The following is a 48,806-nucleotide window of genomic DNA, read 5'->3' on the forward strand; positions in this document are numbered from 1 at the left end:
AATGTCCCGCGCGCCCTCGTTCGGGCGCGCGCTTTTGCGTACTTTGGATTTTTCGGGCCTTCTCGGCCAAAAAATGCGAGGTTTGGCACGAAAACCGAGCGGGGCGCGCCATCTCCTGCGGAAAATTCGCCGTTCGCGCTTGAAAACACACCGTTAACCGCAGCCCAACCGCTCCGCACCCCTTCGACACCGCCTCTTTTGTAGCAGAACCTCGAAAAAATGACCTGAGAGGCCTCTTTTTTCCAAACTTCATGACGAGCGGGGCCGAAAAGGCGCGCCGCGAAAAAGGCCCTCGATGCGAGGGCCTGAAAACGCGAAAGCAGCCCGACCGGAGCCGTCGGCCGAGCGTCGTGAAGAACGGGCCGTACCGCCCGCCTTAGCCCAGCGCGACGTCGAGGACCATCATGGTCAGAAAACCCAGCATGACGCCGGCAGTGCCCCAGTTGGCGTGCTCGCCCAGATGCGCCTCGGGAATAAGCTCCTCCACCACCACGAACATCATGGCGCCCGCGGAAAACGCCAGCATCCAGGGCATGTACGGCGTGATGAACCCGACGCCCAGCACCACCAGGCAGCCGAACACCGGCTCGGCCAGGCCCGACAGCGCGCCCATGGCGAACGCCTTCGGCCTGCTCATGCCCTCCTGCGCAAGCGGCAGCGAAACCGCTGCGCCCTCGGGAATGTTCTGGATGCCGATGCCCAACGCAAGCGCCGTGGCCATGCCGAACAGCGCAGGGTCGGCCCCCTGCTGCGCCGCCATGGCGAACAGCAGGCCCACGCTCATTCCTTCGGGAATGTTGTGCAGCGTGACAGCCGTGAACAGCAGCGTCGAGCGCCCCCAGCGCGACGGCAGGCCCTCAGCTCGCTCTTTGCCTATATTGAGATGGGGCAGCAGCGCATGCAGCACGAACAGGAACAACGCTCCCAAGACGAAGCCGCCCGCCGCGGGAACCCAACCGATCTGCCCTGCCTCTTCAGCCTTTTCGATAGCGGGGATCAACAGGCTCCAAACGCTGGCCGCGATCATCACGCCGGCGGCGAAGCCCAAAAACAGCGTCTGCGCAACGCCGCCCTTTTTGCCGCGAAGCAGAAACACCGCGGCCGCACCGAGCGCCGTGCACGCGAACGTGAATCCCGTGCCCGCCGCAGCGCCAAAAAACGATTCGAACATATTCCATCCTTCACACGCAGCCCCGCAGGCCGCAACCAAATCCTTTACGCACGCTCACGCCGAAACGCACGGCGAAAACGCATCGGCCCATACTATGCCGGAATGGGTCGACCCGAGCTGTAAAGATGCGCGAAGGCGCTGCGAAACGGCGCGGCGCACATCGCCGCGATTCAAGCGCGCCAAGCAACGACAACCTCGGGCGGCACGCCGCCGAACGAAGCCGCCGGCCGCTTCGCACGCCGAAAAGCCCCGCGCCGCGCAACCAGGCAAGCCCGACGGCTCACGACCCTTCGGCGCGGCGCGCAAAGCGCCCGGAAGACCGGCATCGAGAACGCCGAACGGCCCTTCGCGGCACCACACGGGGCGCCTGGAGGATATTCGCCCTCCACCTGGGAAAAAATACGCTTCGGGAAATACCTTCGGCCGGAAATACCGTGCATAATGGAATGGGGACCGCGCGATCGGAGAGGATCGCCGCAAGCGCCTTCGATTCGTGCCCTTCAAACAAGACATCCTGCCAGAACAGAGGGGGAAGCATGGTCAATCAGCGCATGTACGAACTGGGCAGCGAACCGTCTGCCATCCGCGAGCTTTTCGCGTACGGACTCGCCCGCAAAGAAGAAATAGGCGCCGAAAACGTCTTCGACTTCAGCCTGGGCAATCCCAGCGTCGCCGCCCCCGAGGCCGTGAAGAAGGCAGCTCTCGAATTGCTGGAAATGCCCGCTCAGCAGGTGCACGGCTACACGCCCGCTCCAGGCGCGCCCGGCGTGCGCAGGGCGATCGCCGAATCGCTCAACCACAGGTTCGGCACCGCGTATTCTGCCGAAAACCTATACATGACGGTGGGCGCGGCGGCTTCCATCTCTATCTCGATCAACGCGCTTGGCGCGCCAGGCGACGAATTCATGGTGATCGCCCCGTACTTCCCCGAATACCGCGTCTGGATCGAGAACGCCGGATGCGTCTGCGTGGAAACGCCCGCGCGCATCGGCAGCTTCCAGCTCGACATTCAGGCGATCGAAGACGCCGTCACCGAACGCACCAAGGCCGTGATCGTGAACTCGCCCAACAATCCCACCGGCGCCGTCTATCCCGAATGCGACCTGGTGGAGCTCGCCAATACGCTGCGGCGCAAGCAGGACGAATACGGCCATCCGATCTATCTGATTTCCGACGAGCCGTATCGCGAAATCGTCTACGGAGACACCAACGTGGCTTTCATTCCCACGCTCTTCGAGAACACGCTAGTGTGCTATTCGTACTCGAAATCGCTCAGCCTGCCGGGCGAGCGCATCGGCTACGTGCTGGTTCCGCCCGCGGCGGCCGATGCTGCCGACGTCTACGCTGCCGTATGCGGCGCGGGCAGGGCCCTCGGCTACGTCTGCGCGCCCACGCTGTTCCAGGGCGTCATCGAGAAATGCGTCGACGTGCCTTGCAATGTCGACGCCTACCGCGAAAACCGCGATGCGCTGTATAACGGCCTGGCCAAGCTCGGCTACGAATGCGTAGCGCCCCAAGGCGCGTTCTACCTGTGGATGCGCGCGCTCGAACCCGACGCGAAGGCCTTCTCCGAACGCGCCAAGAAGCACGAGCTGCTGGTGGTGCCCAGCGACAGCTTCGGTATCGAAGGATGGGTGCGCATCGGCTATTGCGTCGACCGTGCGGTCATCGACGGCGCGCTGCCGGCATTCGCCGCGCTGATGCGCGAGTATCAAGCCGAAAGCCTCTAACGCGCCGCCTGGCCGGCTTCGCACCGGCCCCGAAAACGCACGGAGGGCGCAAACGATGCGCCCTCCCCTTCGGCCGCCCGATCGGACGGATATGTCTTAGAACGTGCCGAACATGTAGTCGAATTCTTCCTCGGCGGATTCTTCGTCGATCACCCAGGCATCGCCCTGCTTCTTGAAGTCGAACGCCGCGAAATACGTGGTCGTTTCGGCGGTTTCGGCCATAGTCTGGTTGAACAGCTCGGCCACCTTCGCCTTGGCATCGACATCGGACACCGTGCCCGCATCGATGGTCTGGCTGTAAGCCGCAACGGCATCGCCGAAGTTCATCAGGAACTGGAACGTGTCGCGCTCGGTGGTGTCGACATACACCGTGGCCGTGTCGCCTTCGACGAAAACGCTGTCGATTTCATACGAGAAGTCGGTCAGAGCCCATTCGGCGAACGCTGCGGGATCGATGCCCATTTCAGCATACGTGGCTCCGAAATTCTGCTCGAAGGATTCGCCGTATTCTTCGGAAAGCTCGTCCTTGAACTTCGCATCCTTCGCGACGATGCCATCGAAAAGCACGGTGACCTGGTCGTATACGGCCTGCTGATCCTTGTCCATATCGATCGCGTCGGCCGCCGAAGACCAGCTGGACGATTCGTTCGAAGACGAAACGTATGCGGGCGCGTCTTCATAAGCCTCATCGATCGACGACGCCACGCTGTAGCCGAACATCATCACGGCCACCGTGAACACGATCATCAGTACCGAGAACACAATACCCAGGATGCCGCAGACCTTGCCGCCCGTAGCCTTGCCGCTATGGCCGAACATGCGCGTGGCCTTGCCGGCGAAGACAATGGCTACGATGCCCAAGATAATGCCGGCGATCGGAATGAATGAAAACACGATCGCCAGAATGCCGCAGACCAAGGCAACCGTCGCCTTGTTGCTATTGCTGACGGGAGCATTCGGCGCCGGGGGCGGCGGATAGGCGCCCATAGGCGCGGCAGCGGGCTGGGGCGCGGGGCCGCCCGGCTGCGCGGGGGCTCCCATGGGCTGCGTCGGCGAGGCAGCGGGCGCAGACGCAGGAGCGGCAGCGGCCGCCTGCGGAGCGACCGGCGCCTTCGGGGCCGGCGGCACGGGCGCTGCGGCAGAAGCCGTAGGCTGGACGGGAGCTGCGGTCGACTCGACCGGAGCCGTTTTCGGAGCTGCGGGTCGAGTCGGCGCTTCGGCGGGCGCGGCCGAAGCCGCATCAGGCGCGCTCTTCGGAGCTGCAGGTTCCGTCGGCTTATCTGTGCGATCCGCAGGAGATTGCGGCGCGAACGCGGGATCTGCCTTCGGGGCTTCGGGCTGGACCGGCGCTTCCACAGGAGATTCCTTCGGGGCGGCAGGAGCCTCGATCGGCGCGGCCTTCGGGGCCGCAGGACCTTCAACCGGCGCGCTCTTCGGAGCCGCAGGCTCGGCCGACTCGTCTACAGAGCCGTCGACAGGTCCGTTTTTCTCGGGAGACTGCGCATCAGAAGCGACGGAGCGGTCATCGTCGGAAGAAGGCTGCGGAGCCATCGGCGTGGTCTTGTCTTCCATGGTTCCTCCTTGCGGAACGCGGCGGCGCTTCCCCTGATCGATGCCGCCTTTTTCGCCCGTAGTATAGTGAAAAAACCCGATGGAAAACCCCTGATTTCCGCGATATTTCGGCAAGATGCCGTGAACAAAAAAAATGTCGCGTAGAGCGACATTCACCGGCATCTTTCAGCGTGCGCGGCCGCTTTGCCCGCAGAAACCGCGCACGCCTTCCATTCCGTAGGAAGCACGTCCGACCTATGCGCGAACGAGCTTCTTTTCCGCATCCTTGTCCAGCTTCTTGTTGCGGAAATACACGGCCCAGTTCACGCCGAGGCACGCCAGGTTGAGGAAGTACACGATCAACACCCAGTTGATGAGACCGGCGCAGAATTTCGCGCCGATGCCCGCCACGTAGCCCAGCGAGATAAGCATCAAGAACTGCCAACTGGTGCCCGCCGCCGTGCGTGCCTTATAGCTCTTGTAAGCATTCATCGGCCACGAAAGGCCGAAGCAGATCAGCATAACCGCTTCCAGGATTTCCGCCATCGTCCGTTTCCCCCTTCTTCGCCGGCGCCCCGCCCGCGATTCGAACACAAACCTGATTCATGGTAGCGGTACCGAGGGCCGCTGCCAAACGATATAGGACGAACAAGGGGCGAAACGGGGAGCATCCACAGGAACAGCGCGGCGGCGAAACACGCCGGAAACGAAGAAAACGAAAAAGCGGGCCCGAAAGCCCGCCGAAAGCATGGAGCACCGCAAGAAGAAAGAAGGGAGGAGGGGGGGGCGGCGCTCCGGGAGTCGATAGAAGCGACAAGGCACGCCGCCGCGCCGCAAATGACGCGGCGGCCGAAAAACCTACATGTCCGCGACGACCTTCACCACGTGAAGAGCCTCGGTCATCGTGCGGCCGCAGGCGAAGCCGTGCAGCTGGTCGGGGTAGTTTCCGCTGAACACGCTGCCCGAGCAATCGCCCACGGCGAAAAGACCGTCGATCACGTGGCCCTGCGTGTCGAGCGCCTGGCAGTCGGCATTAATGCGGATGCCGTCGATAGTGGTCAGCAGCGTGCCTCCCAGCGTGGCGCCGAAAAACGGCGGCGTGCGCAGCTCGGACAGGCGGTAAGCCTCCTTGAAGAAGTCGGTGTCTTCCTGGGCGTCGTAGAGCTCGTTATAGCGCTCGCACGTGGCCAGGAAGGTCTTTTTCGCCTCGGCGTCGAAGCCCAGCTTTTCGGCCAGCTCCTCGAGCGTGTCGGCCTTCTGCAGGCGGCCGTCTTCGAGCTGCTTCTGGAAGTATCCGTCCAGGTCGTAGGAACCGTCTTCCTTCTTGAACGCCTGCACGCCCATACGCGTTCCAGCCGAGCAGCCCAGCGTGTGGAAGCGCTGCACGTCCTCGCCGAAATTGCCGTCCCACACCGAGATGTAGGTGCCGTTCGGCTGCTGGGCGGCGGCATGCGGCAGATAGTCGTAGTCGGCCGATTCGTTGGCGAAACGCTCGCCCGCCATATTCACCTTCAAAAACGGCTGCGTGCCGGGGTTGAACTGGCCGTTGCTCGGGAACTGCGGATCGCCCGCCTCGATGCTTTCGGGCGTGTAGCCGGCCGGCGTCCCCGGAGCCACCAGGCCGCGGTCGAAGATCATCGTGGCGCTGGTAAGGTCTTTGGCGGCGCCCGCCCACATGGCGGCCTTGATACCCATGCCCTTATTATTCTGGTTGTAGCCCAACGCCGTGACGCTTTGCGCCGTGACGGGAGAAAGCGCCTTCACCATGGCGGGGTTGGCCGCATAGCCGCCGGTGGCGAGCATGACGCCCTTCTTGGCGTTCACCTGCACATAGCCGTTCTCGGTCTCGAAGATGGCGCCGGTCACGCGGCCGCCTTCCTCGCGCACGAGCTTCGCCAGCAAGTGGCCGTAGGAAACCTCGTATCCCGCTTCGTTGATGTGCTTCTCGAACAGCACATTGCGCTCTTCGATGCCTTTGCGGTCGCCGTTTTCGTCGGCATAGTGATGCTCGAACGGCGGCGTGTAAAACGACGTGCCGCCCATGCCGCCCGGCATGTCGTTCTCGTCGGCGATCACCACCGCGCCGGCGGCGCTCATGATCCCGTCGACGAAGGCGAACATGTCGGCGGACTCGTCCATCCACATCTTGATCAAGCGCTGGTCGCAGTTGCCCGACGAATAGCGGACAATTTCGCCCATGAGGCGCTGGCGATCGACCGGCTCGCGATCGGCGAACGGAGGCGTGTCGAGCGCCGCGAACCAATGGCGCGTGGCGCCGACCTGCGTGCTGCCCTCGCACACCATGAAGTCGATGCCCCGGTCGGCCGCATAGGCGGCCGCGGCCATGCCGCCGTTGCCCGCGCCCACGATCAACAGGTCGCATTCCTTGGTTTCGGCGATGTCGGCGATTTCGGGGGCCTGCCCCAGCCAATCGGCCGTATCGGCGCCGGTCTGTGCCCCCTCGGGCGCGGCCTCCTTCGCGCCTTCGGCCTTCGACGGCGCGCAGCCCGCAAGGCCTGCGGCGGCCAAAGCGCCTACGCCAGCCATGCCTGCCAGAAAGCCGCGACGAGATACTTCTGCTGTCATACCGGATCCCTCCTTGACGTTCTTCCCCCGCAACGGCGAAGCGGCCCTTGTTTTCCGCCCGTCCGCCGCTCGCACGCCTCGCGCATCCGGCGCCCGCCGCCATGTCGAATGCATCGCAGGCGCGCCGAAGCCGGACGCGTTTCGTGCGAACGGCGAACGGAAAGCCGTCGCGAAACTCGCCCCACCTTAAGGCCCGAAAGCCGCGGCGTCACTTCCCCTGCCAGGGGCATTCTCCAAGAAATGCCTGATGAAGCGCGTCACCCCGACGGGGGTATCTTGCATGGGAGCCCGAATGGGACCCCTGGTGCGGCCGAAAAACCCATACAATGGTCCGTGGATAACAGGAGGGGATATCCGATGCGAAACATCAAGGGAAAGCGGGCATTCGCATGCGCCCTTGCCGCCGTGGTGCTCATGGGCGTGTACGGCTGGATCCAAAACAGCGTGCTATTTCCGCGCTTCGCGGAGTTCTTCCCCATCGGAAGAGAAATCGACACGGCCGCCCGCGCGCTGCTCTATATAGGCGTGGCCGTACTGGCGAGCAAACGCCCCGCCCTGCTCGACGCGAAGACCGTCGCCGCCGTGAGCGCGGTGGCCACGGCAAGCTCGACGGCGCTGCTCTACGCCGCCGTCGTTTTGCAATCGACCGCCATGGCCACGGCGGGCATCCTGTTCTTCGAATTGGGCCACATCTGGGCCGTCGTGTTCTACGGCCTTGCCATCTGCCTGCTGCCCACATCGCGCCACACCGCGCTGGCCGCGGCCTTCGGCATCGCCGCAAGCGACCTGGTCGAGCAGCTGATCGGCATTCTGCCGCTCGAAGCGGGATTGGCGGCCATGGCGGCGCTCCCCCTTGCGGCGCTCGCCCTGTCGTGGGCGCCCGCATCAGGATTCATGACGCGCATGCAGCATGCCTCGTCGCCATCTGACCTCGAGATATCCCACCCGCGCGCATTCCTCAAGCCCACCAACGCGCTGTTCGCCTGCATTCTGGTGTTCAGCATCGCCTCGGGCTATGCTCTCACCTTCAACGAAGTGGGCAACGCGCCCAACATCAGCCCCGTAGAATGGGCGGTGCTTCTTGCCGTCGCCGTGACGATCGCGCTCGTGCGCAAGCCGGGCGGCGAAGACGCGCTGTTTTCGTTTTCGGTGCTGCTGGTCATCGCGGGCTTTCTGGCGGCGCCGTTCACGTTCGAGGGCGACGCCGCGACGGCCAACGCCTTGCTGCGCATCGGCCGCAACTGCTTCGACATTCTTCTGTGGATGACCGTGGCCGCGATCGGCAAGCAGAACCCCTTCGCGCTCATGATCGCCTTGGGCCTGGCCAACGCCGCGCGCGCCCTGGGCACCATCGTGGGTGCCGTGGCGGGCCATGCCGTTAACGACATGATGCCTTTGGGCGGCCAAGAAGCCCAGGCCATCACCGCCTGCGCCCTGTTCGTGTTCGTCGCATTCCTCTGGCTGGGCTTCAGGGGCTTCAGCTTCGAGCAGACGATCAACGCCGTGGAAACCCCGCGCGTTCCCACCTGCGAAGAGAAGCGCGAAGAATCGTTCGACGAGAAATGCACGGCAATCGGAAAGGCGCACGGCCTGACGGAGCGCGAGACCGAGATCTTTCTTTGCATGGCCCACGGACGCAACGTGGGCTTCATCCAGGAGCACTTCGTCATATCGCGCAACACCGTAAAGACGCATGTGAAGCGCATCTACAAAAAGCTCGACGTGCACTCGCAGCAGGAGCTGATCGACCTGGCCGAAAGCGGCGAAGCCGACAGAAGCCGCCGCGAGACGGCGCAATAAACCGCCGCGGCGAGCTCAGGTGACGGGCGGCCCGAAAAACCCTCGCGATGTCGCCCTATCGCAATTTTCTGCACATTTTTTGCCGAAAACAAGCAAGGCCCGCCGTTCGATCGCGGCGGGCCTTGCGGCGCGTGTATGCGTTTGTTCAAACGTGCTTCGACGCGTTACACATCAAGATGCTTGAACGCCTCGGGAACCTCCTTGAAGCCCTTCGATTTCACCACCAGGATGATGAAGCCGATGACGAACCAGGTGATGCCCATGATGTAGGTCATGGTCTGGAAGCCGGTGAACACGTAGGCCAGGATGATGATGCCGATCCAGGGGCAGATCAAATATTTGACCCAGTCGCCGAACGTCTTGCGCTTGCCCTCCTTGATGAAGAAGAACCAGAACACCGAGAAGTTCAGCATGATGAACGATGCCAGGGCGCCGAAGTTGACCAGCGTGGCAAGATCGGCCATGCCCAGGATGGCGACGAGCACCAGCGCGACGACGCCGATGAAGATCGAACCGACCCAGGGGGTCTTGTACTTGGGATGAACCTTGCCGAAGATGCTCGGGATAACCTTGTCGCGGCCCATGGAGTACAGCAGGCGCGAGGCGGCGAGCTGCGCGTTCATGATGTTGGCAATGCCGATGGCCACGATGTTGATGACCAGCATGATCTTCATGAAGATATCGCCGCCGATAAGCTGGCAGCCGTAGAAGAACGCGTTGTTGGCGTGCTCCTCGGACCAGGAAGCCCAGTCGGGCTGGACCAACGAGGCGATATAGGTCTGGGCGACGAAGCACACGATGATGATGCCCAAGGCGATCAGGATGCCGCGACCGATGTTTTTCTCGGGGCGCTCGGTCTCTTCGGCCAGCGTAGAGATGCCGTCGAAGCCGAGGAAGTTCAGGGCCGCGATGGAGATGCCTGCGGCCAGGAAGCTCGGGGTGACCTCTTCAGGCTGCCACACGGGGTCCATATTGAACTCGCCCGTGCCGCCGCCGCCCAGGATGAAGTTGCAACCCAGGGCAACGAAGGCGATGACTGCGATGATTTCAACGGCGAAGATGACGAAGTCGATGCCGCGGGTCAGCGAAACGCCGCGGATATTGACGAACGTGTTGAAGGCTACGAACACGATGACCCACAGCCACCAGGGGCTTCCAGGAACAAGCATGACGCCCCAGTTCGCCACCATGGTGTAGAGCAGCGCCGGGGTGATGCAGTAGTCAAGCAGGATCAGCCAGCCGGACATGAAGCCCGCATGGGGGTTCAGGCCGCGCTGCACGTAGGAATACACCGAGCCCGCAATGGGGAACCTGCCGCTCATGCGAACATAGCTCAAAGCCGTGAATCCGATCGCCACGAAACCGACCAGGTAGACCAGGGTAGACATGCCCAAGCCCTGCTGCTGCACCAGGCCCCAGATCGAATGCGGGGCGATGATGACCATGAACAGAACGCCGTACAGAACGACGTCCCAAAGACCCATGCCGCGGCGCAATTCCTGCTTGTAGCCGAATTGCTCGAGCGATGCGTTCGCGCCCTTGGCCTTTGCTTCGGTCTCTGCCATTTGACACCTCTTTCATTTCCGAAGACATGCTTTCATCAGGCGCGATCGAAGCCGGATGCCACGCGGGAATCATCCGGCTTCGGTCTTGTCTGATTTTGTCGATGCCGTGAAGTTTATCACTGCACCGCGCTAAAGCGACATCAGAAACGGCGGTAAAAAACGCTCACGGAACAAGAACGGCAAACGGCTGTTCAGGGGCGGCAAACGGTGCCTTCGCCGCCCCTTTTCCACACGGTTTCGCGACCTCGTTTACGGACGCGGAACAAGCGGCGCGAACTGCGGCAATTTCGGCGTGCCGATGCGCAGCGACAGCTGCACCTCGCACGGCTCGCAGCCCTGGCTGATTTCGACGTCGGAGCGGATGGACATATACATATAGGTTTCCACCGCGTCCCAGCCGGTCACGGCCATCAGCAAGCGCTGCATTTCCTTGGATCCGTTCATCAGGGCCTCGTCATATTTCGGGGCGCTGGCGTTGACGTACCACTTGTCCTTGGTCTCGAGCACGGGCCAATGAAGCTCGAAGTTCTTCACCAGCTGCACCTTCACCGTGATTTCCGCGGGAATCTCGATGCCGGTGCCGCACAGCTCGCCGTCGCCCATGGCGGCGTGCACGTCGCCCATCTGCAGCAGGGCGCCAGGCACGCGCACGGGGAAATACAGGCGCGCGCCGCGGGTGATGAGCTTGTTATCCATATTGCCGCCGTGAGCGCCTACGAAGCCGTCGATCACGTCGTCGCCGTCGGGCGCCGTGCCGATCACGCCCACCATGGGATCGATCGGGAACTTCACGCCGTTGAAATCGGCCATGCCGTCGACGATCTTGACCTTCTTCGTACGATAGTCGGTTCCTTCGAACAGCGGGCCGCAATGGTCATCGGTGGCCACAGTGCCTTCGTCGGCCACATCGATTTCGTAAATATCCACCACCAGCACGTCGCCGGGCTCGGCGCCTTCGATGTATACGGGGCCTGCGGCCGGATTGGCGAATCCGTACGTGTAATCAAGATCGGCCATGGTGGTGCTCTCGTCAGGAATGCGGTTGCTGAAGCAATCCTTCGTGACGAACTTCAGAAGCTCGCCCGGTTTCGCCGTGGCGCACGGCGAGTTGTCCTTGGAAAACGCGTAGACCTGTTCTTCGATGACCTGCATGCGTCATTCCCCTTTCGAATATCGTCGGCAGACGCGGCCGTCATGCCCCTTGCGTGCGGCCGCATGGTTTCGATGCCACTATCACACAAGCGCATGCGAAAGCGCGCGGCGGATTTACCAGCGATCGTTTTCATCCGCGAACGCCGCCGACGGCCCGAACGGCACCGCGTGCAACTTCTCGAGCCCGGAGCGCGAACTATGCGCCACAACAGGGCGAGCCGGGGCCGTTTCTGCAAAATCCCAGGAAAACCTCGGTGTCGGATCGGTAACGCTCGGCGATGGCATCACCTGCACGCAACCTGCATACCTACAATGCATCCTGTCACGAAATCATCAGACAGGAGGTGAGCGGCATGCCCCAGACCGATCCGTTCGTTGTAGAAGGAACCTTGCGAAATGTAGGGATCCAGGTCCCCGAAGCCATCGAGCAGTGCAGTGGAATCTCCCTCTACGGGCATTGCGTGAAATCGCTCATCTTCTCTACCGATATCGCGATCATCCGCAACAGCAACGCCGGCGCCGTGCTGGCCGTCTATCCTTTCACCTGCCAGCCCGCCATCACCCAGGCGCTGCTGTCCGCCGCCGAAATGCCCGTGCTCACGGGCGTGGGCGGCGCGGTCACCACGGGCCAACGCGCGATCGACCTTGCCGTGCATTCCGACATGCAGGGCGTGGCGGGCGTGGTCGTGAACGCCTCGACCGACCCCAACACCATCGCTCGCATGGCCGAGCGCGTCGACGTGCCGATCGTGGTCACCGTCACCAAGCTCGACGCCATGGCCTTCGACCAGATCGCCGCGGGCGCGCGCATCGTCAACGTGGCGGCCGCGAAAGAAACCCCCCGCGTGGTGGCCGACATCCGCCGCGCCTTCCCCGCTATGCCCATCATGGCAAGCGGCGGATCGACCGACGAATCCATCCTGAGCACCATCGATGCGGGCGCCAACGCCATCTCGTGGACACCGCCCACCTTGCAAGAACTCGAGCGCCGCATCATGGACCGCCATCGCCAGAAAAACGACCTCACGTTCGTGGCGGCGTAAGACGCCTCGGCCCCTCCGCGACAGAGGCCCCGCGAAACGCCGCATGCGTGTTTGCGCAAAAACGGCCCCCGAGCTGCCCTGCGACACAGCAGCTCGGGGGCCGTCTGCGTTCGCGGCCCTTCGGCGCGAACGCTTCCGCATAAACGAAAAGCAGCCTGCGACACCACACCGCAGGCTGCTTTTCTGTATCAGATCGGCCGGAACAAATGGGGCATTCCGGCCTCCACGAAAGGGGGCTCCGGTAAGAGAGCGGATCCTTCGAATGGATGAAAGAAGCGCGGCACGAAGCCGCATGGGGCACGCCCGCGCGAAGCGGGCCGCCCGGCTTAATCGAACCGGCGCAACGCGGCGCTCAGGCGCTTCAGGCCCTCGCGAAGCGTCGCCTCGGGCGCGCAGTATCCCAGACGCGCGCCGCACGGCAGCTCGAAACGGCTGCCTGGCACAAGCAGGACGCCCTGCTCGGCAAGCAGGCGCTTGCAGAATTCCTCGTCATCGATCGGAATGTCGAGCTTGATATAGGACGTGGAAACGGCTTTCGGCGGCACCCACGAAACGCGGGGCTCGCTATCCACCCATTCCTGGGCGATGGCCAGGTTGCTGAACACGATCTTGCGATTGCGGTCGAGCACCTTGTCGCGGTTGCGCAACACGTGCACGGCCAGCGCGTCGTTGAACACGCCGTCGCAGATCATCGTGTAGTCGCGGTATACGCGGAAGCGGTCGGCCACTTCCTTGTTCGACACCGTCCAACCGATGCGCACGCCGGGAACCGAATAGGTCTTCGACAGGCTGTTGGACACCACGGCCTTGTCGTACAGGTCGGCCATGGAAACGAACGATTCGGTATCCTGCAGCGGCAGGTACACTTCGTCGGAGAGCACGTAGGCGCCCACCGACGCGGCGATTTCCGCGATCTGCTCGAGCGTCTCTGCGGGCAGCACCGTTCCCAGCGGATTGCTAGCGTTGTTGATGCAGATCAGCTTGGTATCGGGGCGAACGAGCTTCTTGAGGTCCTCGATATCGGGGTTCCAGCCGTTCTCCTCGCGAATCCGCCAGTATTCGACCTCGGCGCCGAGCGTACGAGGAATCTCGTACAGCGGCTGATAGGTCGGGTATTCGGCGATCACGTGATCGCCGGGTTCCACCAGGGCCATCAGGGCGAGCAGGTTAGCGCCCGTCGCGCCGTTGGTCTGAAGGATGTTGTCGGGGTCGACGTTGCGGTAGAGCTTGGCCACTTCGGCCTTGAAGTCGGGCGAACCCTCGATCCAACCGTAGTTCATCTTCTCGCGGCCCAGGCGCTCGTAAAACGTCGCGCCCTCTTCGCCGTCCAGGGCCAAGATCTCGTCCATGGTCATCGAAGAAATCGTGGACTGCGCTATGTCGTAGGTCGCGCTTTTCTCCCACACGTTCAACCAGTCTTCGACGCCGATCGTTTTGATATGCATCGTATGCCTCCCCCGTGCGGGCCCGCATGCGGCGGGTCCTTTTCGTTCAGCGGAAGAGGCCGGGCTGCACAGGAGCCGGCTGCGAAAGCCGCACCGCGGCCCCTTCCGCATGTGCATCGAACAATCAAGGCGGACCGTCGGCAATGCAGGAACGCCGATGGTCCGCCTCAGCAGTTTAGAAGGTGATGACGCCCATGGCGAGCAGCACCAGAGCAAGAACGCCCAGGGCCACGATGACGGCCATGACGATCTTCTCGCCCTTGGTCAGAGCCAGACCCTGGTCCTTGCGGGCCTTGGCGTACACGAAGAAGCCGGGAATGTAGCCGACGCAGGTCAGCAGCAGGAACGACCAGCCGTTGAACAGAACGGCGATGACCTGGAAGGCGACGGCCACAGCGCCGATGGCCAGCTGGCCCCATTCGCGACGGCCGGCGGAGAACTTCACCTGGTAGGCCGCGGCGAGAGCCCACGTGACGACGATAGCGACGGTGCACATGGAGAACGCGAAGTTGTAAGCGTCCTGGGTCAGCAGCAGGGTGAGCATGAAGACCTGGGTGCAGGCGCCCACGATCAGAAGGCTGAACTGCGGGGAGTTCTTGTCGTTGAGCTTGCCCCAAGAAGCGGGGAGCAGCTTGTGCTCGGCCATCTCAGAGGTGGTCTCGGCAGGCAGGATGGTAAACGAAAGCCACGCGCCCAGAACGGAGATGATGATCGCGATCGAGATGAACGCGCCGCCCCAGCCGGGAGCCATGTCGTCGAAGACGTAGAGCATTGCGGGGTAATCGAGCGCAGCGATCTCGGTGTAGGGCATGTAGCCGTACGGCAGAACGGAAGCGCCGATGTAGATCAGCAGCAGGCAGACCAGGCCGATAACGGTTGCCTTGCCCACGTCGGACTTCTTCTCGGCGCGGGAAGACACGACCGTCGCGCCCTCGATGCCGATGAAGACCCACATCATGATGATCATACAATTCATGACCTGAGAGCCGATGTTGCCAAGGCCCACGGCCTCGGTGCCCATCTCGCCCATGGCAACGGCGTTGTTATACAGCGTGCCCCAGAAGTCGGCGGTGAAGACGCCGGCGTTGAACAGGAAGACGGAGAACACGATGAAGATGCCGATAGCGGCGACCTTGCACACCATGACGATAGCGTTCAGGAAGGAAGCGCTCTCGACGCCGCGGATGACGAGCAGCGTGAGCAGCCACATAACCACGGATGCGATCAGGATGCAGGGCACGGTGTTGCCCGGCAGGAACGCGGGGAAGAAGTAGCCCAGCGTGGACATCATCATCGTGGCGAAGGCAACGTTGCCGAGCCACGCGGACAGCCAGTAACCCCAGCCGGACAGGAAGCCGGCCAGCGGGCCGAAGCCCTCCTCGGCGTAGGTGAACACGCCGTGCAGGTCGGGGCGCTTGGCCACCAGATTGTTCAGCGAGTAGGCCAGCATCAGGAAGCCGACGCCGACGACCAGCCACGCGATCAGAGCGGCGCCGGGAGACGCCACCTGGGCGATCTGGCCGGTGATGGCGAAGACGCCGGAGCCGATGCACGACGAAATCACCATGCCGATCAGGCCGAACAGCCCGATACCCTTCTTCTTATCCTCCATACGGATTTTCCTCCTTCGTCGATGGAGGCCGCTCCGACGAAAAAACCGGCCGCGCCCGATGAGCGGGGCGGCCGGAATCGCGAAGACCTGCCTGAGCGAAGCGCGGTTCGAGTTCATTTCGCAAGGCAAGTCGTGCGAGCCATGGCGGCGCGTCCTCTCTCGCGGGCCGAAGCCCGCACGCACCGCCATACCTCGTCTGAGGCGGCGAATGACTTTGCGAAAAAGATTGTCTCCGTGCCGTTGCCTGCTGAAAAGGTATAAAGCGCGTATAGAGCCGGGTAGAAATGCGGTGTAGATACGCGCCTAAACCGCCTAAACCGGCATTAAACCCCTGATGAAAGGCGCAGCGCCGAACACCGAAAAGCGCGGGCGCGCCGGAGGGAACATGTGCGTATATGCTATAAGCGGCGTTTCGCAAAGCAATCCTGGGCGCATAAGGTACTATACGGAAAAACCAATCGTCCGCATGGATAGCGAAGGTGCCCATGGGGCTCGCGCAATTCTATTCTGTTCTCGTCGTCCAGCTTGTATCCGTGCTGGCGGCCGCGGCGTGCCTTTCGGTCTATTTGGTATCGAGGCGCCGGACGTTTCTCTACGCCTTCTGGGCGTTTCTGTTCTATTTCTTCGACGTCACGCTGGTGTTCCAAGACAGCTTCGTATCGCTCGCCATGAACCTGGATCCTGCGGGCGAACGCGTCTATCTTGTGCTGCGCTCGTTCGCGTCCATCGTGTCCGGATGCGGCATCTTCGTGTCGGTCTGGCTTTTGGCGTGCGATTTCGTCGGGGAGAAACGCAAGGCGCTGCTGTTCGCGCCGGGCGTGCTGTTCGTGGCGGGCAGCCTGGCAACCTTGCTTCTCGAGCAAGGCGAGCCCATGGCCCGCTTCGCGTTCTACGCCATGCGCGCGGCACTGTTCGTGTGGACGCTCGCCTTCCTGGGCGCGCGCTATCTTTCCACGCGCGACGAAACCGAGCGCACCCGCATGAAGCGCTACCGTCTTTTCTACGCGGTGCTTTGGGCGTTCGGCATCGGGTTCATCCTCGAGGACGTCTACGGCTTCTTGCTGGCGCCGCAAAGCGAGGCGTTCCTGCTGTTCTCGGCCGAGCGCAACTATATGGAAGAAGCGCTTATGCTGGTTTGCGCCGCCGTGGCGTGCACCAGCGCATACCGCGCGCTTTCGCTGCGCTACGAGCACCCGCCCGTACGCAACAACGACAAACGCGTGGAATCGATGATCGACGGCAACCTGGAGATCTACGGCAAGAAGCACAAGCTGTCCAAGCGCGAGCAGGAAGTGCTGCGCCTGGTTTTGACCGGATTGGACAACCAGAACATCGCGTCCACCATGGGCGTGGCGCCGAGCACCGCGAAGGTGCACGTGCACAACATCCTGCGCAAAACCGGCCACGCCAACAGGCAGGATCTGATCCAGGATTTCTGGAGCACGTGGTAGGACCGCAGTCCGATGCGAGAATAGGCGCAGCCACTGTGAACGATTAAACGGCGGCGTTTTTCGCCGGGCGCAAGGCGGCCCTCCCCCATGTTCCGACGCTAAAAACCTCGCCGACAGGCCGCCGTCTTTGCCGAATGCGACCTGAGCCCTCGCCTGGCAGCGCAGCAAATCACTGCCGCATCGAACATCCGCCCCACACAAGAAATCGCCAGCCGCATTACTTTGCGACTGGCGATTTCTTGTTCGTGCAAAAGGCATCAGGCGGGTATCAAGCTTTTGAGCGCGAAGGCGGAACGAGCCCGCCTTCGCTCATGAAACCACTGCCCTGTCTGGCAGCACCTATGCGTACATACCCACGATGAAGCGCATGAGCACCGTGGCGAGCTCGGCGCGGGTGGCGCCGTCGGTCGGGTTCAGCTCGCCGGTCACGCCGTCGCCCTTGAAGATCTCCTCGGCCACGGCCCAGCTCATCGCCTCGCGGGCCCAATCGGACACCTCGGCGGCGTCGGGAGACGAAATCTCGGCGCGGGCGGACACGTCCATGCCCAGATAGTCCGCGTAGCGCATCAGGAACACGGCGACCTGCTCGCGGGTCACGGGGCTTTCGCCGCGGAACACGTGGCCGGAATCGGTCTCGATGCCTTCGAGGACGCCCGCCTCCACGGCCCATGCCGCGGCGTCGGCGAACCAATCGGAGGACGCGACGTCGTCGAGGGACTCGCCCGAAACGGGAGCGGGGTTCAGCTCCAGGTTGTGGAGCATCATCACGAACATGGCGCGGCTGGTGCCCGCATCGCCCTGGAATTCGAACGTGCCGTCGGCCTGGGGGACGCCGTTGATGATTCCGCGCGCCGTGGCGAAGTCGACCACGTCGCCCGCGAACCAGTCGGAATCCTTCACGTCGGGCATGGCCTTGGCGTTGTCGACCACCTTGACCGTGACGTCGCCCTCCGCCTCGAACACGACGTTGCCGCTCGCGTCCACGGCGGACTTGGGCAGCACCGTCTCGTTGCCGTCCGCGTCGACCGCGAATACCACGAGTCCGTAGTTGGGCCCGTCGCCCTCGGCCTTCGCCACGGGGACGGTCACCTTGACGGGCTTGTCGGGGGTCACGCTCGCGGGCACCTTGACCTCGACCTCGAGCGCATCGGCGGCGTCGGCGACGGATTCCACGCCGGCGATCGGAAGCTCGACCGCGCCGGACTCGGCGTCCTTGTCGGAAACGGAAACCTCGGCGGAGACGACGTTGCCGCTTTCGTCCTTCGACACGACGGACTCGGTGCCGCTCGCCGTCTCGTGCGTGACCGTCTGCGAGCCGTCGGGCTTGGTCACGGTCGTGGTGGTGGAGCCGTCGGCATTGTGCTCGACCTCGGTCTTGTCGCCGGGGGTGACGGTGCCGCCGCCCGTGGGCGGAACATACGTGTTCAAGTCGCTATCGAGCATGGTGTCGCGAACGTAATAGACATCGGCACCTTCGACATTCGCCTTCATGCCGTCGGGAATCTGCGTGGCGCTCGGCGCTTCGCCGCCCCAGAAGTTCTTGGAAACATCGACCTTGGCGTCTCCCAGGTCGTCGCTCTTTGCGAGATAGGAGTCAGCGGAAATCTTATTCTTTTCGAACGCCGCAGGAGCTGCGTAGAACTTAAGCCTGTACACGCCGTCGAACGTATTGCCGGATACCGCCACGGAAGTGCCGCAAACGTTCAGCTTGCCTTCAGCGCCCTTGGCCCCGACCACGGTATTGCCAGAGAAAACGCCGTTCGGAGACTTCATAATCACCGAGTAATCGCAATTCTTGATGGCGCAGTTCTTAATGGAAAGCGAGTCGACTTTTCCTTCCTCGGAATCGTAAACAGCCGATCCCATGCCGTCGAAAACGCAGCCATCGATAGAAACGGCCTCATCCGCAGCATCGGTGCCGTCGACCGTAATGCCGAACGAGAGGTTCTTGTTGCCCTTAATCGTCACCTTCGAGAAAGAATCTCCCGGCGCTGCAGAAAATGCGCGGTACGGGAACGGCGATGCGTTCGGAATCGCACTCAGGTCGATGACCAGGTCGCTGAACGTATTTCCGCCATCGGACTGAACGAGGGCGTTATGGTTGTCGAGGCTCTCGATTGCATCCACCTTCAAGGTGTGACCGCCGCCATTGACGGTAATGCCCGAGACATTCCAAATCTGGTTCCAGGAGCCTACGGTCACGTCGTTCAGCAGCTTCACCGTATCGCCCGCCTTAGCGTTCTTGATCGCCTCGGCAAAAGTGAAATACGGAGTCTCGGCGCCGTTGGACTCGACCGTCGCCACGTGGCCGGTGCTTACCTCCGTGTCCTCCTTTGCGACGGGCACGGTCTGGCCCTTGCTCCAATCGATTCCGGACACGCCGTGGAAGCCGGGAGATTGCAGAGACACGGAAGCCTCGGTGCCCGAAATGGTCAACTTCGGCATGGACGCGTTCTTTCCCTTACGACCTTCGCCAAGCAGGATGTCGCCATTGACGGTCGGCGAATTTCCGTCCGTGTAATCGAAGGTCGCATTCTTCACCGTAAGATCAGACGTGCTTCCATCGACCGTATCGAGAACGCGAATCGGGGCCGCATATGTTCCGACTTCCTTATTCGGATTGACCGGAGCTTCTGCCAACTTTTTTACCAATTCCTCGGTGCCGCAGTTCGTGAACACGCAGTCTTCCACCGTAATGGCCTGATGGCCCGCACTCTTATTGTTCAGATTGAGAGCGAGAGCCATGTTCTTGAACTCGGTATTCCTGACCGTCACCGAACCAACAGCATTCGTGTAGATGGCGGTGTCTTGATATCCCCACTTTTCGCCATCATAAGAACAGTTGTTAAGTTCGATGACGTTTTCGCCGGACGTGCCCGAAATATAGACACGCTGCATGTCTTTGCAGTTGTTGAACTTAGCAGTGATTTTATATGCGGAATGGCGTTGTCCCCAAAGGGCGATTCCGTTCAGGTCGTTAACCTCGATGGTTATATCCGACGCGAGTTCGCTACTATTGTCTGCAATCTTTTTCCCCGTCTCGCGGCTATACCGATCGGTATCGACTTCGATATCGTGCTCGCCGCCCCCGGTCACCGTGGCGCCATTGCCCCAAATGGTGATGCTATCGGCAACATGAGCATGAGTCATGGAACCAAGATCGGCACCGGGCTTGCAGTACAGCACAGCCTCGCCTTCGGTGCCATCCTTGTAGTATTCGATCAAGGCCTCGGAAAGAGTCTTGCTGTATGCAAAATTCCCGTCTTTATTCTTGAACACGCAAGTATTGCCGTCTGTGAACGATTCCGCGGTTACCCCTTCCGGCAAGACAACATTAACCTGCCCGGCGGCATCGCTCGAAGAAACGTTCTGGCCCGCCTCGGACGCAGCAGGCAGCCCTGCCGCATCTTGATCGGCGAAAGCGACCCCCGTACCGGTCAACGTCAATGCCGCACACAAGCCCGCGGTAGCGACGACTTTAATACCCCTGACATTGGACATGCATCCACTCCGTTCTCTCTAGCGAAGGCGCCACGCCATCGCGCTGAACATAGCGCGATAATACCCCACCGGTGCTCGAATCGTTTGTAAAATATAGTTTTGCCTGCTGAAAAAAATCCGTTGATGACCAGGTACGACAGCGCATTAGACAAACCAACCGCATACGGCGCGTAAACTGCCGTCGGCCCTCAGGGAAACGGTGAATGGGAGTGGCGCTTTTGCAGAATCCATCGGAAAGCAGCGAGCGTTTGAGCTCGATGAGCTATATTCGCCACGCGCACGTCACTTGCAAATGCCGAATCGACACCCTGCCGCCGAAACGCCGGCGGAAAGGATCGACAGCATTCGCTTTCGGCCCGACCGGAAAAGGAAGACACCGCTTAAGCCCCGTTCAATCGGACCTAGTGAATGCGGAAAACAAAAAAGGCACCCAATGGATGCCTGAGAATTTGGTCGCGGGGGCCGGATTTGAACCGACGGCCTCCGGGTTATGAGCCCGGCGAGCTACCAGACTGCTCCACCCCGCAATATGTATAAGCCCCTTAGGGCAAGAAGTTATATTACGCGCCCTTGATGAGGAGTGCAAGATTTGGATTGTATTTTGCGCGGGCCATCACGCGTTCTCCACAACTTACCAACGGATGCCGAAATCGGCAAACGGACTTCCGCATTCTCGCATCCGAAAGCGGGCCTTCTCTAGCCTAAGCAGAAGCGAACCGAGGCCGCGCCGCAGCAGGCTCCTCAAGCAATCAGGAAAGCCCGCTCCGTGCGGCGCAATCATAGCTGCACCGCACCGCGAATAGCACCGGTCAACCTGGTCAACCGCTAAGACCGACTCAAGCAGCAGTGCCGTCGCGCCGCCTCGCCGCTTGCGCGACAACCGTTACCCGGCGCAAACGCCTACGCGCGTTCCGCCAGATAGCAGCAGTGGATCTTCGGGTTGCGTTCGAAATCGTGCGGGATGGTTTTCGCCGTGATGTCGGTCAGCTTCACGCCCTGCGCCTCGAGCTCTTCGAAATCGGGCTTGAAGTTGCGCAGATTGCAGCTGAACACCGCCACGCCGCCCGGCGCCAACAGCCGCACCACGTGCGACAGCAGCTTCACGTGGTCGCGCTGCACGCTCCAGGTGTTCTTGCCCATAGCCTTCGAGTTGGAAAACGTGGGCGGGTCCACAAAGACCAGGTCGAACTGGCGCCCCTGCTTCACCGCGTTCACCATCCACTGCAGCACGTCGGCGCGCTCGTAGCGATGCTCGGGGCCTTCGCAGCCGTTCAGCGCCATGTTGCGCCTGGCCCAATCCAGATACGTCTGGGAAAGGTCCACCGTCAGCGTGCTGGCCGCGCCGCACACCGCTGCGTGCACCGTGCAGGTGCCCGTGTACGAGAACAGGTTCAAAAAGCGCTTGCCTTCGGCCATGCCGCCCACCATTTCGCGAGTCACGCGATGGTCCAGGAAGATGCCCGTGTCCAGGTAGCTGCCCATGTCCACCTCAAGCACGTTGCCGGCCTCCTGCGTATACATGAGGTAGCCGTCTTTCTGCTGGTCGACGTATTGGCCGCCGCCCTTTTCGCGGCGACGCGTCTTGGCGAACACGCGCCCCGAAGGAATGCCCGTCACGGCCGATGCGATGGCCACCGCATCGCGGAAACGCGCTTCGGCCTTTTCGGGATCGATGCTTTTCGGCGCCTGGTATTCGGCCACGATCAGGCAGCTTTCGCCTTCGCTTTTCCATACTCCGTCGTAGCGGTCGATCGCCACCGAGAAATCGGGCAGGTCGGCATCGTAGATGCGATAGCACGAAACGTCGTTCTTGCGCGCCCACTTGCGGCGCTCTTTCGCCACCTTCTTGAAGCGCGCGGCGAACTGGTCCGATCCCTTATCGTGCACGGGAACGGAAATTTCGGCGCCGCTTTCAAGATTGGCGACCTTGATGACGGATGCCGGGGCATCCATGAATGCAGGGGTAGTCGTAGTCATGCGCCCTATGGTAGCGAAGGCGGACGGATGCGTCTACGAAAACGGCCGGATGCGCCGCACGCGACGAAAAAACCAGGCCGCAGCCACGAATCGAACCGCACGCCGCCTTCGCTTCGATGCGCCGCCCTAAAGGCGATGCTTGCGAGCGAGCCAATAGACAAGCGCCATGAACCCTACCGAGAAACAAGCCGCCGACAACATCGCGGTCGCGAACGCGCCGCTGAACAGACCCGTACTCATGAAAACGCCTCCTTCGCCTTGCGAGCAACCTCTCACGTCTTCGACTTCAGCATACGAAGCGCAGGCCAACACCAGGCAAGAGACACGTCGATCCCAGGTCAAAAGCATGTAATATCGGCGGCGCCTTACGCGAACGGCGGGTTCGCCACCATTTCGAGCACCAGCTGGCAGCGGATGGAAAGCGGGTCGCGATTCTCGGCAAGAAAGCGCGGAATGTCTTCGCGCTTGAGTTCGAACGCCTCGATGAACTCGGTCGATTCCGCACGGGGCTCGCCCACGCGCTCCACTTCGGCGAATACCATGGCGATGCTTTCGTCGCCCATGCCGAGCGACGAATAGCCCGGCTGCAGCGATGCGCGCGCATTCACAGGGCGACCGTTTTCATCGCGCACCAGATCGTAGCCGGTCTCTTCGCGCAGCTCGCGGGCGGCGCATTCCACCACGTCTTCGTCGGCCTCACGCAGACCCGCAGGAAATGCCACGCACATCCGGTTCATGGGGTAACGGAATTCGCGAATGAGCAGGAACGCGTCATCGGCCGTATGCCCCACGACGCACACGGCATCCGACGACGGCTCCGCCGTGCCGGAATCACGCACTTCGTCCTCGTAGCGCTGCAGCGCTTTGCGGGAAACCACCTCGTAGGGCAGCTCGCGACCGTCGGGCAGATCGTAGGTGAGCACGTATTTCTTCAGCCAGCCGTCGCTGACCTGTTCCACGGTTTTCAGCTCGGGCATCTTCATCGCAGCACCTCCAGATCGCGGCCGACATTCACGAACGCCTCGACGGCGAGGTCCAAATCCTTCTGCGTGTGGTCCGCGGAAAGAATGCAGCGGATACGCGCTTTTCCACGCGCCACCAGCGGATACTGGATCGCCTGCGCGAACACGCCCTGCTCGTAGAGCGCATCGCTCATGCGCACGGCCAACGCTTCGTCGCCGATCATGACGGGCACCACCGGCGTGGTGGAGATGCCCGTATCGAAGCCCGCTTCCTGCATGCGCTCGGCGAAGTACGCACGGTTGTTCCACAAGCGGCGCACGCGCGAATCGTCCGCCGCGATGAGACGCAGCGATTCGGCCGCGGCTGCGGCCAGCGAAGGCGCGAGCGGCGATGCCGTCAGGATGAACGAGCGGGCGCCCACGCGCACGCGGTCGATCAGCTCCCGGCTGCCGGCCACGAAACCGCCCATGACGCCGAACGCCTTGCCGAGCGAGCCGGTTTCCACCTGCACGCGGCCTTCCAAGCCGAAGTGCGCCACCGTGCCGCGGCCCATGGGGCCCATCACGCCGTCGCCGTGGGCGTCGTCCACCAGAAACATGGCCCCGTGGCGTTCGCACACCGCGGCTATTTCGTCGAGCGGCGCCACATCGCCGTCCATGCTGAACACGGCATCGGTCATGACCAGCTTGGTTTCGGCTTCGCAGGCCGCGAGCTTTTCTTCGAGGTCGCGCGCGTCGCAGTGCTTGTACACCGTGGTGTGCGCGCGCGACAGGCGACATCCGTCGATCAGGCTGCCGTGGTTGAGTTCGTCGGAGAAAATCTCGTCGCCCTTGCCCGCCAGCACGGGGATCACGCCTACGTTGGCCGCATAACCCGACGAGAACACCAACGCGGCCTCGACCCCCTTGAACGCCGCCAACTCGCGCTCGAGCTCGGCATGCGCGGGAAAATCGCCCACGATGTTGCGGCTCGCGCACGGGCCCACGCCGTATTCGTCAAGCGCGCGTTTGGCCGCGGCCACCACCTCGGGCGCGTCGGCCAGGCCCAGATAGTTATTCGACGCAAGATTCACCACGCTTTTGCCCGCGAGCACCACGCGGCCGCCCTGGGGCGTTTCGGTCGTTCTGAACATGCCGCCTCCTTACCGCGCAGATGCGCGTCTTGCGAAAGTAGTTCCGTCCGCCATTGTACTCGCGAAGGGGCGGCCGCCGCGGGCGGCGGCGGGTGACAGGCCATGGGCGGCGCGCGATTCCCCGAAACGATCTGGGCGCGACCTCGAAGCGGGTTGCGCTCGGCGCCAAGGCGGACGCCACGCCGCCGCGGTGGGCGCGCAGATCGTTGACGCGGGAGCCGCACCTCCGAAACAGGCGGAGCGGGCCGTGATTTCAAGCGCGCCGCCCCTCACACGATGCCAGGAGCGCGCGAGGAGCGGCGCGCGGCGAGATTTTCGCGAGACCGCACGACGAGAACGATGCGCAAAAGAGCCCCCGCGCTGGAATTGCGCGAAAAGATGCACGTTTTTTGCAGTTGGCGGTCTTTTCGGGGCCCCGATTCTTCCCCACGAGCGCCGAAACCCGATATTCGGAGGCTGTTTTCGGATAAAACGGCCCTCTTGGCAGCGAAAACACCGGCCAAAAGACCGCCAACTGCAAATTTCTTACATTTTTTCGGCTCCTGACTGCGTGCGACCTCCGAAACGAGCTGCGCGCGGCCTCGAAGCGGGCACGATCTGCAAGTTTTTTCGTTTTTCAATCACTGGAGAACGCCTGCAACTTTCGCAGCGCAGCAAAATCCCAGGTCAGGATTTTCATCAGCAAAGGTGCGCCCGCAAAGCGAGGTCGAACGCGCCCCTTTCCCGCCGCGTCATGATTGAAAAACGACAATTTTTGACAAGTCGCGCGAAAAATCGAGAAAACACGTCCGAATCCGCCGCCAGAAGAGCGCCGCCGCGCTCAAACGCGTACACTCTGGCAAAACCAGAAGCTCGCGACGGGCCCGAAGCCCTGCGCGTGCGCACCGACGAAGCCGGAGGCCTGCGGCGGCGCCGAAGCCGTGCGCGGCCCCCGTATTTCTTTTCGAAAGGACCGGCTATGACCGCTGAACACACTGAAACCTGCACCCCCGCCCTTGCCGATCGCATGCGCGCCTATGCGCGTCTCAACGTTGAAGCAGGCTGCGCCCTCAAACCCGGGCAAGACCTGTTCGTGCGCGCCGACATCGCCAGCGCGCCGCTGGTGCGCCTGATCACGCAGGAGGCCTATGACCTGGGCGCCCACCACGTGACCGTGCGCTTTTCCGACGAAGCGATCGAGCGCATGCACTACGACAACTGCGCCATGGACGTTTTCGAAAACGTGCCGTCCTGGCTCGCCGAGCTGAACAACAGCATGGCGCGCAACGGAGCCGCCGTGCTGACCATCGATTCCGACGACCCCGAAGCCATGTCGGGCATCGACCCGCGCAAGCTCATCGCGCGCGCCCAGGCAAGCCACAAGGCCTGCAAAGAGTTCTACGACGCGCTCGATTTCGGCCGCTGCGTCTGGTGCATCGCAGGCGGCGCGTCGCCCGCATGGGCACGCAAAGTGTTCCCCGACCTGCCCGAACACGAGGCTGTCGAGCGCCTGTGGGATGCGATCTTCAAAACGGTCCGCCTCGAAGGCGCCGATGCCGCCGCGGCCGTGAAGGCCTGGGACGCGCACCGCGAAAGCTTCGCCGACCGCTGCGCCTGGCTGAACGCCCAGCGCTTCGACGCGCTGCACTACACCAACGCGCACGGAACCGACCTGACCGTGGGCCTGACCGACAAACACCTGTTCAACGGCGGCGGCGACACCACGGTAGACGGCGTGACGTTCTTCCCCAACATGCCCACCGAGGAAATATTCTCGACGCCCGACCGCCTGCGCGCCGAAGGCACCGTGGTGTCGGCCATGCCGCTGGCGCACAACGGCAGCCTGATCGAGAATTTCAGCCTGACGTTCGAAGGCGGCCGCGTGGTGGACCTGCATGCCGAACGCGGCGAAGACGTGCTGCGCTCGATCGTCGAAACCGACGAGAACTCCTGCCGCCTGGGCGAAGTAGCGCTCGTGCCCTTCGATAGCCCGATCCGCAACGCGGGCGTGCTGTTCTACAGCACCCTGTTCGACGAAAACGCGAGCTGCCACCTGGCGCTGGGCCGCGGCTTCGCCGACTGCTACGAAGGCGGCTACGACATGACCGAGGACGAGCTGTTCGAGGCGGGCGTCAACAAAAGCGCCACGCACGTCGATTTCATGATCGGCACCGACGACCTGAATATCGACGGCATCAAGGCGAATGGCGAACGCGTGGCGATCTTCCGCAACGGCAACTGGGCCTTCTAACAGGTATAACGCGTGGCATGGAGCACATAGCGCGGCTCCATGCCACGGCCATGCAGTGGCGGAAACCGGGCCGCGGCGGCGCGGTCCGGCGCGCCGAAACATGCGTGCTGTGAAGACTTTTTAAGATTTCAGGCGAGCGGCGGGCGCGGGTGTAGCATGTGCATCTCTGCACCCGAGACGAATCGAGATGACACGCGCCGCGCGCACCACGTTATGCAAAACGCAGCCACCGAACCCACCCGAACCGATTCCCCGCTTTCCGACGGCCCCGCCGTCGGAATCGACGCGCAGACCTGCGCGCCCCGTCCTCTCGGCAGCGTCGACGCGCCGCCCGCGCGACAGCGAAAGCGCGACAAGGCGAAACTCGGCAGCAAGAAGCTCGGCCTGCTCTGCCTTCAGTTCGCGTTTCTGGCGGGCGTCTGCTACGTGGGAAGCGCCGTGTCAGACTCGCTTCCCATTTCCATTCCGGGCAACATCTGCAGCATGGTCATCCTTCTGACGCTGCTGATCAGCGGGATCGTGGCCGAGGACAAAATCGCGCTCGCGTCCAATTTCCTGCTGAGATACATGCCCGTGTTCTTCATTCCCGCGGGCGTGACCATCATCACCAGCCTGCCGCTGATCCAGGGGCGCATTCCCCAGTTCGTCCTGGTATGCCTGCTCACCACGTTCATGGTGTTTCTGGCCACCTCGGTCACCGTGATCGCCGTGACGCGCCTGCAGAAATACTTCCTGGCGAAACAAGCAGGCGAAGACGTCAAGCTGCGCAAAGTGTTCTCGATCGCGGGCGACCCGATCCTTGCGGCCTACGATCCGTCTTTGAACGAGAACGATGCAGAGCGCACGCAGGAAAGCGGGCGAAACGAAGCCGATCGTGGGCGAGCAGATGACTGGAGCCAGGCGGAACGCAAGCAGGCAGACGGCCGGAACGAAGCCGAACGCGAGCATCGCAACGACCTGAATGCCGACAGGGTCGCCGCAACCGCTGAGGGAGAATAGCGCATGGATATCACCGCTGTCATTGAAACCGTCGCCAGTCTCGCGCTTACCGTGGGCGTGTTCGCGGGCGCGGTATGGCTCAACAAGAAAACGAAGTCTCCCCTGCTCAACCCGCTGCTGGTATCGGTCGCCGTCATCATGGCGATCCTGGTGGCGTTCAACATTCCGCTTGAATCCTACGAATCCGGCTCGCGCCTGATCGCGGCCATGCTGGGACCTGCCACCGCGGTGCTCGCTTTCTCCATCTACCAGCAGCGCAAGGTTCTGCGAAGCAACTTCCTGCCCATTCTTGCGGGATGCCTGGTGGGCTCGGTCGTGTCCATGGTGAGCGCCTACATGCTGTGCAAGGCGCTCGGCCTGGGCGAGCAGGTGGCGCTTTCCACGCTGCCGAAATCGACCACCGCGCCGATCGCGCTGTCCATCACGGGCGAACTGGGCGGCACCGCATCGATCACCATGGCAGCCGTCATGACCACGGGCGTCATGGGCGCCATTTTCTCGCCCATGCTGGCCAACCTGTTCCGCATCAAGAACAAGGTGGCTCAGGGCGTGGCAATCGGCACCTGCAGCCACGCCATCGGCACGGCGAAGGCGCTTGAAATGGGCGAACTGGAAGGCGCGATGAGCGGCGTCGCTATCGCCGTATCAGGACTTCTGACCTGCTTCATCGTGATCGCCGCACAAGCGATCGGGTAACTAAGAAAAAAGCGGCGCCTCCGCGAAGGGGGCGCCGCTTCGTTTTCAGGCCACACCAACTAACGAATGAAGTTCGTGCGAATCACGGGCTCTTGGGCCGGACGCTCGATGCCCGCGGCCTTGCCCGCCTCGATGCACTTCATGATCCACGCCATATTGCGGCCCAGCGTGCGCATGGTCTGCATGCCTTCCTCGTCCTTCATGACCTCTTCGGGCGTGCTGCCGTGCACCTGGTTCCAATACTGCGACCCCACCACCAGCATGTTCGACATGGTGAAATACTTGTTGAGCTGGTCGAACGCCGCCGATGCGCCGCCGCGGCGGCAGCTTGCGATCGCAGCGGCGGGCTTTCCCGCGAAAAGGCCGCCGCGGCCGTAGAACGCGCGGTCCATGAACGACGTCAGCGCGCCCGACGCGCCAGCGAAATGCACGGGCGAACCGAACACGAAAGCGTCGTACTTGGGAACGTCTTCGAGGAACTGGTTCACCGCGTCGTCGATGAAGCAGCGTCCCGATTTCAGGCACTTGCCGCACCCGAGGCACCCCGAAATGGCGCCCGTGCCGATCCACATGATATCGGCATCGATGCCTTGCTCCTGCAGCCCGGTTTCCACCGCGCCGAGAGCCGTATACGTGCAGCCGCGACGATGCGGGCTTCCGTTGATAAGCAGCGCTTTCATTTCGACCCCCCTTCGATCGAGTTGGATATGAGCCCATGATAACGCCGGCGAAGGCGCCGTGCCGAGGGCGTTGCCATACCGCAACGCTTCGCAGCGGCGCGCCCTGCGAACGGGCGGCGAAATGGCGCGCGCAAACGGCCGGCCGACCCGCGCGAACGGCGCGAAAACGCGCGTATGTTCAGATTCCAGAAAGAAAACCGCACGTCAAAAGCTCGTGCTATCATTCCGCGATATCGGCGAACGGCACCCATGCCGAACATCGCCGCCCGCCCTGCCGCCGGCCGAACGCCGCGCGGCGGCCGCATACCGAACGCTATTCGGCGAAAGGACGCCATGAACGATATCGCCGCACCCGAAGCCGCGGGCTTCCCCCTTGCCCGCTTCGCCGACGCCGCGCTGAAGCCGAGCGCGCCCGAGCGCATCGTCGGCGCCATCTTCGACCTTGACGGCACGCTGCTCGACAGCATGCCCTGGTGGGAGAACCTGGGAGAAAACTACCTGATCGCACGCGGAAAAACGCCCGCGCCCGACATCAAGCGCCATTTCAAACGCATGACGCTTGAGCAATCGGCCGTGTTTCTGCGCGAAGAATACGGACTGGAGGAATCCGTCGAGGAAATCTGCCGAGGCATCCTGGACGGCATCGAGCATGCCTACCGCGACACCATTGCGCTGAAGCCCGGCGCCGAAACCATGCTGGACGCCTTCGCCGCATGCGGCGTGCGCATGTGCGTGGCCACCGCCACCGAGCGCCACTGCGCGGAAGCCGCCCTGGCGCGCCTGGGCGTGCTCGACCGCTTCTCAGCCGTGTTCACCTGCAGCGAAGCGGGCGCGAGCAAGACCGAGCCCGCCGTGTTCGAAACCTCGCTCGCCCACCTGGGCACGCCGCGCGAGGCAACCCTGGTGGTGGAAGACTCGCTGCACGCGATCGAAACCGCCCACGCCGCAGGCTTTCCCGTGGCCGCCGTGTACGAGCCGAGCGCCGCGTTCGAAGCAGATGCCGTGCAGGCGCTGGCCGACATCTACCTTCGCTCGTTCGAGCTGGAGAAATAGCGTCCGCCCCTCCGGCGCGGCTTCGTTCGACGCGTTGATCCTTCCTTCATATGCGGCCCGGAATTCCGCCGGATTCGGGCCGCTTTTCGTCTCGACGGACGCCGGAACGGCCGCTCTTTCGCCCTCAAAAGCCGCCGGATGCGCTTGATAGCCTGACTTCGCGATATTGCAAACGCGCATGAACGAGAAGGAGGGCAATCATGAACCAAAACGGCAAGCGCGACGCCACGCATGCGGCGCAGACGCACGCCACATGCGCCACACGACAACCGATCCGCCACGCAGCGATCGTCGCGGCGCTGCTCATAGCCATAGTCGCCGCGCTCTGCGGCGCGTGGACGCAGGCGGCGGCGCAAGCGAACGTGCAAGCGCAGGCGCACGCAGAAAACGTCAAGATAGAAATAGTCCCCGAAAGCGAGTTCGAGCCCATCGGCTACGAAGCGTCGATCGATTTCGACGAAATCGACATCGTCGAAGGCTTCGAAGAGGTTCCCGACCTGGGAATTTATTTCGACCACCGCTACAGCGACGACGAAGAGCCCAGCCTTGACGACCTATACCTCCAGGTAAAAGACCGCCCCGGCCTGGCATTCGCCATAGACGAATCCACCAAGAAGGGCTCGGGCGTGCTGCGCTACACGGGCGGCATGTACAAGGGCGAACCGTTCGACGCCATTGTGACGCTTGCCGACTGGACCTACCTCGAGCCAGATTGCGGATGGGCGGCCTACGAGCCCTTCTACAGCGGCCACGAGAAATTCCAACCGGGCGTCTACCTGAGCACGCATTGGAAATCGCTTTCCGACGGGCCCGAAGGGTTCCAGAACTTCAACTTCTACACCCTGGGAATCGAAGACCTCGCCGTGCGCGTCGAATTCGTGCGCGCGGGCACCGATGAGCCCATAGAGGTGAAAGGCCACGCCACCTGCATCGACTTGGACACCACGCAGGCGTTCGAGTTCGGCGGAGCCATCGTGGGCGCGCGTATCGCCGAAGGAAACGACGTGCTGTATCTCGAAAACGACGGCACGCGCGTGGCTTCGGAGCACGTCTACCTTTCCACCGACGGATGGAAGCACCCCGAAGAATACAAGAAAGGCCTGGTCGAAACCTTCTATGACACCACGGGGGACAACCGCGGCACCCCGGCGGAATTCCGCTTCTTCTCTGGCTGGCGCGAAAGCGAGCTGGACGCAGGAAACTACCCCGACCCGCAGGGGTTCTTCGCGCTGACGCCCGACTTCCTGACCGCGCCCAACCCCGAAGAAAACCCCGACGGCCAGACCGACGTGGTGAAAAGCGCCGATAAGACCGAAGGCGTGCAGCAGGGCGACGAAGTGGAATACACGATCGATTTCAAGGCGCACGAGCAAGGCGTGAACTGCCGCGTGGGCTATCGCTATTCGGCGCTGGAAATCGTCGACACGCTGCCCGACGAAATGAGCTATGTGGACGGATCGGCCCGTCTGGTCGATGAAAACAGCGAGCCCATCGAAAACGCAGGCGTGGCGACGGTCGAACGCGCGGGCGGCGACGAGAGCGCCGAAGGCCCGAACGAAGAGGGCGGCGGTTCGGCGAACGACGAAAGCGGCGAACAGACCGACCCGGCGCGTTCCGGCATCCGCAATGTCGCGCAGAGCGGGCCGAGCGGCCCCGTCGTATTCGCGCAAACCGAGGCCGCCATGCAGCTCGCGCAAGCGCGCGGCGGCGATCAGGCCGCAATGCATGGCGAAAGCGGCGAAGCTTCCGGCGAAGAGGCCGCCGAAACGGGCGACCCCGACGCGGAAGGCACCGAAAGCGTGCCGACCGGCGACCTCGTGCGCTTCACCTTCGACAAGGAATTCCTGGCGGACATGCCCATGAAGGGTGAGCATTACCGCCTGGTGTTCAAGGCGAAGCTCGACCGCTACCCCGCCGACGGCAGCATGTCCGTAGTGAACAGCTCCTACGCCATGATCAACTCGACCGGCAAAACGCCGTCGAACGACGTGGAAACCAAGCTGGTGAAACCTGCGCTCTCCATCGAAAAAGCCTCCGACAAGCATCTCTATGAGGCAGGAGAAACGGCCCTGTACACGCTGGCCGTCAGCCAGGCCGAAGAAGGCATGACGGCTGAAAACGTGGTTGTGAAAGACCTGCTGAACAGCGCCGATGCTGGGTCGATCGTCGAAGGAAGCGTGAAAGCGGCCAAGGGAGACGACGAGCCCGAGGCCGTCGAACCCCTCTATCTGCGCGACGACGAAGACCGCATTGTCGGCTTCGAATACGTCAGCGGCATGGACCTGGCCTACGGCGAAACCATGACCCTGACCTACAAGGTGGCCATGGAAAAGCCGGGCTCCACGATCGCGAACACTGCCACAACCTGGGCCGATAACGCCGACGAAGCCGATGCGGAAAACGAAGTGGAGATAACCGACGAACAGGCCGAAATTCCCGCCAAGCCCGAAGAGCCCGGCGAACCCCTTGTCACGCTTGAGAAAAGCGTCGATAAGGACGAAGCGCCCGTCGGCGGCGACGTGGCCTACCTCGTTCGCGCGACCGTCGAAGACGCGGATGCCACGAACGTCGTGATATCGGACGACAGCCTTCCCGAAGGCATGCCGATCGATGCCGAGAGCATCGAGGTCATGCTGGACGGCAAGGCCGCGAAGGACGTCGAGCCCGCGATCGAGGGCAACGGGTTCTCCGTCGCATTCGAAACCCTGCACGATGGCGACACGGTGGAAATAACCTATACCGCGCTCGTGGAAGACGAGGCGCTCGCAGGAACGGACGTGGTCAACACGGCCCTGCTGACGGCCGACGAGCTGGACAAGCCGCTCAGCAGCGAGGTCGTCGTGGCCGTGCCGCCGCTCGAAGACGATGCGAAGCCCGACGATAAGCCCGTCGCCGCCCCGAGCGCCCCCGTCACTCCCGATAAGCCGGTCGACACCCCGCCGAGCAGCGCCGCGACGCCTGGCAAGTTCATCAAGACGGGCGACGCCACCATGGCGCTGATCGCAGGAACCGTCGGCGCGGCCCTTCTTGCCGCAGCCGCGGCGGCGATCGCCCTGAAGCGCAAGCGCACGAGCGGCAACGCGACGCATTCGCAGGCGCTGGCCCGCGCGACGCAATACGGCAGCGCCGATAGCAACCGCACGACCCGCTAAGCGCCGACGCGCAACGGATCTGGCTTTTCGCCCCGAGCGAAAGCGTGACGACACGCAATGAAGCCGACGCTTCACAACGGGCGAACGCGCGGCATGAGAACCGTCAAACAGACAACGAGGCCGGAAGGGCAAGCGCTCTTCCGGCCTCGGCGCTTTTCGAGCGGGAACGCCCCCGGCAAAGCAGCGGCCCATCACGCTTCGGCAAGCAGCGCCTCAAGCGAGCTCCCATCGAACCATGGAATCGGCGAACGGCGAATAGAACGGACAAAAGGCCGTTTGTAAGCTACACTTGGCAGCAGCAATCCACCCCGCGCCCGAAGTCGTAAAAGGAGCATCGCCCATGGGCAACTGCCTCGTCGCGCAATCCGGCGGACCCACCGCCGTCATCAATGCAAGCCTCGCCGGCGTCGTCAGGGCGAACCAGCTCAATCCCCTTTACGACCGCGTCTTCGGCGGCCTGTACGGCATCGAAGGCGTGTTGGACGGCAAGCTCTACGACCTCACCGACCTCAGCGCGCACGAGCTGAAAATCCTGAAGCAAACGCCCTCGAGCGCGCTGGGCACCTGCCGCTACAAGCTCAAGCGCGGCGCCGACGCCGACTACTGCCGCCTCATCGAGGTCATGGACGTCAACGACATCGAGGTCATGTTCTACATCGGCGGCAACGGCTCCATGGACACCGTGGACGCGCTGGCTAAATGGGCCGAAAGCGTCGGCTGCAAGAAGCGCTTCGTGGGCATTCCGAAAACCGTCGACAACGACCTGGTTCCCGTCGACCACGCGCCGGGCTTCCCGAGCGCGGCGAAGATCGCAGCGCAGATCACGCATGCGACCTACCTCGATTACGCCGCCTACACGCGCCCCGAGGTGTTCGTGTTGGAAACCATGGGCCGCGATGCCGGATGGCTGGCTGCCAGCTGCTGCCTTTCGGGCAACGTCGACCTGCTGGTCCTGCCCGAGATAGATTTCGACAAAGACGCCTTCCTGGCCGAAGCCAAGCGGAAATTCGACGAAAAGGGCGAGTGCTATATCGTAGTGAGCGAAGGCGCCCACTATGCCGACGGCACCTACGTTTCCGCAGGCGAGCGCGCCGACGAAGGCTTCGAGCACCCCGTTTTGGGCGGCGCCGGCGCCACAATCAAGCAGATGATCGTGGATGCGGGCATCGTGCCGCGCGGCGTGGTGCAAAACCTTTCCCGCGCGGCGCGGTCGAGCAACTTCGCCCAGAGCCTGGTTGACGTGAACGAGGCCTACGAGCTTGCCATGAGCGCCCACATGCGCTCCGCCGACCCCGCCTTCACCGGACACGTGGTGGGCGTGCGCCCCCGCACGGCCGAAGAAATCACGGCAGGAATCTACGACGCGCGCTACTTCGCCGCGCCCGCCGACCGATTCGCCAAGCACGTGAAGCACTTCCCCCGCGAATGGATTCTGCCTCACTACCAAGGCATCACCGAGGATGCCTTCGCATACTTCAGGCCCTTGGTCAAAAGCGAGCCGAAGCTGGTCTACGACGGTGCCATGCCCGCCACCATCACGCCGTTCAACAAGCGCTGACAGAACACGCGGCAGCGGTCAACAGGAGCGCGCGGCGGCAACGGACGGACGAATCTTCCAGCAGAAGCGCATCGGAGACAGACGACGGCGCCCGACAGGAACGCACCATCGACGTGCGGGCGCGTCAGCCGGCAGGGGCGCGGCGGCTGACGGCCATATCAACCGACAGGAGCGCGCAATCGATGAGCGCCGTGTCGGCCGATGGCGGCTACATCACCTGATGCCTGCGGAAGAACACCGCCGCAAGCGGCAGGCACGCCGCGAACAGCGCGCCGTACACGAGCGCCTGCATGTCCACGAGGTCGACCACGAAGCCGCCGATCGGATACGACATGTACTGCCAGAACATGAAGGGCGCCACCAGGCCGCTGGTCGGGAAAAGCGCACTGAGATGCATGAGCGCTCCGACGCCGCCCGTGGGCATCATGCCCGTCAGCAGCACCAGCGCCACATCGATGGCGAACACCGAAAGCATGGAACGCATCACCGACGACAGCAGAAGCGTCAGCCCCGCGAATCCGAGCGTCATCAGGTAGGCGATCGCCGTCATGATCGCAGCCGCCTGCGCCATGGTCAGGTCATACGGCGACGAAACCGCGCTGATCTGAATGGGCAGGCCGGCACCGCCCGCTCCATGGGCACCGAGCGACACGGCGAAAACGATGCCGGCGCACAGCGCGAAATACGCCGTTGCGAACAAGAACGCCGCAACAAGCTTCGCCGCCACCAACTTGGAGCGTCCGTAGCGCGAGGACAAGATCACACTGTCGGTGCGCTCCTGGTATTCCGCCGCGAACATCGGCGCCAGCGCCACGCACACGGCGATCATCGCGAACGCCAGAAAGCCCATGCAATCCATGATGTTTTCCCAGCCGCCCGCGTAACCGTACGCGATCGGCGTGGAAACTTCGGCCTGCTTCTGCGTCCAATAAGCGCGCTCGGCTTCGGAATACGTCCACGCGCCGCCCTGGCCGTCGTCGAGAATCGCCTGGGTTTTCTGCGCGAGCGCCTCGTAGAACGGAACCTCGGGTGAAGGACCTATCAGGGCCGACACCTGGATGGGCTCTTTGCCGCCCGAATTCCACGCGCTGAACAGCCACGGCCAATAGCCCGATCCGTACAGCTCGCGCGCGCCATGTTCGCCATATGCCGTTCGCACCGCATCGTAGGCCGCCGCATCGCTCATAGCCGCTACTTCTTCGGAATCGAGCTCGGAAAACGCCAGGTCGAAATAGGCAGCGGTCTCGGCCTCGATGCGCTCGTCGGTCAAAGCGCCCGCGCGGGCCTCGGCGTTCGCTTGGCGCTGGTGGATCGCATCGAACCCCGAAAGGATCTCGTCGGTATTGCTCACGGTTTTCGTCTGCAGCACGTTCAGCGTCATGATCGCGCACAGCACGACGACGATCGCCAGACACGTATAGCGCGTCGATTTACGCGCGACAATCTTCTTGAGCTCGAATTTCACCAGATCGAACATGGCTACCTCCTTCCACCGAACAGGCCGCTTTTGCGATCGCGGCGCACTTCCGACGCCGCAGCGCCCGCCGCGCCCGCGCCCGCATCGTCTCTGAACGTGTACAGGTACAGGTCCTCCAACGTCGGCTCGACGGAAGCGGCGCCTGCGACGGGCGCTTCGTCGGCCGCCACGCGCACCACCGCTCCGCCGTCGGACGCGTAATGCACGTTGCACACGCACGCAGAAGCCGAAAGCTCATCGGCCTGGCGCGCCGAAACGCGGCACTCCCACACCTTGCCCGCCACGGACGACACCACCGCATCGGGGCGGCCGCGCAGCACGAAACGGCCGGCCTTCATCACCAGAATGTCATCGGCGATGTATTCCACGTCGGACACGATATGCGTGGAAAGCAGCACGATCTTGTCCTGCGAGAACCCCGAAATCAGGTTCCTGAAACGCACGCGCTCTTTGGGGTCGAGGCCCGCCGTGGGCTCGTCGAGCACCAGCACCGCGGGGTCGTTGATCACGGCCTGCGCGATGCCCAGCCGCTGCTTCATGCCGCCCGAAAACGTGCGCACCTTGGCCTTCGCATGAGCGGCAAGACCCACTTCCTCCAGCAGTTCGGCGCAACGCAGCTTGGCCGCGCGGCGATCGAGGCCCTTCAGCGCGGCCATGTACAGCATGAAATCCATCGCCGTGAAATCGGGGTAGTACCCGAAATCCTGCGGAAGGTATCCCAGCATGGCACGGTATTCGTCGCCCATACGCGCGATGTCCGCGCCGTCGAACGCGATGCGGCCCGCGCTGGGCTTGAGCACGTCGCACACCATGCGCATGAGCGTGGTCTTGCCAGCGCCGTTCGCGCCCAACAGGCCGTACACGCCGGGGCGCAGCGTCGCCGACACATCGTGCACGGCGGGCTTTTCCGCGAACCGCTTGGTCAGATTTTCAAGGGAAAGCTCCATGGTTTCCTCCTATCGGTTGATGAACGACGAATCGAACGAGAGCATGCGCGGCGAAGCGGCCGCATCGGCCAGCCACGCCCGAGCTTCGCACCCCGCCCAGACCGCAGCGGCGGCAGCAGCGGCGGCCCACACCCACACGGCGGCCTGGTCGTATACGCCGGGCATCTTCGCCGCCAGGAAATACGCGCCCGCCGCAACCGCAACGCCCCAGGCCGCGGCCGCCACAAGAGCCGATGCGCCATCGATGCGACGCGCGGCTGCCAGGCACCCGGCAACCGTGATGCAATACGGCGCGAACGCGTGCAGCAACGCGACGGGCGCGCCCGCAGCGGAATCGGCGAACGCGCCGACCAGTGCAACGGCGGCAAGGCCGACGGCATTCGAGCAGGCCAGAACCGCCATGCGCGCCGCTGCGACCGACCGGGCGTCATGCATGCACGAACGCTCCAGCTCGACGATGCCGCACATGCGCGATGCCGCCATATCGGGCAAGCCGCACACGGCGATTGCCGCGCCCGCCAGGCAGGCATACAGCCCCGATGCCGCATGTCCTTCCCCGACGCTCCACAGCAATACGACCGCAGCTACCGCGCAGGCCTGAAGAATCCATGCGCGCGCGCCCATGAAGCGGGCCTGCGCCGCCACGAACGATGCCGTTTCGGACACGGCGCGGACGCACGCCGAAAACGTCGGCCGCGCAACGCGGACAGGCGACATCTCGGCGCGCAGGCAACGCGCTTCATCGACAACGGCGCGCTCGGCGCGCATGTTCCGGACCTCTTCGACGACCGCCGCAACAACGGCGCGCTCGGACGCTTCGTCCGCAGCAGGACGCTGCGCGCGGTAATAGGCGCACAAGGCGTCTTCAACCTGACCAGAAGGCAGTGCGCCGTGTTTTTCTTTGTTGAAAGACCTCATGAAAGCCCTCCGTCCGATTCGAAGGAGTAGGCATCGCGCACCTGCGCGAGCGCACGCTTGAGCAACCTGTTCATCGCGAAGCGCGACATCCCCATGACCCGCGCGGCCTCGGCCACGCCGAGCCCCTGGTCGAAGCGAAGCTCGATCGCCTCGCGCTCGTCGGGGGAAAGCCGCGCCAGCACCGACTCCATTTCGACGGGATACGCGTCGCAAACACGCGGCGCCGACGCTTCGTCCAATTCGACGAAGCGCGGCCGACGCGCGCACGACCGGGCGGCATCGGCGCACAGGTTACGCGCGATGGTCAGCAGCAGCGCGAGCGGCTTGCCACGCTCGTCATAGGCGCCGGCGCTGCGCACGAACCGCAGAAACGTTTCCTGCGCAATGTCGTCGGCGGCGTCGCGAGCGGGCGCGTGGCGTCTGCAGTACGCCAACACGTCTTCGTAATGCTGCTCGACGATGCGCCGGGCTGCGGCCTCGTCGAACGTTGCCTCGTGGTTTCTCAAGCGTTTCTCACCTCCTATCCCCTTTAACGACGGCATGCTCCAAAATGTGCGCATTATTTTGAAATACTTTTCCGTCCCCAACAAATCAGGCCGACACCGAACGCTCTTCGCCACCGCAAGACAAACTTCAAAGACAAGAAGCAACCGCCAAAAAGCGCACCGAATGAAGCCGGAACGCATGCCGATTCCACTGCAAAAGCTCCATGCAGGCAAAACCTCGCGTTGTGCGCGTCGTGCATTTCAAACGCGCCTTCGACAAACGCATCGGCACGCAATACGCCCTACATCCAAAACAAGTGAAAACGGAAGGCGACCGAATATATCTGCCCCTCTACATGCGGGTACATGGCGGGATGCTTGTAGGGCACGAACGAAACAGGGGCTTCCCGGCGCAGAAAAGACGGGGCGCAAACGCAAAACGCGCCTCCTGAGACCGAAAAATCTCAGGAGGCGCGCCTCGAACCAACTGACGGTCGCATCGGGGAGGGGAATCCGACACGGCGTCAATGAGCAAACAAAAGCAAATGGAGCGCACCGCCTCACCAAGAAGGGGGCCATCGAAACGGCGCGTAAGCCACCATGCGCATCACTGCTTTACTTCGCAGCAAGCGCGCGACCCACCACGTAACCCTGGGTGTGGCAACGACCAAGGGAAAGACCGGGCAGGTCCATGGGATAGTCGGGGCTTCCGAAGAAATTGCCCGCGCAGTTACCGATGGCATACAAGCCCTCGATCGGGTTACCCTCAGCATCAAGAACGTTCATTTCGCCGTCCACATTCACACCATGCACAATAGCAGACAGGCGGATATGACGATGAATGCCGTAGAACGGGGGCTGGACGATGGGCTTGAGCCACTTGGCTTCCTTGCCCATATCGGAATCGACGCCTGCTTCGACAAGCTGGTTATAACGCTCAACCGTGGCGACGAAAGCGTCCACATCGGTCAGGCCCAGCTTTTCGCCCAGCTCTTCGATGGTATCGGCGGCAAACGTATTCACCAGGTCTTCGTAGACGCCCTTTTTCTCGCCTTCTTCTTCGGGCATGTAGGCCTTCATGGCCTCAGGGTCATAGAGCTTGCCAGGCCAATCGGCGCAGTCAGTCATGTAGTTGCTATCGAACACCTGCGTGTACCAGCCGTTATCTTCTGCGCCGGTCAGGAAGTTGCCCATGTAAGCCATAGCGGAACGAGCCTCGTTGCAAAAACGGGTACCGTCGTTTTTCACGCACAGGAAAGGCATGTCGGCCATAGAGCCGGGGCCTGCATCGAAGTCGTGCTGAACCTTCGCACCGCATACGGACTCCATGCGAGCGCCCGCCCACACCATCATCTTGTGGCCATCGCCAGTCTTGTTGTTCTGCTTGCGGTCGATGTTGGCCATATCGGGATTGTAATAGGCCATCATCTCATCGTCATTGGTGTAATCGCCCGTCGCAACGACCACGCCCTTCGCGCCATTGAACTGAACATACTGATTGTCCATCTCGCAAATGACGCCAACAACCTTGCCGGAATCATCCGTGGCAAGCTGCTCGGCGCGACAAGAATAGAAGATTTCAAGCCCGTCTTTGCCACCGAAGTAGTCACACAAATCGCGCATGCCAGAACCCGTGTTGTAGGGTTTCGGGCCGTAATCGAACGCGAAATACGTGATGGACTGGCCGTCGATTGTCTGAATCGGCGTGGTCCATTTCGCCGTCGTGTCCTGAATCTGGCAGCCGGCTTCTTCGGATTTGCCCCAAAGCCACTTCAGGGCTTCACCGGAATTCTCAGCCCACAAGCTCACCTGATCACGATGAGAGCGCCATGCGCTCTGCTCGGTAATCCACGAAACAACGGCCGCACGACCCGCCTCGTCAGTCTGGTCAGCGAGCAAAGAATCACACGTGTTGCCCTGAGAAATCGCCTGGCTTTCCTTCTGGATAAGCGCAACCTTTGCGCCTTGTTCGGCGGCGGCAAGCGCACACGGAACACCCGCGGCGCCGGCACCTACGACAACGACGTCGAACTCTTTTGTCTCGGCGATATCGGCAATGGCTTCAGGCTGCTGGAAAAAGCTCGGCAAGCCGTTGTCGGCAGCGCCCTTGGCACCCGATTCGACGCTTTTGCCGCCCTGCGGAGCGCATCCAGCAAGCATGCCCGCGCCTGCTGCGCCGATAGCTGCAACGCCACCGAACTTGAAAAGATCGCGACGAGTCAATTCCATGATTGGTCTCCTTTTCTCATTCCCTCCTGTCGGCGAAGCTGTTTGCGCCACGCAGCGCAACGCCCAACCGCACTGTGCCGACAACAATATGCCGCCCACATCCGCATGCCATCGACCGAGACTAAAACGAGAGGTCTATTCGTATAACCCCTCCTGTATAACACCCTATTTATCAGGTGTTTTATAAAAACAAATCACGCTATCGAGACCTGTACGTCTTCGGTACAATAGCCCTGCCCTTCAAAACGACGCGATGCCATGCCGCCCGGAGAAGATCCCGTTTAACAGTCCCACCAAGAAGCGGACGGCTTCAAGCCCGACAGACCGAAACCCCACGGAGGATTTATGAACCCCACGACCAATGAGGACGAAAGCACCAGCCGCACAACCTTATTGTTCGGGTTCCTCCCCATCGTCCCCTTGGCATTCCTCGGTCTTGGACTCTACCGTGCTTGGATAGAAATCACCTTTGTCGGATCGTTCGCCGAACTGCCCCTGCACAGTGGAGCCATCGAAGGAATGCCTTTCAGCATACGCGACCTTTTCGATGTAACCATGGCCGTCGTTTCGCTCCTGTGCGCGTTTTATGCACAACGAATAGGGCCGTTCTTCAATAAGAAAATCGTTTTCGCCGCGTCGGGAATCTTGCTGGTCTTATCCACCGCTCTGGCTTTCTCTACTGCCCTATACCCCGAATGGGCCACAGCCCTCGGTGTTCCGTCCGCCATCGCAGGCGGCATCGGAATCGCACTTCTTATCTTGCTTTGGAGCGAGCTCTACGGATGCCTCAACCCCTTGCGCGTCACAACGTATTACTCACTCTCAATCGTGGCGGGCGGCCTAGCGATCTATATCTGGCGCGGATTCATGTTCCCCTGGCTTTTCGTCATGACGGCAATCCTGCCGCTGGTCTCCCTCCTATGCGTGCATGCGGGCTTTAGGAAAATACCCGCCGACGAACAACCGCGTGACAAACGCACCAAGCTTTCAGCCCCCTGGAAGGCCATTCTGCTCATGGCGGCATACGCCTTTGCATACGGGCTGCTCGAAAGCGTCTCCTACTCAGGATTCTTCGGTCCCCATTCGGCACCGGGGGCCGTCATTGCGGGCCTCGTTGTATTTTTCGCAGCCGCCCTCCAAAGAAAACGGTTCGATTTCGGCGTCATCTACCGCATCGCCTTGCCTCTCACCGTTGCGGCGCTCTTGCTCATCCCCGCGCTCAACGTATTCGGCAGCGCCGCAAGTAGCTTCTGCGCGGCGGCGGGATATACAGCACAATCGATTCTTGTCATGGTGGTTATCGCGAACCTTTGCTACCGCTACGGCGCGTCAGCAATATGGCTCTTCGGAATAGAACGAGGCGTGCGCCAGATAGCCATGATGGCAGGCCGAACCGTCAACAACCAAGCTCATATGCTTGGCGAAAACGGCGACACAATACTCGCAGCGCTCTGCGTCGTGGCCGTAGTGACAGCAACTATGATTTTCATGTCGGAAAAAGGACTGTCCAGCAACTGGGGCGCAACCATGGAAAAGCATGACGAAAGAGAGGCCACTCCCGCAGAACGCAAGAACGAACTCTCCGTACGCGTTGCCGAAGTCGCACGTAACAACAAGCTTTCGGCACGTGAGGAAGAGGTCCTGCTTTTGCTCGCACAGTATAAGACCGTCGGCATCATCGAACGCGAGCTGTTCATCGCGAACGGCACCGCGAAAGCGCACGTCCGCCATATCTACCAGAAGCTCGACATCCATACGCGCCAGGAGCTCTTCGACATGCTTGGCGTGGCAAAACCCGGCACTGACGAGCCAAGGGCCTGCGGCAACAAATAGAATGCATGCCCTCCTTCAGGCGACCCTCCCCGCTCGGTGGATGGCGCAAATCAAGGCGCCCCGAAGAACGCCTTGTCGGCATGTAACTCGCGCTATTACGGAATTCGCGGCGGGCTCGCTATTCCTCGCACACGGCCCACACGCGGGCGGGCAGACCCGACGCGCCTTCGATGCGCGGCCAGGCCACGAACACGATGGCGCCCGCAGGCGGCACCTTATCCAGGTTCGCCATGACCTCCACCTGCAAGTGGCACGTATCGAGCACGTAGCGTTCCACCGCCAAGTCGTCGGCCTCTACGGCAAGGTACGACGCATCGGTGTCGAAGGTCTCGTGGCCGTTCATGGCCACGCCGCGCTCTTCGAACAGGAACTTCAGCGTTTCGATCGACCAGCCGGGGCAATGCTCGCCGCCATCTTCGTCCAGGTTGCACAAAGCGTCATAGTTCGGCCAGCGCTTGTACCAGTCGGTACGCAGCGCGACGAACGCGCCCTCGGGGATGCGGCCGTATTCGGCCTCGTAGGCCAGAACGTCGTCGACGGTCACCGCGTAGTCGGGGTTTTCGGCGGCCTTCGCGGAAATGTCGATCACGCACAGCGGATAGGCGCTCTGTTCCACACCGAACTCCTCGGCGGCGGGACGGCCCGGAACAAAGTGCATGGGGAAGTCGACGTGCGTGCCGAACTGGCCGGGGAATTTATAAGTGTGAATGCGGCACGAAAGCATTTCCTCGTCGTAATCGAACACGGTCTTGCACAGCTCCACCGAACCATCGGGGATGCCGCCCCAATACGGGCTTTCGTTCGTCAGCGGATGGGTCAGGTCAACCCAACGACAGCGCTTCAACTTCTCGAGATCGCCCCACAAGCTCATGATGCCTCCTTACGCACCCGATCGACGCGACGGCCGGCGTATTCGCATGGCGAAGCAGACCGGGCACGCGACGAAAAAGCACGCCGCCCTTTGCGGCGCGCCTGAACTATCGCCCACTATTGTGCCGTATCGAAGGAAAAGTTGCACGCGGAACGGAGCGTGCGTGCCCGATGCGTGCCGCGACCGTGCGAACAAGCTGGATATGCACCACGAGACGGGGATTGCAGACAACACGAGAGACGCTTTGCGGCGCCAGCCGAACGAGCACGCGGCAACGACCCCGATGCGTTCCCGCCGCCGTTCACGTTCCTACAACACTGGCCGAACGCATGCGCACCAACGGTCGTGACGGAGCGGCTGGACATGCATATATGCTTCAGTCGAAGGGCCTAGCAGAAAGAACATGGAAGGACGCCCCCGAAAAACAGCATTTCAGAGCCTTAAATCAACACGAAGTCGACAGGAGTTCCTTTATTCAGCACTGTGCCCTACAATTGTTCTATGCATTATAAAAACCGAATATTCGAGGAGGTTTCCTATGAAGGGCAGGCTGAAGGCCCTGACTTTGTGCGTAGTCGTGGCCCTCGCATCGTTCCTTTTGCCCGCGTATGCGTTCGCAACGCAGCAAGAAGGAACGGTTCATACAGTCGACACCGCTGCAGAATTCACGCAAGCCGTCACCAAAATTAGCACGAGCGCAGAACCAAGCGCGACCATCGAGCTGATGGGCGATATCGACCTTGCCGACGCATTCGCAGGCGTCGAGGACAAGCATATCGTCGTGCGCAGCGATACCAGCACCCCCCCCCATTTTCTGAAACTGAATTCTGATATCGTCAGCCTGACGGGCGATGTCACGTTCGAGAACGTGCACATCTCGTCCAAAACGATATATGCGAACGGCCACCACCTCACGCTGGGCGAAGGCTTTGGCGGCGGCGAAGACGGCCAGAAGCGCATGATCGTCTACGGCGGCAGCAATAGCGACCTTACCGCCAACACGCACGTCACCGTTCTTGACGGCGTGTACAAGCTCATCGCCGGTGGCAACTCCTCAGGCACCCTCACGGGCGACACGCTCGTAGAGTTCGGTGGAAAAGCGCGCTTCCCTAATGCGCTCGATGGCAAGGATCCGGACACCGCCTATGTCGACGGAACCATCCCAAGCGAAGGTAGCCTCGATGGCGGAGACTTCGGCGGACGCGAAATCGACGAACATCACAACCTCTATTTCGATTCCATCACCGTCAGCGAATTCACTCCCGTCATGGTCACAGTGTATAAGCAGGGCTATCTTCCCTACGGCATCTATGGCGGCGGCATCGGCGGCAACGTCACGGGCGACACCAATGTCACCATGACCGGCGGTAAGGTCTTCCAGATTTTCGGCGGCGGCGCGGCCATCAAAGCTCCGTCGCTCATCGGCAACGACCTCGGCACAGTTGGCGGCAGCACCAGCGTCAGCGTGACCAACGGCGAGGTCAAAAGCGTCTATGGCGGCGGTTTCAACGACCTTCAGTCCCTGCTCGACGATTCCGACATCACTGGCAAAGACGCAGTTGCCACCGACGCCGAGCGCGACACGCGCGCCGTAGTTGCAGGCGACACGAAGGTCGTCATCGAAGGCGCCGCTCACGTGCCCGCAGCGACGCATCCCCAATGGGCCACAACCGGCAGCTACGACCTTCCCGGCATCTATGGCGGTTCGTTCCATTCGTCCGTCCGAAATACGCATGTTACCGTGGGCGGCGATGCATCAATCGAAACCCATATCAAAAATGACGGCGGGTACGGCATCGTATGGGGCGGCGGCTGCAGCGACAAGGTGCGCGGCACTACGTATGTCGAACTAACTGGAAACGCCCGTATCGGCAATGACGAAAACGAAGCTGTCACCCCTGGCGGCTCCAAGGGCGGAACGGTCACGCCCCTCGGCCGTAGCGCTGATAGCAAAACATACTTCGGCGGTGTTCCCTTCTCTTATGGAGCCGAAATCTTCAACGAAAACAACCAGGACTATGCTGCGGTAGCAATCGTTTCAGGCGGACGGGCCGATGTGCTCACCGCATCTCACAAGCGCACTCCCTCGGTCGGCAACACGACCACCGTGCATGGCCCAGTGCAGCTCGTTCAGACGGACGGCGCGCTGCAGGCCATCGAGGCCGGATGCCGAGGAGACAAGAAGGTTTCCATCCAGCCCGCCGCGGATCGCTCGCCCGTGGATGTCGTCGTTTCCGGCGGCTCGGTAAGCCGCTACATCATGGGACGATTCCCCAGCAACAGCAACATCGTGCACGCTGAGCTCACGTTCAAGACATGCGGCAATGATGCCTCGTATGTCGAGGTTCCCAATATGATCTACTTCGACGCAATCACGGTCGAAGCAGGTGCGCATATCGCCGCCAAGCCGGAGTTCGCTCAAGGACCCATCGCCAAAACCCCCTTTACCGAAGTCGGCGACCTTACCGTTGAAAAGGGCGGCTATCTCGCGCTGCGCGACGACGCCTCCATTACGGGCAATCTTGTCCTCGACGGCTCACTGCACCTGGTGAAACTCACCAAAAAACTTCCCTTCGTCGGAGAGATCGCGCTCGATGCCGCCACGCTGACCGCTGCGGGCACCGCGGCAGGCGCGGGCAATCTACGCACCATCGCCCTGCCCGCAATCGGCACCGACTACACGCAAGCCAAAACCCCAAGGGTCTCCGAAGAATGCGTGTACGCCACGGCTGCCGGCTCCGACATGGCGCTCGACCTCACCAATCCCGAACCGACGCTTTTCGTCGACCGCAAGAATAGCAAGACCGCGGGTCAGGACGTTTGGTTCATTAACGAGCGGGTCGCCCAGGACGTCACCGTCACGTTCGACAAGAACGGCGGCGATACCGAGGCCGTTCCCGGCAGCATGACGGTCAAGAGCGGCAACACCGTTGACACTCTGCCCAAAGAGCCCACGCGAGCTAATCACACGTTCCTCGGCTGGAACACGCAGCCCGACGGCAGCGGCGAGGCATTCGACGAGAACACGCCCGTAATCGGCGATATCATCGTTTACGCCCAATGGAAGCCGATTTCCGAGCAACTTTGGTACCGCGAGTTCTATTACCAGCTCTATAAGCCCGACGGCGACCAGACGGATGAAAATGGCACCAAATACAACTGGATAAAAGAAGGCTACGGTCAGGGTGGCCGGAGCCTTCCCAGCGCCACCGTGAACATCAACCACGAAACGTTCGACGGCACAACGCTCAGCTGGGACGCCATCGACGGTTCGGGCCCCGAGACCCTCGGCGTGCACTACGTGTTCGACGAGAACTACGGCCACCATCGCCTGAGCGCCCTGTGTTCCGAGGCCGCCGCAGACAACCCGCTCAAGATTTACTACCGCGCCACGCCCCACACCCTGACCTACGAGTACGAAGGCACGGTTCCCGACGGAGCACCGCAGCTTCCCGCCCCGGTGAACTCCGCGTACAGCGCGCCCGTCGAAATCACCGCCTCCCCCTCCATGGAAGGCTGGAAGTTCGACGGCTGGAAGGTCAAAAGCCCTGAAAACGCCACGATCGAAAACGGCACGCTGACCATGCCCAACGCCGACGTGGTGCTGGTGGGCTCGTGGACCAAGACGGCCACGCCGATCGAGCCCGCGACCGCTGTCTACAAAGTCGAGCATTACAAGCAGCAGCTCGATGGCACCTACCAGCTTGCCGATACGGACTTCCCGCTGTACGGCAAAATCGGAGAGGAAGTAACCGCCACGCCCAAGGGCTACGACGGCTACCACATCAATGCGGACCAGTCCAAGCTCACCGGCACGGTCGTTATGCCGCAAGAGCAAGACGGCAAACCGGTCTATCTTGTGCTGAAGGCGTATTACGACCTCGACCAGGTCAAGCTGCATTACGACTTGAACGGCGGCGCGGGCGCCGAAGGGGCCGATTACGCAGACAAGACGCTACCCATAGGTACCGAAGTAACCGCGGCCGACGCCCCGACGCTCGAGAGCCACGATTTCCTCGGATGGAAGAAGGAGGTCGCAGGACAGTCAGCAAAGGAGGCTGACCTGGTCAAGCCTGGAGATACGTTTAATCTGACGGCCGACACCACCCTAACGGCCCAGTGGGAGAAGAAGGCTCCTGTCGTTCCGCCGGTCAACCCCGACCCGAAACCCGATCCGAAGCCAGAGCCCGAGCCTGAACCGAGTCCCGACCCGAAGCCGGAACCCGAACCCGACCCGCAGCCCGAGCCGAGTCCTGAACCTGGACCCGAGCCCGCTCCGCAGCCCGAGCCCGAGCCGGAACCCGCTCCCGAAGAGGGCTCCGACAATGGCCAGCCGATCGCACCCAGCCAGCCCGAAAACCCTGGAACCAACTCCAGCGCAAACGGCCAGCCCCAGGCAAATGCCGCCATTCCTGCGATGAACGACTTCTCGCCCATCGTTGCCGCAGCGGCAATCGGCACGGCGGCACTTGCCGCCCTGGCATGCATCGCGGCATACCGCAAGGTTCGCAAGACCCGATAAAACAACGACCAGGCGCCCATGCCACGGCACCCGACCGAAACCCAAGAAGGGCCCGCTTCGAAGCGGGCCCTTCTTCGTTCGCGGCACATTCGCTCGCAAAGCACGACATCGAACAGCAAATAGGCCCCCGCATTGCAGGGGCCTACTCTCATCCGAAGCTCTTAAGAGACGCTATGCGTACAGGCCGTTGATGAAGCGCATCACCACGGCGGCCGTCTCGGCGCGGGTGGCGCCGCCCTTCGGGTCCAGGCGGCCGCTGCCGTCGGCGTGGCCGCGCAGCAGGCCCTCGGACACCGCCCACGACAGGGCCTCGGAGGCCCAGTCGGACGCCTGGCCGCCGTCGGAGAAGACGGACAGGTCGGCGCGGCCGGAGACGTCCAGGCCCAGGTGCTTCGCGTAGCGCATGGCGAACACGGCCATCTGCTCGCGGGTCACCGGGTCGTCGCCGCCGAACTCGGAGCCGTCGCCGTAGCCGTT

The 48,806-nt window shown here is 62.4% G+C and carries 32 protein-coding genes and 1 tRNA gene; 12 read left to right on the forward strand and 21 right to left on the reverse strand.

Features of this window, described 5'->3' with window-relative positions:
* Window positions 1-376 precede the first annotated feature (376 nt).
* A complete protein-coding gene (locus DMP07_RS07450; RefSeq protein WP_123198522.1) occupies window positions 377-1,171 on the reverse strand; it encodes a ZIP family metal transporter in 795 nt (264 codons plus the stop codon).
* A gap of 536 nt (window positions 1,172-1,707) precedes the next feature.
* Between DMP07_RS07450 and DMP07_RS07455 the strand changes: the two genes are divergently transcribed.
* Window positions 1,708-2,901, forward strand: coding sequence for a pyridoxal phosphate-dependent aminotransferase (locus tag DMP07_RS07455; RefSeq protein ID WP_123198523.1), 1,194 nt, complete (start codon window positions 1,708-1,710; stop codon window positions 2,899-2,901).
* Window positions 2,902-2,997: 96 nt separating this feature from the next.
* On the opposite strand, the gene DMP07_RS07460 is transcribed toward DMP07_RS07455, so the two are convergent.
* The 3 genes from DMP07_RS07460 to DMP07_RS07470 form a co-directional block, all read right to left on the reverse strand.
* Window positions 2,998-4,473 (reverse strand): DUF4190 domain-containing protein, encoded by a 1,476-nt coding sequence (locus DMP07_RS07460; protein WP_123198524.1) that lies wholly within the window; start codon window positions 4,471-4,473, stop codon window positions 2,998-3,000.
* A 234-nt stretch (window positions 4,474-4,707) separates the two neighbouring features.
* Window positions 4,708-4,998 carry a hypothetical protein gene (locus DMP07_RS07465; RefSeq protein WP_123198525.1) on the reverse strand — a complete coding sequence of 97 codons (291 nt, stop codon included), beginning with the start codon at window positions 4,996-4,998 and terminating at the stop codon, window positions 4,708-4,710.
* Between the two features lie 312 nt (window positions 4,999-5,310).
* Window positions 5,311-7,038 (reverse strand): FAD-binding protein, encoded by a 1,728-nt coding sequence (locus DMP07_RS07470; RefSeq protein ID WP_123198526.1) that lies wholly within the window; start codon window positions 7,036-7,038, stop codon window positions 5,311-5,313.
* Between the two features lie 357 nt (window positions 7,039-7,395).
* On the opposite strand from DMP07_RS07470, the gene DMP07_RS07475 reads away from it, so the two are divergent.
* On the forward strand, window positions 7,396-8,838 hold the full coding sequence (locus DMP07_RS07475) for a helix-turn-helix transcriptional regulator (protein WP_161957054.1): 1,443 nt from the start codon (window positions 7,396-7,398) through the stop codon (window positions 8,836-8,838).
* 164 nt (window positions 8,839-9,002) lie between these two features.
* On the opposite strand, the gene DMP07_RS07480 is transcribed toward DMP07_RS07475, so the two are convergent.
* Together DMP07_RS07480 and DMP07_RS07485 are read right to left on the reverse strand one after the other, a co-directional pair.
* A complete protein-coding gene (locus DMP07_RS07480; RefSeq protein WP_123198528.1) occupies window positions 9,003-10,403 on the reverse strand; it encodes an APC family permease in 1,401 nt (466 codons plus the stop codon).
* 249 nt (window positions 10,404-10,652) lie between these two features.
* The gene (locus tag DMP07_RS07485; protein ID WP_123198529.1) at window positions 10,653-11,555 is read right to left on the reverse strand and encodes an acetamidase/formamidase family protein; all 903 of its coding nucleotides are present in this window, start codon (window positions 11,553-11,555) and stop codon (window positions 10,653-10,655) included.
* A gap of 278 nt (window positions 11,556-11,833) precedes the next feature.
* Here DMP07_RS07485 and DMP07_RS07490 point away from each other — a divergent pair, with 278 nt between their 5' ends.
* Window positions 11,834-12,598, forward strand: coding sequence for a dioxygenase (locus DMP07_RS07490; protein ID WP_244594936.1), 765 nt, complete (start codon window positions 11,834-11,836; stop codon window positions 12,596-12,598).
* A gap of 326 nt (window positions 12,599-12,924) precedes the next feature.
* On the opposite strand, the gene DMP07_RS07495 is transcribed toward DMP07_RS07490, so the two are convergent.
* Complete coding sequence (locus tag DMP07_RS07495; RefSeq protein WP_123198531.1) at window positions 12,925-14,043, reverse strand: aminotransferase; 1,119 nt, start codon at window positions 14,041-14,043, stop codon at window positions 12,925-12,927.
* Window positions 14,044-14,218: 175 nt separating this feature from the next.
* Complete coding sequence (locus tag DMP07_RS07500) at window positions 14,219-15,655, reverse strand: basic amino acid/polyamine antiporter (protein ID WP_123198532.1); 1,437 nt, start codon at window positions 15,653-15,655, stop codon at window positions 14,219-14,221.
* Window positions 15,656-16,140: 485 nt separating this feature from the next.
* On the opposite strand from DMP07_RS07500, the gene DMP07_RS07505 reads away from it, so the two are divergent.
* On the forward strand, window positions 16,141-17,106 hold the full coding sequence (locus tag DMP07_RS07505; RefSeq protein ID WP_123198533.1) for a helix-turn-helix transcriptional regulator: 966 nt from the start codon (window positions 16,141-16,143) through the stop codon (window positions 17,104-17,106).
* A 339-nt stretch (window positions 17,107-17,445) separates the two neighbouring features.
* On the opposite strand, the gene DMP07_RS07510 is transcribed toward DMP07_RS07505, so the two are convergent.
* From DMP07_RS07510 to DMP07_RS07530, 5 genes are all read right to left on the reverse strand, one after another.
* Window positions 17,446-20,385, reverse strand: coding sequence for an S-layer homology domain-containing protein (locus tag DMP07_RS07510; RefSeq protein WP_123198534.1), 2,940 nt, complete (start codon window positions 20,383-20,385; stop codon window positions 17,446-17,448).
* A gap of 672 nt (window positions 20,386-21,057) precedes the next feature.
* Window positions 21,058-21,134 (reverse strand) — tRNA-Met (locus DMP07_RS07515).
* 373 nt (window positions 21,135-21,507) lie between these two features.
* The gene (locus DMP07_RS07520) at window positions 21,508-22,584 is read right to left on the reverse strand and encodes a class I SAM-dependent methyltransferase (protein WP_244594937.1); all 1,077 of its coding nucleotides are present in this window, start codon (window positions 22,582-22,584) and stop codon (window positions 21,508-21,510) included.
* A 365-nt stretch (window positions 22,585-22,949) separates the two neighbouring features.
* A complete protein-coding gene (locus tag DMP07_RS07525) occupies window positions 22,950-23,561 on the reverse strand; it encodes an NUDIX hydrolase (protein WP_244594938.1) in 612 nt (203 codons plus the stop codon).
* Window positions 23,562-23,563: 2 nt separating this feature from the next.
* Complete coding sequence (locus DMP07_RS07530) at window positions 23,564-24,679, reverse strand: aminotransferase class I/II-fold pyridoxal phosphate-dependent enzyme (RefSeq protein ID WP_123198537.1); 1,116 nt, start codon at window positions 24,677-24,679, stop codon at window positions 23,564-23,566.
* Window positions 24,680-25,637: 958 nt separating this feature from the next.
* On the opposite strand from DMP07_RS07530, the gene DMP07_RS07535 reads away from it, so the two are divergent.
* The 3 genes from DMP07_RS07535 (at window position 25,638) to DMP07_RS07545 (ending at window position 28,604) form a co-directional block, all read left to right on the forward strand.
* Window positions 25,638-26,909, forward strand: a complete 1,272-nt coding sequence (locus DMP07_RS07535; protein ID WP_123198538.1) for an aminopeptidase — start codon at window positions 25,638-25,640, stop codon at window positions 26,907-26,909.
* Window positions 26,910-27,122: 213 nt separating this feature from the next.
* Window positions 27,123-27,908, forward strand: coding sequence for a CidA/LrgA family protein (locus DMP07_RS07540; RefSeq protein WP_211324542.1), 786 nt, complete (start codon window positions 27,123-27,125; stop codon window positions 27,906-27,908).
* Between the two features lie 3 nt (window positions 27,909-27,911).
* The gene (locus DMP07_RS07545) at window positions 27,912-28,604 is read left to right on the forward strand and encodes an LrgB family protein (protein ID WP_123198540.1); all 693 of its coding nucleotides are present in this window, start codon (window positions 27,912-27,914) and stop codon (window positions 28,602-28,604) included.
* 59 nt (window positions 28,605-28,663) lie between these two features.
* Here DMP07_RS07545 and DMP07_RS07550 read toward each other — a convergent pair whose 3' ends face one another.
* Window positions 28,664-29,284 carry a flavodoxin family protein gene (locus DMP07_RS07550; protein WP_123198541.1) on the reverse strand — a complete coding sequence of 207 codons (621 nt, stop codon included), beginning with the start codon at window positions 29,282-29,284 and terminating at the stop codon, window positions 28,664-28,666.
* A gap of 333 nt (window positions 29,285-29,617) precedes the next feature.
* On the opposite strand from DMP07_RS07550, the gene DMP07_RS07555 reads away from it, so the two are divergent.
* From DMP07_RS07555 to DMP07_RS07565, 3 genes are all read left to right on the forward strand, one after another.
* Window positions 29,618-30,337 carry an HAD family hydrolase gene (locus DMP07_RS07555; protein WP_123198542.1) on the forward strand — a complete coding sequence of 240 codons (720 nt, stop codon included), beginning with the start codon at window positions 29,618-29,620 and terminating at the stop codon, window positions 30,335-30,337.
* A 200-nt stretch (window positions 30,338-30,537) separates the two neighbouring features.
* Complete coding sequence (locus tag DMP07_RS07560) at window positions 30,538-33,489, forward strand: isopeptide-forming domain-containing fimbrial protein (RefSeq protein WP_123198543.1); 2,952 nt, start codon at window positions 30,538-30,540, stop codon at window positions 33,487-33,489.
* A gap of 340 nt (window positions 33,490-33,829) precedes the next feature.
* Window positions 33,830-35,047 carry a diphosphate--fructose-6-phosphate 1-phosphotransferase gene (locus tag DMP07_RS07565; protein WP_123198544.1) on the forward strand — a complete coding sequence of 406 codons (1,218 nt, stop codon included), beginning with the start codon at window positions 33,830-33,832 and terminating at the stop codon, window positions 35,045-35,047.
* Window positions 35,048-35,255: 208 nt separating this feature from the next.
* On the opposite strand, the gene DMP07_RS07570 is transcribed toward DMP07_RS07565, so the two are convergent.
* The 5 genes from DMP07_RS07570 to DMP07_RS07595 form a co-directional block, all read right to left on the reverse strand.
* On the reverse strand, window positions 35,256-36,524 hold the full coding sequence (locus DMP07_RS07570; RefSeq protein WP_123198545.1) for an ABC transporter permease subunit: 1,269 nt from the start codon (window positions 36,522-36,524) through the stop codon (window positions 35,256-35,258).
* A 2-nt stretch (window positions 36,525-36,526) separates the two neighbouring features.
* Window positions 36,527-37,471: an ABC transporter ATP-binding protein gene (locus DMP07_RS07575; protein ID WP_123198546.1), complete on the reverse strand. Its 945-nt coding sequence runs from the start codon at window positions 37,469-37,471 to the stop codon at window positions 36,527-36,529.
* Between the two features lie 9 nt (window positions 37,472-37,480).
* Window positions 37,481-38,389, reverse strand: a complete 909-nt coding sequence (locus DMP07_RS07580; RefSeq protein ID WP_123198547.1) for a hypothetical protein — start codon at window positions 38,387-38,389, stop codon at window positions 37,481-37,483.
* Window positions 38,386-39,075 (reverse strand): RNA polymerase sigma factor, encoded by a 690-nt coding sequence (locus DMP07_RS07585; protein ID WP_244594939.1) that lies wholly within the window; start codon window positions 39,073-39,075, stop codon window positions 38,386-38,388. Before DMP07_RS07585 ends, DMP07_RS07580 begins: the two co-directional genes overlap by 4 nt.
* Before the next feature lie 414 nt (window positions 39,076-39,489).
* Window positions 39,490-41,103: an FAD-binding protein gene (locus tag DMP07_RS07595; protein WP_211324543.1), complete on the reverse strand. Its 1,614-nt coding sequence runs from the start codon at window positions 41,101-41,103 to the stop codon at window positions 39,490-39,492.
* Between the two features lie 345 nt (window positions 41,104-41,448).
* On the opposite strand from DMP07_RS07595, the gene DMP07_RS07600 reads away from it, so the two are divergent.
* Entirely contained in the window at window positions 41,449-42,936 is a 1,488-nt protein-coding gene (locus DMP07_RS07600; protein WP_123198550.1) for a response regulator transcription factor, read from the forward strand.
* A gap of 118 nt (window positions 42,937-43,054) precedes the next feature.
* Here DMP07_RS07600 and DMP07_RS07605 read toward each other — a convergent pair whose 3' ends face one another.
* A complete protein-coding gene (locus DMP07_RS07605) occupies window positions 43,055-43,807 on the reverse strand; it encodes a cyclase family protein (protein ID WP_123198551.1) in 753 nt (250 codons plus the stop codon).
* 538 nt (window positions 43,808-44,345) lie between these two features.
* Between DMP07_RS07605 and DMP07_RS07610 the strand changes: the two genes are divergently transcribed.
* A complete protein-coding gene (locus DMP07_RS07610) occupies window positions 44,346-48,329 on the forward strand; it encodes an InlB B-repeat-containing protein (RefSeq protein WP_161957056.1) in 3,984 nt (1,327 codons plus the stop codon).
* Window positions 48,330-48,500: 171 nt separating this feature from the next.
* On the opposite strand, the gene DMP07_RS07615 is transcribed toward DMP07_RS07610, so the two are convergent.
* On the reverse strand, window positions 48,501-48,806 hold a 306-nt coding region (locus tag DMP07_RS07615), incomplete at its 5' end, for an S-layer homology domain-containing protein (RefSeq protein ID WP_148039656.1).

The organism is Slackia faecicanis (assembly GCF_003725295.1).
Lineage (GTDB): Bacteria > Actinomycetota > Coriobacteriia > Coriobacteriales > Eggerthellaceae > Slackia > Slackia faecicanis.

Coding starts and splice junctions, on each gene's coding strand:
- DMP07_RS07450 (WP_123198522.1), bottom strand. CDS start 1,171: ATGTTCGAATCGTTTTTTGGCGCTGCGGCGGGCACGGGATTCACGTTC.
- DMP07_RS07455 (WP_123198523.1), top strand. CDS start 1,708: ATGGTCAATCAGCGCATGTACGAACTGGGCAGCGAACCGTCTGCCATC.
- DMP07_RS07460 (WP_123198524.1), bottom strand. CDS start 4,473: ATGGAAGACAAGACCACGCCGATGGCTCCGCAGCCTTCTTCCGACGAT.
- DMP07_RS07465 (WP_123198525.1), bottom strand. CDS start 4,998: ATGGCGGAAATCCTGGAAGCGGTTATGCTGATCTGCTTCGGCCTTTCG.
- DMP07_RS07470 (WP_123198526.1), bottom strand. CDS start 7,038: ATGACAGCAGAAGTATCTCGTCGCGGCTTTCTGGCAGGCATGGCTGGC.
- DMP07_RS07475 (WP_161957054.1), top strand. CDS start 7,396: ATGCGAAACATCAAGGGAAAGCGGGCATTCGCATGCGCCCTTGCCGCC.
- DMP07_RS07480 (WP_123198528.1), bottom strand. CDS start 10,403: ATGGCAGAGACCGAAGCAAAGGCCAAGGGCGCGAACGCATCGCTCGAG.
- DMP07_RS07485 (WP_123198529.1), bottom strand. CDS start 11,555: ATGCAGGTCATCGAAGAACAGGTCTACGCGTTTTCCAAGGACAACTCG.
- DMP07_RS07490 (WP_244594936.1), top strand. CDS start 11,834: ATGGCATCACCTGCACGCAACCTGCATACCTACAATGCATCCTGTCAC.
- DMP07_RS07495 (WP_123198531.1), bottom strand. CDS start 14,043: ATGCATATCAAAACGATCGGCGTCGAAGACTGGTTGAACGTGTGGGAG.
- DMP07_RS07500 (WP_123198532.1), bottom strand. CDS start 15,655: ATGGAGGATAAGAAGAAGGGTATCGGGCTGTTCGGCCTGATCGGCATG.
- DMP07_RS07505 (WP_123198533.1), top strand. CDS start 16,141: ATGGGGCTCGCGCAATTCTATTCTGTTCTCGTCGTCCAGCTTGTATCC.
- DMP07_RS07520 (WP_244594937.1), bottom strand. CDS start 22,584: ATGACTACGACTACCCCTGCATTCATGGATGCCCCGGCATCCGTCATC.
- DMP07_RS07525 (WP_244594938.1), bottom strand. CDS start 23,561: ATGCCCGAGCTGAAAACCGTGGAACAGGTCAGCGACGGCTGGCTGAAG.
- DMP07_RS07530 (WP_123198537.1), bottom strand. CDS start 24,679: ATGTTCAGAACGACCGAAACGCCCCAGGGCGGCCGCGTGGTGCTCGCG.
- DMP07_RS07535 (WP_123198538.1), top strand. CDS start 25,638: ATGACCGCTGAACACACTGAAACCTGCACCCCCGCCCTTGCCGATCGC.
- DMP07_RS07540 (WP_211324542.1), top strand. CDS start 27,123: ATGCAAAACGCAGCCACCGAACCCACCCGAACCGATTCCCCGCTTTCC.
- DMP07_RS07545 (WP_123198540.1), top strand. CDS start 27,912: ATGGATATCACCGCTGTCATTGAAACCGTCGCCAGTCTCGCGCTTACC.
- DMP07_RS07550 (WP_123198541.1), bottom strand. CDS start 29,284: ATGAAAGCGCTGCTTATCAACGGAAGCCCGCATCGTCGCGGCTGCACG.
- DMP07_RS07555 (WP_123198542.1), top strand. CDS start 29,618: ATGAACGATATCGCCGCACCCGAAGCCGCGGGCTTCCCCCTTGCCCGC.
- DMP07_RS07560 (WP_123198543.1), top strand. CDS start 30,538: ATGAACCAAAACGGCAAGCGCGACGCCACGCATGCGGCGCAGACGCAC.
- DMP07_RS07565 (WP_123198544.1), top strand. CDS start 33,830: ATGGGCAACTGCCTCGTCGCGCAATCCGGCGGACCCACCGCCGTCATC.
- DMP07_RS07570 (WP_123198545.1), bottom strand. CDS start 36,524: ATGTTCGATCTGGTGAAATTCGAGCTCAAGAAGATTGTCGCGCGTAAA.
- DMP07_RS07575 (WP_123198546.1), bottom strand. CDS start 37,471: ATGGAGCTTTCCCTTGAAAATCTGACCAAGCGGTTCGCGGAAAAGCCC.
- DMP07_RS07580 (WP_123198547.1), bottom strand. CDS start 38,389: ATGAGGTCTTTCAACAAAGAAAAACACGGCGCACTGCCTTCTGGTCAG.
- DMP07_RS07585 (WP_244594939.1), bottom strand. CDS start 39,075: ATGCGTTCCGGCTTCATTCGGTGCGCTTTTTGGCGGTTGCTTCTTGTC.
- DMP07_RS07595 (WP_211324543.1), bottom strand. CDS start 41,103: ATGGAATTGACTCGTCGCGATCTTTTCAAGTTCGGTGGCGTTGCAGCT.
- DMP07_RS07600 (WP_123198550.1), top strand. CDS start 41,449: ATGAACCCCACGACCAATGAGGACGAAAGCACCAGCCGCACAACCTTA.
- DMP07_RS07605 (WP_123198551.1), bottom strand. CDS start 43,807: ATGAGCTTGTGGGGCGATCTCGAGAAGTTGAAGCGCTGTCGTTGGGTT.
- DMP07_RS07610 (WP_161957056.1), top strand. CDS start 44,346: ATGAAGGGCAGGCTGAAGGCCCTGACTTTGTGCGTAGTCGTGGCCCTC.